At 43.3% G+C, this 43,678-nt stretch carries 42 protein-coding genes (1 of these 42 only partly in view); 26 read left to right on the top strand and 16 right to left on the bottom strand.

Annotated elements, in window-relative coordinates:
• Window positions 1-183, top strand: the 3' end of a protein-coding gene (locus RT064_RS05045) for a symmetrical bis(5'-nucleosyl)-tetraphosphatase (protein WP_313062112.1). It extends 648 nt beyond the left edge of the window; 183 of the gene's 831 nt are visible here — the last part of the coding sequence; its start codon lies beyond the left edge, outside the window; its stop codon occupies window positions 181-183.
• A gap of 27 nt (window positions 184-210) precedes the next feature.
• On the opposite strand, the gene RT064_RS05050 is transcribed toward RT064_RS05045, so the two are convergent.
• The 4 genes from RT064_RS05050 to RT064_RS05065 all read right to left on the bottom strand — a co-directional run bounded on the left by RT064_RS05050 (window position 211) and on the right by RT064_RS05065 (window position 6,283).
• Window positions 211-720 (bottom strand): thioesterase family protein, encoded by a 510-nt coding sequence (locus RT064_RS05050; protein WP_313062114.1) that lies wholly within the window; start codon window positions 718-720, stop codon window positions 211-213.
• Between the two features lie 132 nt (window positions 721-852).
• A complete protein-coding gene (locus tag RT064_RS05055) occupies window positions 853-2,319 on the bottom strand; it encodes a transglycosylase SLT domain-containing protein (RefSeq protein ID WP_313062115.1) in 1,467 nt (488 codons plus the stop codon).
• Window positions 2,320-2,986: 667 nt separating this feature from the next.
• On the bottom strand, window positions 2,987-3,763 hold the full coding sequence (locus RT064_RS05060; protein ID WP_409519529.1) for a Nif3-like dinuclear metal center hexameric protein: 777 nt from the start codon (window positions 3,761-3,763) through the stop codon (window positions 2,987-2,989).
• 132 nt (window positions 3,764-3,895) lie between these two features.
• Window positions 3,896-6,283, bottom strand: coding sequence for a site-specific recombinase (locus RT064_RS05065; RefSeq protein ID WP_313062116.1), 2,388 nt, complete (start codon window positions 6,281-6,283; stop codon window positions 3,896-3,898).
• 299 nt (window positions 6,284-6,582) lie between these two features.
• Here RT064_RS05065 and RT064_RS05070 point away from each other — a divergent pair, with 299 nt between their 5' ends.
• The 9 genes from RT064_RS05070 (at window position 6,583) to RT064_RS05110 (ending at window position 14,550) form a co-directional block, all read left to right on the top strand.
• A complete protein-coding gene (locus RT064_RS05070) occupies window positions 6,583-7,746 on the top strand; it encodes a DNA polymerase III subunit delta' (RefSeq protein WP_313062117.1) in 1,164 nt (387 codons plus the stop codon).
• Window positions 7,747-7,807: 61 nt separating this feature from the next.
• Window positions 7,808-8,155, top strand: coding sequence for a PilZ domain-containing protein (locus RT064_RS05075; protein WP_135889053.1), 348 nt, complete (start codon window positions 7,808-7,810; stop codon window positions 8,153-8,155).
• A 297-nt stretch (window positions 8,156-8,452) separates the two neighbouring features.
• Window positions 8,453-9,217 carry a (d)CMP kinase gene (cmk, locus tag RT064_RS05080; RefSeq protein ID WP_313062118.1) on the top strand — a complete coding sequence of 255 codons (765 nt, stop codon included), beginning with the start codon at window positions 8,453-8,455 and terminating at the stop codon, window positions 9,215-9,217.
• A 122-nt stretch (window positions 9,218-9,339) separates the two neighbouring features.
• Window positions 9,340-11,010: a 30S ribosomal protein S1 gene (gene rpsA, locus RT064_RS05085; protein ID WP_248145604.1), complete on the top strand. Its 1,671-nt coding sequence runs from the start codon at window positions 9,340-9,342 to the stop codon at window positions 11,008-11,010.
• A 269-nt stretch (window positions 11,011-11,279) separates the two neighbouring features.
• A complete protein-coding gene (locus tag RT064_RS05090; RefSeq protein WP_062334394.1) occupies window positions 11,280-11,576 on the top strand; it encodes an integration host factor subunit beta in 297 nt (98 codons plus the stop codon).
• A gap of 162 nt (window positions 11,577-11,738) precedes the next feature.
• Window positions 11,739-12,098, top strand: coding sequence for a lipopolysaccharide assembly protein LapA domain-containing protein (locus tag RT064_RS05095; protein WP_007116364.1), 360 nt, complete (start codon window positions 11,739-11,741; stop codon window positions 12,096-12,098).
• 77 nt (window positions 12,099-12,175) lie between these two features.
• Window positions 12,176-12,877, top strand: a complete 702-nt coding sequence (pyrF, locus tag RT064_RS05100) for an orotidine-5'-phosphate decarboxylase (protein ID WP_313062169.1) — start codon at window positions 12,176-12,178, stop codon at window positions 12,875-12,877.
• Between the two features lie 17 nt (window positions 12,878-12,894).
• Window positions 12,895-13,686, top strand: a complete 792-nt coding sequence (locus RT064_RS05105; protein WP_313062119.1) for a metallophosphoesterase — start codon at window positions 12,895-12,897, stop codon at window positions 13,684-13,686.
• Between the two features lie 114 nt (window positions 13,687-13,800).
• On the top strand, window positions 13,801-14,550 hold the full coding sequence (locus RT064_RS05110) for a histidine phosphatase family protein (RefSeq protein WP_313062120.1): 750 nt from the start codon (window positions 13,801-13,803) through the stop codon (window positions 14,548-14,550).
• 88 nt (window positions 14,551-14,638) lie between these two features.
• Here RT064_RS05110 and RT064_RS05115 read toward each other — a convergent pair whose 3' ends face one another.
• From RT064_RS05115 to RT064_RS05125, 3 genes are all read right to left on the bottom strand, one after another.
• The gene (locus RT064_RS05115) at window positions 14,639-15,805 is read right to left on the bottom strand and encodes an acyl-CoA desaturase (protein WP_313062121.1); all 1,167 of its coding nucleotides are present in this window, start codon (window positions 15,803-15,805) and stop codon (window positions 14,639-14,641) included.
• Between the two features lie 204 nt (window positions 15,806-16,009).
• Window positions 16,010-17,653 carry a sensor histidine kinase gene (locus RT064_RS05120; RefSeq protein WP_313062123.1) on the bottom strand — a complete coding sequence of 548 codons (1,644 nt, stop codon included), beginning with the start codon at window positions 17,651-17,653 and terminating at the stop codon, window positions 16,010-16,012.
• A gap of 3 nt (window positions 17,654-17,656) precedes the next feature.
• Entirely contained in the window at window positions 17,657-18,292 is a 636-nt protein-coding gene (locus RT064_RS05125) for a response regulator (RefSeq protein WP_036603711.1), read from the bottom strand.
• Between the two features lie 332 nt (window positions 18,293-18,624).
• On the opposite strand from RT064_RS05125, the gene RT064_RS05130 reads away from it, so the two are divergent.
• The 12 genes from RT064_RS05130 (at window position 18,625) to radA (ending at window position 29,282) form a co-directional block, all read left to right on the top strand.
• Window positions 18,625-19,218 carry a 6-pyruvoyl trahydropterin synthase family protein gene (locus RT064_RS05130; protein ID WP_007116356.1) on the top strand — a complete coding sequence of 198 codons (594 nt, stop codon included), beginning with the start codon at window positions 18,625-18,627 and terminating at the stop codon, window positions 19,216-19,218.
• Between the two features lie 75 nt (window positions 19,219-19,293).
• Window positions 19,294-19,731: a tRNA (adenosine(37)-N6)-threonylcarbamoyltransferase complex ATPase subunit type 1 TsaE gene (gene tsaE / locus RT064_RS05135; protein WP_313062124.1), complete on the top strand. Its 438-nt coding sequence runs from the start codon at window positions 19,294-19,296 to the stop codon at window positions 19,729-19,731.
• Window positions 19,724-21,319, top strand: coding sequence for a DNA mismatch repair endonuclease MutL (gene mutL / locus RT064_RS05140; RefSeq protein WP_313062126.1), 1,596 nt, complete (start codon window positions 19,724-19,726; stop codon window positions 21,317-21,319). Before tsaE ends, mutL begins: the two co-directional genes overlap by 8 nt.
• 3 nt (window positions 21,320-21,322) lie before the next feature.
• Entirely contained in the window at window positions 21,323-22,375 is a 1,053-nt protein-coding gene (gene miaA, locus RT064_RS05145) for a tRNA (adenosine(37)-N6)-dimethylallyltransferase MiaA (RefSeq protein WP_313062128.1), read from the top strand.
• A 158-nt stretch (window positions 22,376-22,533) separates the two neighbouring features.
• A complete protein-coding gene (gene hfq / locus RT064_RS05150) occupies window positions 22,534-23,079 on the top strand; it encodes an RNA chaperone Hfq (RefSeq protein ID WP_219333040.1) in 546 nt (181 codons plus the stop codon).
• Window positions 23,080-23,434: 355 nt separating this feature from the next.
• A complete protein-coding gene (locus RT064_RS05155) occupies window positions 23,435-24,403 on the top strand; it encodes a KpsF/GutQ family sugar-phosphate isomerase (protein WP_313062129.1) in 969 nt (322 codons plus the stop codon).
• 57 nt (window positions 24,404-24,460) lie between these two features.
• Window positions 24,461-24,985, top strand: a complete 525-nt coding sequence (locus RT064_RS05160) for a KdsC family phosphatase (RefSeq protein WP_313062130.1) — start codon at window positions 24,461-24,463, stop codon at window positions 24,983-24,985.
• Between the two features lie 177 nt (window positions 24,986-25,162).
• A complete protein-coding gene (lptC, locus tag RT064_RS05165; protein WP_313062131.1) occupies window positions 25,163-25,735 on the top strand; it encodes an LPS export ABC transporter periplasmic protein LptC in 573 nt (190 codons plus the stop codon).
• Window positions 25,736-25,915: 180 nt separating this feature from the next.
• Window positions 25,916-26,425 carry a lipopolysaccharide transport periplasmic protein LptA gene (gene lptA, locus RT064_RS05170; protein WP_313062171.1) on the top strand — a complete coding sequence of 170 codons (510 nt, stop codon included), beginning with the start codon at window positions 25,916-25,918 and terminating at the stop codon, window positions 26,423-26,425.
• 57 nt (window positions 26,426-26,482) lie between these two features.
• Window positions 26,483-27,226: an LPS export ABC transporter ATP-binding protein gene (gene lptB, locus RT064_RS05175; RefSeq protein WP_099807795.1), complete on the top strand. Its 744-nt coding sequence runs from the start codon at window positions 26,483-26,485 to the stop codon at window positions 27,224-27,226.
• 35 nt (window positions 27,227-27,261) lie between these two features.
• On the top strand, window positions 27,262-27,699 hold the full coding sequence (locus RT064_RS05180; protein WP_313062132.1) for a PACE efflux transporter: 438 nt from the start codon (window positions 27,262-27,264) through the stop codon (window positions 27,697-27,699).
• Window positions 27,700-27,884: 185 nt separating this feature from the next.
• Window positions 27,885-29,282, top strand: a complete 1,398-nt coding sequence (gene radA / locus RT064_RS05185; RefSeq protein WP_313062133.1) for a DNA repair protein RadA — start codon at window positions 27,885-27,887, stop codon at window positions 29,280-29,282.
• A 57-nt stretch (window positions 29,283-29,339) separates the two neighbouring features.
• On the opposite strand, the gene RT064_RS05190 is transcribed toward radA, so the two are convergent.
• From RT064_RS05190 to RT064_RS05205, 4 genes are all read right to left on the bottom strand, one after another.
• The gene (locus RT064_RS05190; RefSeq protein ID WP_007116343.1) at window positions 29,340-29,672 is read right to left on the bottom strand and encodes a hypothetical protein; all 333 of its coding nucleotides are present in this window, start codon (window positions 29,670-29,672) and stop codon (window positions 29,340-29,342) included.
• 228 nt (window positions 29,673-29,900) lie between these two features.
• The gene (locus RT064_RS05195; RefSeq protein ID WP_313062135.1) at window positions 29,901-30,695 is read right to left on the bottom strand and encodes an ABC transporter ATP-binding protein; all 795 of its coding nucleotides are present in this window, start codon (window positions 30,693-30,695) and stop codon (window positions 29,901-29,903) included.
• 78 nt (window positions 30,696-30,773) lie between these two features.
• On the bottom strand, window positions 30,774-31,679 hold the full coding sequence (locus tag RT064_RS05200; RefSeq protein ID WP_313062137.1) for an ABC transporter permease: 906 nt from the start codon (window positions 31,677-31,679) through the stop codon (window positions 30,774-30,776).
• Between the two features lie 180 nt (window positions 31,680-31,859).
• On the bottom strand, window positions 31,860-32,852 hold the full coding sequence (locus tag RT064_RS05205; protein WP_409519532.1) for an ABC transporter substrate-binding protein: 993 nt from the start codon (window positions 32,850-32,852) through the stop codon (window positions 31,860-31,862).
• 527 nt (window positions 32,853-33,379) lie between these two features.
• On the opposite strand from RT064_RS05205, the gene RT064_RS05210 reads away from it, so the two are divergent.
• Complete coding sequence (locus tag RT064_RS05210; RefSeq protein WP_313062140.1) at window positions 33,380-33,895, top strand: hypothetical protein; 516 nt, start codon at window positions 33,380-33,382, stop codon at window positions 33,893-33,895.
• A 98-nt stretch (window positions 33,896-33,993) separates the two neighbouring features.
• On the opposite strand, the gene RT064_RS05215 is transcribed toward RT064_RS05210, so the two are convergent.
• A complete protein-coding gene (locus tag RT064_RS05215; RefSeq protein WP_313062142.1) occupies window positions 33,994-35,055 on the bottom strand; it encodes an ABC transporter substrate-binding protein in 1,062 nt (353 codons plus the stop codon).
• Between the two features lie 433 nt (window positions 35,056-35,488).
• On the opposite strand from RT064_RS05215, the gene RT064_RS05220 reads away from it, so the two are divergent.
• Window positions 35,489-35,650, top strand: a complete 162-nt coding sequence (locus RT064_RS05220; RefSeq protein ID WP_160002154.1) for a hypothetical protein — start codon at window positions 35,489-35,491, stop codon at window positions 35,648-35,650.
• A gap of 129 nt (window positions 35,651-35,779) precedes the next feature.
• Here RT064_RS05220 and metG read toward each other — a convergent pair whose 3' ends face one another.
• On the bottom strand, window positions 35,780-37,891 hold the full coding sequence (gene metG / locus RT064_RS05225) for a methionine--tRNA ligase (RefSeq protein WP_313062146.1): 2,112 nt from the start codon (window positions 37,889-37,891) through the stop codon (window positions 35,780-35,782).
• A gap of 212 nt (window positions 37,892-38,103) precedes the next feature.
• Here metG and apbC point away from each other — a divergent pair, with 212 nt between their 5' ends.
• Window positions 38,104-39,330 (top strand): iron-sulfur cluster carrier protein ApbC, encoded by a 1,227-nt coding sequence (gene apbC, locus RT064_RS05230; protein WP_313062148.1) that lies wholly within the window; start codon window positions 38,104-38,106, stop codon window positions 39,328-39,330.
• A gap of 112 nt (window positions 39,331-39,442) precedes the next feature.
• Here apbC and RT064_RS05235 read toward each other — a convergent pair whose 3' ends face one another.
• The 3 genes from RT064_RS05235 to RT064_RS05245 all read right to left on the bottom strand — a co-directional run bounded on the left by RT064_RS05235 (window position 39,443) and on the right by RT064_RS05245 (window position 41,762).
• Entirely contained in the window at window positions 39,443-40,768 is a 1,326-nt protein-coding gene (locus RT064_RS05235; protein ID WP_313062149.1) for an LD-carboxypeptidase, read from the bottom strand.
• Window positions 40,769-40,829: 61 nt separating this feature from the next.
• Complete coding sequence (locus tag RT064_RS05240; RefSeq protein WP_313062150.1) at window positions 40,830-41,117, bottom strand: hypothetical protein; 288 nt, start codon at window positions 41,115-41,117, stop codon at window positions 40,830-40,832.
• Between the two features lie 99 nt (window positions 41,118-41,216).
• Window positions 41,217-41,762, bottom strand: a complete 546-nt coding sequence (locus RT064_RS05245; RefSeq protein ID WP_313062152.1) for a hypothetical protein — start codon at window positions 41,760-41,762, stop codon at window positions 41,217-41,219.
• A 136-nt stretch (window positions 41,763-41,898) separates the two neighbouring features.
• Between RT064_RS05245 and dnaQ the strand changes: the two genes are divergently transcribed.
• On the top strand, window positions 41,899-43,608 hold the full coding sequence (dnaQ, locus tag RT064_RS05250) for a DNA polymerase III subunit epsilon (RefSeq protein ID WP_313062153.1): 1,710 nt from the start codon (window positions 41,899-41,901) through the stop codon (window positions 43,606-43,608).
• The last annotated feature ends 70 nt before the right edge of the window (window positions 43,609-43,678 follow it).

The following is a 43,678-nucleotide window of genomic DNA, read 5'->3' on the forward strand; positions in this document are numbered from 1 at the left end:
TGGTTTGAATGGCAAGTGCCGCGCGAACGCAAAATCTTATTTGGTCACTGGGCAGCGCTAAAAGCCAAAGTGGATTTGGCGAATGCCAGAGCCACGGATGCAGGGTGTGTGTGGGGCGGCAGTATGATGGCATACCGCCTAGAAGATGAGCAAATTACCTGTCAAACTTGTAAAGCAAAATAACCTTTGTAAAGCAAAACAATCATACAGTTACCGAGCGAGCTGCAGCAGCTGTACAAATACTTTGGGCAAACGGGTAGGGCGAACTTGGGTTTGCCCTTTTTCATCTTTGCTAGTAGCCACGCATACAATACTTATCTCGGCTTGGCTTAAAAGCTGCTGGTGGCTATCATAAATCCGCTGCGCAAGCTGTAGTGACGCAGATTTGCAGTCTGCCGTTGCAATCACAACGGTGACTTCGCTATCAAGCAGAATCGGACGCAAATAGCGGATGTTGGCTTGGCTCACTACAAATTGGATATCAGGCTTGCCACTATCACTATCGTGAGTAACGTCTTGACTCACAGCCTCGGCTGAATGCGCTTGATAAAAATAACTGGTCATCCCCAATGCACGTAACCAATCGCGACGACAACGCTCAAACAGCTTTAAATGATTGGCGTGATACACAATCCCGCCTGCATCGGTATCTTCTAAATAAATACGGTATTGGGTGGCATAAACAGGCTGATTGCTTGATTGATTCTGGGGCTGGGTCACGTGCTATCCTTACTTTAATAATGTTAACAATAATTCAGTAATTTTTAAAAAACCACAAAGTGATAGCATAAAAAAAAGAATGGCGTTAAACCATTCTTTTTTGAAAATGTTTAGTTTTTATATCCACACTCATCAAGTCAATTGACGATTATTGATTTTGTCTAATTTTAACGCTTCCAAATAACTGCGAATATGGGTCACGTAATCTAAGCACTGCACGTAACGGCTATTGCTTTGACTATTGACTTTTAAATACTGATACACGGCTGCCCAATTGTTGCCATCAATACCGCGCTTTTGCAAAATCTGCTGAATATCTTTAATGGCTTGTGGACCCATATTATAAGCGGCTAGGGTAAACCATACTCGATCCGATGCTGGCACTTGGGCAAATTCATGTTGCAGCTGACTGAGATACTTAGCGCCGCCTTGGATGCTCTGCGTCGGGTTAGTCCGATTATCAACGCCCATCGCATCGGCAGTGGCATTGGTCAACATCATGATACCACGCACACCCGTTGGCGAAGTGGCTTCTGCATCCAGATGCGATTCTTGGTACCCCATTGCCGCAAGCAGTTCCCAATCAAGACGGTATTTGTTTGCGGTCTGCTTAAAAGATAGTTCATAAATGGGCAACACGCGTGTCATGGTATCGGCAAAATGTTGTTGATTAAACGGCTCTGTCAATGGTGTTTGACTATAAAACGCGGCCAAATGTTGATTACGGGTGAGCGATTGACCGCCACAAAGGAAGTTTTTTACATCATTGTTGAGTTTGACATCATTGGGGTTTAGCTGTATGCCAACATGTTCGTTGAGACCCTGCTGTAATAAATAATCTTTGTCACAACTTAGACTCAGCGATGATAACGTAGTCGCATTTTGATAATCTGACACATTGGTTAAGGCGATATCGGCTTTGCCCGTTTTGACAGCCGCCATCGCGTCCGCATCACTGGCAAACACTTGTGTGCTCAGGGTAACATCCAATCGCTTGGCATAATGGCGCATGACATCATAGCCAAAGCCGTGCTCAAAACCATCTTGAGCAAAATAGGTGGTATTACCATTGACGGTGGCAATACGCAGCTGCTTTTGAGACAGGATACTATCAAAAGTCGCCATTTTTGGTGCCGCAACCACGCTAGTAGGTGAGGCAAGGGTATTGATAGCATTGCCATTAGCGACTTTATCAGTAACGCCCATCTGGGTTGCAACATAAGCTAAGGGCAAACCAATCCCCATCACAACTACCAGCTTTTTACTAGCGCCCAACCATTTTAGCGGCTTGATAAAGCGCTCAATAAGACTAGCAGACGGATTAGCCAGTTGCCCCAAATCTTGCACATGGCTAGGCACCGCTGGCACACGTGACTGGGCAATTTTTGGCGACATCCCCCTACCCAAACAAGGCTTGAATTGAATCGGAAAGAATTGCAAGCGTTTAAATTGGGTTGCGTATTTACTAAAGCGTAATAAAGGGTGTTGAAACGGGTATAAAGTTAAAGGGCTTAAAAATGCTTTGACCGACATCGAAATCGACGCAGGATAGGTCAAAGCCAAATCATCACAATACTCAAATGATGAGTTTAGCGGCATGTGTCACTCCACGGTGCACATACGTTAGATACGTTAAATTAATAAAAAACAACTATGCCAAATGAAAACATTTTATGAAACTAAGAACCGAATCGATAGTTAAACCTAGTACCCATCAAACTAAGCACCCGTCAAACCTAGTACTAGTCAAAATAAGCACCAGTTAGCCAAGCGAAATAAGTACATGGCTTCTAACTATATAACTTTATCCTAAATCTCACCAAAAAAGCTTCCATCCAAAATAGGTCGTTATTAACTTAACGCTAAAAAAAGAGCCAAACAGGTTGGCTCCCCTTATACCTAGGACGGTGATAATTCCCTATCCATCATAGAGAACTATCGAAATAAATAGTAATTAAGTACAACCCGAAAAAGGGTTAAAATTTTTTTAGGTACTGGCGAATTAAAAATTGTTTAATAAGCCCAAGCACTTACCTAAAGAATTTAACGTAGGATAACGTATGGCACGCATAAAATAAATAAACAATAACAATATTTACTGCATGGCATTACAGTTAGTTATATAAAACAATGGGGGTATTGTAGTGAAATTAAAGTTACGCGTCATGTGGTTGACGGTAACGAATGGCAAATTTATGATAAAAAGCGTAAAAAACCCGCTAAAATGCAATTAACGGGTAATAATTAGTCAATAAATTGCCCGATTTTACACAGGATTATCGATATCGACAAAATCAACGGTTAAGGCAAGATTTTCTTTGACATAATTTCCCAATGCAAGCACACCACCTCGCTCAGTGGCATGATGTCCACAAGCAAAATAATCAATACCCAGCTCACGGGCTATGTGAGTGGTTCGCTCTGATACTTCACCGGAGATATAGGCTTGACAACCCATTTGTGCCGCTTGCTCAATCATATCCTGTGCGCCACCCGTACACAGACCGATGCGCGAAATCGCTTGATTACCCCCGGATAGATGTAGGGGCGGACGGCTTAAGGTAGTCGATAGTTTGTTGGTGAGCGCTGCAATCGACAACGGCGCTGCTAAATCCACGATATTACCAATCGGATGTTTTTCGTCAGGATACAAAGGCGACAAATCAGTCCAGCCCAACGCTCGCGCTAATTGGGCGTTATTGCCCAATTGGGGATGGGCGTCTAACGGTAAATGATAAGCCAGTAAGGAAATACCGTGTTGCATCAACAAACGAATACGCTTGCCTTTCATGCCAATTAACGGCGCAGGTTCACCTTTCCAAAAATAGCCATGATGCACCAAAATCGCTTGGGCGTTGTGCGCAATCGCTTGTTCAATCAATGCCTCAGAGGCTGTGACACCGGTGAGGATGTGCTGTATCGGCTGTCCACCATCTATTTGCAGACCATTGGGACAATAATCTTGGAATTCATTAATTTTTAACAGCTCATTTAACCGATGAGCCAATTGAGTCGGACTCATTGAGGTCGCGGGTTGGTTCATTTTGTTTTTCAAACTTATATCTTCCAAACTTGTATCTCCCAAAAATTCATCATGTTTTTACAGTGGTGCATATTTTTACAGTCGTTCAGTGTTTCTAACGTTTGCAGTGTTTAACATACAGTATTTAATCGGTTATTTGGGTAGCTTACTTGCCGTGTCATTTGGGGTGATATTGTCAACCGCCTTTTGCACCACTTTTTCTTTAATTGCCTGTTTTTTCTCTGCAATTTCTTCATCGGTCAGTTTTTCCGTATGACTGATATTGTCGATATGGGGCGTAGTAGCATGCGGATGTTCTTCTGGCTGTGATGCCAGGGCAGTTTTATGTCCATGGTTATTTTTACCATCGTTTGCAATCGGTTTATCATCATAGATAATATTACCGTCGCTATCGATTAGTGCATACTTCATCGGCTGTTTACGCGGGATAAAAAAGTCAGAGGGTTGGGTCATCAAATGCGAGGCGACCAATTCAAATAAGAATTTCCACTCAAAGACTTTCACATTACGAGCGCGTAGGGCGGTCATTAAGGCGAGTGAAAAACTCACCAACAAGTTAATCATACCGATGACCATCACCCCAAATAGACTGACCAAAATAATACCGATTTCTGGAAACTCGCCCGTGTTGGCATAAATGTTAAAAATCCCGTGAATAAAGTTGGCGGACGCAAAGGCAATGTGGCGAATATCGAGCGGTAAGCCAAAAATATAACCGATGGTCGCCGTACTACCCAAAAAGCAGCCGAATAAAAAGTTACTCATAATCGCACCCAAATTGCGCTCGATAAAATCGCTAAAACGCAATAACGTCACAGGTGTCATCATCCGTTTGAGGGTAGGATGGTTGCGGATACGCTCACCAATTTTGTAGTGTACTGCAAGATTATCATAATAGCCTGCAATCAATCCTGAAATATACAGATACACCCCAGCAATCGCAGCATGAAAGATAGCAAGCGAGGTAAACGGGTTAAGATCATGCAGCAAGTGCTCTGCGCTAGCTTCCGATGTTAACGGACGACCCAGCCCATACAGCCATATGCATGAAATCAGTAGCGCAATCGGCATGGCAATTGAAATATTACCCATAATGGCAATAAATTGGGTGCGCATGATATCAACGACCAATTCGGTCAGCTTGGTAAATTGCGCCGCTTTACGCCCTTTTACCTCTGAGATAGTCGAAGCAATCGCGGCAGCTGTCATGGCAGGCTGTTTGGTCGCCACTGTGCCACCAATGATATGAATTGCCACAAAGCCAAGACCATAAATCATACTGTTTAAAAAAGCCACGCCAAACGGTGCCAGTGGTAAGGATTTCCCTAGGATTTTAAGGGTCGCCATAAAGCCGATGAGTAAACCACCCAATGCCGCTTTTTTATACATACGGCGATAGCCCGCTTTATCAGTACTGATATAATGCTCACCGACCTTACTGGCAGTCTCAGTGACACGGCGCGACAACAGCGCGGTATTGATGCCAAATAAATATCTAAAACTACTGCGGTGGTATGAATCTTCATACAATGTATTAATAAGCTCTATGATGGTTTTTTTCTTGATATGATCGTTGTCCGATAGCAGTGACACCAACAATTCAAGACGCTGCAAGCTTTGCTCAAGGCGCACCAACATATTGGTGGTACGCACGGTAATACCCGTTCGATGAATACGGCGACGGATGTTTTGCATTATGGTGCGGGCTTGGTCGGTCAATACTAAAATTTGACTGCTATCCACCTCAGGCTGGGGCATCGCTTGCTCATCCCCTGGCTGCATGCTGAGCTGGTATTGACTGACAAATTCAGCGACTTCGCGATTGAGTGCAATAAAAGTATCTTGGTTGTCAATCGGATTGGGAAATGCCTTTATTAAATCGGCATTGAGCCCAATGCCGTTGATACGCGCAGTTAAAATAGTAATGGCTTTGAGCACATTGGCTTCAAGCGCTTGCACTAACGCTTCTTTGCCTGCGGGTACTTTAAGGATGAGTATCAGTTCAATCCACCAATGCTCATTGATTAAGCGCACCCAGTAACGGGTTTTTGGTGTGGCAAAAAACGCATTAAATAGCGCAATCAAATCGCGGTCATCAGGTACGGAGGGTAATAGCTTTTCACCGATCAAATCAAAAAATTGCGAAGTAAAGCCAGCATCTGACAAAATACCCAAGTCCGTGTATAGCGACACCTGACGATAACGATTAATCAAGGTAAGCATAAACACACAAAACCCTTCTGCCCACACACGATTGCTGCGTAGTAGCCGAATAAATAGCGCCATCTGTTCATTGGCGGTTGTAGCATCATCTGCACGGTTGCGCAGAGTATCTAGCAGTTGTTTAAATAGGGTAACTTGCGGAAAATCACGCAGCGCATTGATTTCGTTTAAAATAGTAGTTAAACGCGCTTCTAAGGTTGGCATCACCTTTAATTGGTCTGCCATATCCGCCGCATCATAACGATGTTGGGCATTGAGTAACTCATCTTGATTATTAGGTTGCGATAAATTCGTCAAACTAACCTCGAAGTAAACAGAAAATTGAATCGTTTTTTTAAATAGGGTGAATCACAACTATAAGAAAAAATACGAAAATAGATATCTTAAGATGAAAATTTAATCGACTCATCGGAAAAAATCCATCATTTATTTGCAACAAAAATCTTATGGGCCAAGGTTTAAAGACAGTAAGGGATAAAATAACGCGACGTGTTACCGCATTTATGTATTTGAGAAAACAACCTGACTGATTATCCTCATTGATTATCTAGCTGCAGCGATTATACTATGGTTACTCTGTTGACTGATTTTTTTCTATGGCATCGACTATAACCTCTCAATCAAAAAGCACCAAACAACCCAATACCGAATCAACACCCAATGAAGTAACCCAATACTACTATCCAGACCCCGTCAACCAACAGGTGATACAGCAGTGGCTGTTTATGGATTTATTGCCGTGGCAACAGCCAACTTGGCAGTATTTGACCACCCATCTAGACGCCTTGCCGCACGCAATGTTGTTTGCAGGCAATGCAGGGACGGGTAAACGCGCCTTCGTGTATCGGTTTGTCGCATGGGCTTTGTGTGAGAATCAACGGGTCAATGCACAAGGTGTTACAACTGCCTGTGGGCAATGCCAAAGTTGCCAATGGCTGATCGCCAATACCCACCCCGATCTTTATCAAATTCCCACACCCACCGTGGCGCGTGACGCGTCGCCTAAACCTAAAGCAAACAATGCCCTCGTGGCGCAAGCCCCAACCCATCAGTCAGGTTATAGCATCAAGATTGACGAAATTCGGGAATTACAGCCTTTTGTCACGCAATCGAGTGGCGGATTAAGAATCGTGGTTATTCACCAAGCGGATGCGATGACTCTAGCCGCTAGTAACGCGCTTCTTAAGACCTTAGAAGAGCCTGCCGAAAATGTGTTGATGCTGTTAATTAGCGATAGTCCTTCGCAGCTACTGCCAACGATTCGCTCGCGGCTACAGGCATTTTCGGTAAGCCATGTGACCCCCGTTCAGTCAATGCAAGCGATGCAGCAGTTATTGCCAAATACCGATACTGCAACGCTACAACAAGTGAGTGAATTGTCTGGTTATGCGCCCTTTTTGGCACTGCAAATGTTACACAGCGAATGGTATCAACACCGCCAAACTTGGATAAACAGCTTTCAAGCGGTTCGTAGCGGGCAACGTATGCCTGTACAAGCCAGCAACTATTGGCAAAAAACACTGACATTGACAGACTTTTTATACTTGTCGCAAGCCTTGTTAGTACCATTGGGGCAATTTGCCGTCGGTATCTCAGCGTCCGCCAATGACTTGGATTTTGGCAAGCTGCAGCCACCACCGACATTAAGGCAAATTAGCCAGTTGCAGCGGGTTATCGATCAAATCTGGCAAGATAGACAGCAACATATCCAAGATAAGTTATGCTATGATAAAATTTTTAGCACCATGCTTGATTGCTAATCTATTCAATTAATCTATATTATTTATCATTCACCATGCGTTAGTAAAAGGAATAGTGATTATGGCAATGCCATCTCGTGGCGGTATCACCACCATTAACTATGATACGATCGAAAAATTGTATGCTAGCTATCTGCCTTTTATTGAAAACGGTGCGTTATTTATTCCTACTAACCAGCAGCAACAACTAGGCAGTCAAACCTTTGTGGCAATTACTTTGCCAAATTCGAGTGAGAGAATGCCGCTGCATGGTAAAGTGGTGTGGGTTAACCACCGTGCACAAGCCCAGCGCCCCGCAGGCTATGCGTTACAGCTTGGCAAAGATGAAGCAGGTTTACGCATCAAAAACGAAGTCGACCGCCTGTTAGCAGGTCATATCAGCTCCGATAAACCCACCTACACGCTATAAATTTTGGAAATTCTAGAAACTCTGGCAGTTTTAGCCTGTGATTGTTAAAGGTGAGCGATTGTTAAAGGTGAGCTTATGCTTAATCCTGTAAGTCGCTAGCTTTTTTCTTCTATCGCACAATGGTTAATCATCACTCTGCGTATCGGTGCATTTCTCCTTTTTAGTCCCTTTTTTGTGCATTTTTTCATTGGCAAAAAATGAGACGCAATGTAGTCAATGCTTGTGCCAAATCACTTGTATAAAATAGCTTTCAGGCGTAAAATATACGACTATTTTTGCTTTGTTCATAAGAATGGCATGTCACAAACGTTAACGCAACCGTCTTTTGATGTAACTAAAGAAGATTTAACCGCAAGTCTGCCCGTCATCACCGTTGATGGCTCAAGTGGTGCAGGTAAAGGTACATTGACGGCAAGACTGGCAAAGCTACTGGATTATCAAATTTTGGATTCAGGTGCGCTGTATCGGATTGTGGGGCTTGCAGCCCACCAAGCGGGTTTGTTAACCGGCAGCATTGATGAAGCTGCACTAGCTGATTTAACCCAATCGTTAAAAATTGAGTTTGCAGCCGCAAAAGCGGGTTCTGAGCATGTGACAGTGCTCGTGAATGCCAACGATGTGAGCGAAGTGATTCGCACCGAAGAAGTGGGTAACTTTGCGTCAAAAGTCGCAGTATTCCCGAAGGTGCGTCAAGCGCTATTGGAGTTACAAAAAAATATGGCAACGTCGCAAGGCAACCCAAAAAAGGGCTTGATTGCAGACGGGCGTGATATGGGAACAGTGGTTTTTCCCGATGCAACGCTTAAAGTCTATTTGGTCGCATCCGCTGAAGCACGAGCCGAGCGCCGTGTCAGTCAGTTAACCCATGCTGGCAAACAGGCAGATTTTGACGAAATTTTGGCACAAATTATTGCACGTGATGAGCGTGATAGTACACGCAGTGCCTCACCGGCTAAGCCTGCCGATGATGCGATAGTGATTGATAGCTCAGCCATCGATGCTGAGCAAGTGTTTAACCAAGTTTGGCAACTATGCCTTGAACGTGGTTTAATAATTAATTAACTGTTTTTAAAAGTTTTATCGATTTTTTATAGGCACTAAAACCAGCCTTATGTTTATAAAAAATCTTAATTTGAACCGTACTGTGCTGGACAGGCTACGGCTATACAAAGGTAAATTTTATGATGGAATCATTTGCTGAACTGTTTGAAGCGAGCCAAGCACTTGACGTAGAACGCGGTGCAGTTATCTCAGGTACCGTAGTTGCGATTGATAGCGACTGGATTACCGTAGACACGGGTCTAAAATCAGAAGGTATCGTTGCACGTTCAGAATTTTTGAATGAACAAGGCGAGCTTGAAGTAGCAGTTGGCGACCAAGTTCAAGTCGTTGTAGATGCGGTTGACAATGGCATGGGTCAAACCCTATTGTCACGTGAAAAAGCAAAACGTGCTGAAACTTGGAACGTACTTGAAAAAATTTATGAGAACAATGAGATCGTAACCGGTCTTATCTCTGGTAAAGTTAAAGGTGGTTTCACGGTTGATATCGGTTCAGTACGTGCGTTCTTACCAGGTTCATTGGTGGACACTCGCCCAGTACGCGACACGGCGCACTTAGAAGGCAAAGAGCTAGAATTTAAAATCATCAAACTGGATCAAAAACGCAACAACGTCGTTGTTAGCCGCCGCGCTGTGATGGAATCTGAAAACTCAGCAGAGCGCGAAGCACTACTATCTAACCTTGAAGAAGGTCAAGAAGTGGTCGGCGTGGTGAAAAACTTAACGGATTACGGTGCATTCGTAGACCTAGGTGGTATCGATGGTCTATTACACATCACCGATATGGCATGGCGCCGTATCAAGCACCCATCAGAAGTGGTTGAAGTGGGTCAAGAATTAAAGGTTAAAGTGTTAAAATTTGACCGTGAACGTAACCGTGTCAGCTTAGGTCTAAAACAACTCGGCACTGACCCATGGCAAGACGTTCTTAACAACTATCCAAAAGGTACTAACGTTAAAGCACGTGTAACTAACCTTACTGATTATGGTTGTTTTGCTGAAATCGCTGATGGTATCGAAGGCTTGGTACACGTTTCTGAAATGGATCATACCAACAAAAACATCCATCCTTCAAAAGTGGTACAAATCGGTGATGAGATCATGGTTCAAATCCTTGATATCGATGAAGACCGTCGTCGTATCAGCCTAGGTATCAAACAAACCATGCCAAACCCATGGGAAGAGTTTGATAAGAACCACCAAAAAGGTGACAAAGTATCGGGTACTATCAAATCAATCACTGACTTCGGTATCTTTATCGGTTTAGAAGGTGGTATTGATGGTCTAGTTCACTTATCAGACCTTTCTTGGACTGAAAGCGGTGAAGAAGCGATTCGTAACTATAATAAAGGTGATACCGTTGAAGCGGTCATCTTGTCTGTAGATGCAGAAGCTAACCGTATCAGCTTAAGTATCAAACAACTTAACAGCGACCCATTCAACGAATACCTAATATCAAATGATCGTGGTGCGGTAGTAAAAGGGGTGGTGACGGACGTTGATGCAAAAGGCGCTAAAGTAAAATTGGCTGACGACGTAGAAGGCTATTTACGTGCTTCAGAAATCCAACAAGACAAAGTAGACGATGCGACCACTGTACTGAATGTCGGTGATGAAGTTGAAGCGAAAATTGTCAGCGTGGATCGCAAAACTCGCGGTATCAACCTATCAGTTCGTGCAAAAGATGAAGCTGAGCAACGTGATGCTATCAAAGCATTAAGTTCAAATGCAGCGGTTGATACACAGCCAAAAACGATTGGTGACTTAATCAAAGAGCAACAACAAAACCAATAATCGGTTTTGCGAGCGATAAAAAAAGCGACTAACTTAGTCGCTTTTTTTATTTTCACCTTTTAGGTAATAAAATGGCTATTTAGGCTAAAAAAAGCCGACGAATTTAAGGTGGTTTTGTTATAATATGCGAAGAAAAGTAATAAAATGTAATTTTTCATTATTATGATTGTTGATAGATTGCTGGATGAAATTGGACTGTAACGAAGTTTTTAAAACCATCATTCTGTAATTTAGACTATGACAGTTACGTTTAGCGTGTTAGGGGTAGTATGGAAAAAGTGTTAAACAAATCTGATTTGATCGCTAGATTATCAAGTGAATGTGAGAATATACCAGAAAAAACCATTGAGGATGCCACCAAGCAAATCATTGATTTGATGGTTGATACCTTATCTCAAAATGGACGTGTCGAAGTACGCGGTTTTGGTAGTTTTAGTTTGCATCATCGTGAGCCACGTGTGGCGCGCAACCCTAAAACAGGCGAAAAAGTGACCGTAAAAGCAACGGCGATACCCCATTTTAAACCTGGCAAAGCGTTGCGAGAGGCAGTCAATCACCATCGTTAGTTGCGGTTTTTGAGTCATTTAACGTTATTGAACTTACGCTATGGTTTAATATATGATTGATCAAAAAAGAGTGGACAAAAAATCCACTCTTTTTTTTGAATTATCTGTAATAATAGTGGCATTCAAAAATGTAGATTAATTAAAATAATAAAGGAGAAAACTATGCGTTATCTGTTAGCGATTTTGTTGTTCGTGGTCGTTGGTTATTCATTGATGTTGGTATTGGTGAATAACAACCAAGTCGAAGTAAATTTACTGTTTAGCCAAGTACCACAAATGAGTTTGGGGCTACTGTTGATTATTAGCATCGTTTTAGGGGTCATTGCGGGGCTATTGATAGGTGTGATTTTGTTTCGTGTATTACAGATGAAGCTGGAAAATCAACGCTTATCTAAAGAGTTAAAGCAAACCCAAGAAAAATTGATGCAAACGCAGCATAATTATGAACAGCATTTAGCGCAAACCAGCAACGCAACGATTGCACCTACCGCAGCCAACCCTAATTTACCACCCGTACGATAAGCAATGCATGCTATCGAATTGAAAAAACGAGTCAGTTTGTTATGAATCAAGTGGCAGTACCGCAAGCAACATCACTCATCAAATCCGCCATCAAGTCACCCATTATTGTGGCATTGGATAACATGGATGACCGTCAGGCATTAAGCTTGGCGGATAAGCTAGATCCTACATTGTGCCGAGTGAAAGTTGGCAAAGAGCTATTTACCAAATATGGTAATAGCTTAGTGACATCCTTACATCAGCGTGATTTTGAGGTGTTTTTGGATTTAAAATTTCATGATATTCCTAACACCACCGCACAAGCAGTATTAGCGGCGGCTGATTTGGGGGTGTGGATGGTCAATGTCCATGCCAGTGCGGGGCGCAGCGCCATGCAAACGGTGAAAGAGCGTTTATCAGCGCAAAACTACCAAACCTTAGTGATTGCGGTGACGGTGCTAACCTCTATGTCACAGCAAGATTTGGCTGAAGTGGGCATCACCGACTCGGTAGAAAGTCATGTCAAGCGACTAGCATTATTGACTCAGCAGTCTGGGCTTGATGGGGTAGTTTGCTCTGCACAAGAAGCCAATATGCTTAAAGGCTTATGTGGCAAGGATTTTCTTTTAGTCACGCCAGGTATTAGACTACCAGAAGACGCCAGTAATGACCAAACCCGGATTTGCACGCCCAAAGATGCTATAGCAAATGGGTCTGATTATTTGGTCATTGGGCGGTCAATCACGGCAGCAGCGAATCCCACCGCCAAACTGCACTATATCTTGGATACGTTAAAATAATCCATTTCGAGTCATGTATGCCAGTACGTTTTCAAGTGTTAAGTGATTTACATATTGATAGCTACGCAAGAAGGGATTTGCCGATTGGTGAAATCCCTTACACAAATGCCGATGCTATTTTAGTAGCGGGCGACACGTCCAATGGGCTTTTGGGCATCGAATGGCTGATTGGCGAATCCAAGCGACTTGAGAAACCAATTTTTGTGATTGTGGGCAATCATGAGTATTTTGGTCATAATATTCTTGAGTTAGATACCCAAATAAAGGCATTGACGAAAGATACGCAAGTACATTTTTTACAATGCACGAGCTTTGAATTTATGGGTGTTAGAATTATTGGTACAACGCTTTGGACGGATTATCAATATCAACCACAAGATAATACGTTGGAGATTGCTCAGCAGTTTATGCGCGATTATCGCGAGATTTATTATGATAACCGACTGTTAATGCCCCAAGATACCGTATCTATTCATCAGCGGCAGAGGGCATGGTTGCAAAATGCCTTAAAACAAAGCCAAAAAGATGCTATGCCCACTGTGGTCATGACGCATCACAGTATTAGCCCATTATCTATCGCGCCAAAATATGCCAATTTTCCCAGTAATGCGGGATTTGTCGTTGATTTGAGCGAATGGTTACAGCGCGATTTTGCACCTGATATTTGGCTACATGGACATACCCATGAAGCGTTTGATTATCAGCAAGGTTATACACGTGTCATTGTCAATCCCAGAGCCTACCCCAATGAAATAAGTAGTACCGGGATAGTTTTTGACTGGCATAAAGTCATTGAAGTCATGGTATGATTGGCGCGTTTGCCCCAGTAACATCCCATTTAATCGCTTAAATTTTTGACCTCATCAATTTATAGTATCAATTTATGGTGCAAAGATAAAAAGATATAAGGAAGGCGTAGTTAAATGTCTAATTCAATCAACACCATGCCTGCTCATTTACCGCCCAGTATGATTGACTCGGTCAAGCTACTGCCGAAACATGAGCGACTAATACTATTTACCCGCCATTCATTGCGCGAAATGTCAGATAAAAATGGCTTTGCCAGTTATGCATTGCCACTAACACCAAAAGGTAGAGTGTTGGCGGAGTCTTGGGGGCGTTGGTTGGCTGCCAACTTAGATTACTCAATGGATGTAGATAGCATCAGTAGCCCGATACAACGTTGTATTGATACCGCGATTTTAATGCAAGCAGGGGCTGGTATCTCTAGGAATGTGTCGCACCAATCGCTGTTGGTAGAGCCAGGTAGTTTGGTCGTTGACCATGAAGAAGTGAGTAAGGTATTCAAACAAATTGGTGCGCTCAATTTTATCAATCGTTTTTTGGCGGGCGACATGGCAGGTATTAAAGCGCCACATAAAGGCGGTTTGGATTTATTAGCGCTTTTATTTCAGCATCAGCCAAAGCACGGACATCTATTACTGGCGGTTAGTCATGATACGCTATTGTCAGCATTTTTAGCGGTGATGATGGGCGTAGGTGAAATTAGCTGGGATGATTGGCCAAAAATGATGGAAGGGGTGTTTTTGTGGTTTGATGATAAACCCTTTAGTGATGCAAAAGTACATTTTATTTGGCGTGGACAGTGCTATGAACGCCGATTGATTGAATTGTTAGACCCATTTTCACCCTCTTATCCATTAGAAGACTAATCGATACCCAACAAAACCATAAAAAAAAGGTAGGACTTTATCCTACCTTTTTTGACACAGTCAACCTTTAAACATGTTTATGTTTTAATCAAACATGTTTACCTTTTAAATGATTAACTAAATTTTCAATTTGCTGCGCATGATTGCGAAGTTTATCTTCAATGCCACTAAACTGGTCTTTTAGCTTATCATCGACTTCATGAATACGCTGGGCAAACTCATTCTTTTTCATCTCAATCGCTTGCGTTTTTAACGCTTGCCATTCTGCAATCGTTTTTTTGAAGGCTTGTTGTTCGCTATTTAAACGATCTTTTATCACTTGGAAATCGCTGGTTAAATTCCCTGAAAAAGTCGCAACTTTTTTCTCAGCACGTTTGAATGCCATTTCTGTTTGTGCATGCTGAATAGTAACGTCTGGGACACGTTTTAAATCCCAAGTCAAACCGATTTTTGACAAGCCATAAATAATCCATTTGCTAGGATCATATTGCCACCATTTTACCCCATTGCGATAGTCATATTGGAAAAAGTGATGGTAGTTATGATAGCCTTCTCCCCAAGTGAAAATCGCCAAAATCGGATTATCACGCGCGGTATTGGTATCGGTATAAGGACGGGTACCAAACATATGGCAAAGCGAGTTGATAAAGAAAGTAAAGTGATGGCTTAATACCAAGCGCAGTAGCCCTGCGAGTACTAAGGTACCTGCAACATCACCCACCATCCAACCAAACAGCGCCGGCAAGCCAATATTGGCCAATAAAATCCACAAGGCATAATATTTATCTTGCGCGACTAACACAGGATCAGCTTTTAAATCTGGGATATTTTTGTAGTCATAGTTGCCGCTTGGGTAGTTTTTGAGCATCCAACCAATATGTGAAAACCAAAAGCCACGCTTGGCAGAGTAGGGGTCTTGATAGATATCATCGACGTGGCGGTGGTGCAAACGGTGTCCTGCGCACCAGTCAAATACTGAGCCCTGAACAGCTAAGGTGCCGCCAATCAGAAAGAACCATTTGACAATCGGATGCGCTTGGTAAGTACGATGTGACCATAAACGGTGATAACCGACGGTAATACTTAACCCATTCCAAGCCATAAAGAATGCGAAAATTGCCCAAACTTGCCAACTGACGCTATGTGTCCACAAGTAATAAGGTACAATCAATAAAGCCGCCAAAGGCGTGCTAATTAAGACAAACGCAGGGATCCAATTGATGGGGGCGTTTTCAAAAGATTGAGGTTGTGCCATAGAGATAAATGTCCTGAGGATGATCAAAATACGACATGTATTTTTTTAATCATTTACGCTATATTGTACTGAAAAAATGGAAAAAAGTGAACACATATACACTCAAATTCCCGACAATTTTGCTAAATTGATATCGATAAACTTACTGTAATATGAATGCTTTAGCCAAAAAATTCAATTAAAAATTTTAGCTACAAAGATATTTTAGACAGACGGTAAAGTTTTGGTTTGACAAATAATCCGAAAGCAAGTTTGCCCCTCACTTGGCGCATATTCTAGATTGGCATAGTTTGCCTGACAAAAGGCCTGCGACAAATAAAGCCCCAGACCCGTGCCCTGATTATCGGTGGTAAAAAATGGATTAAATAAATACTGAATATTTTCTTTGGCAACGCCGCGACCTGTATCTATCACATCGATATGAATAGATTTGCCAAATTCATACACTTGAAGGGTGACAAAAGCATGGGGCTGGGTTTTGCTACTAAAACGCAGCCCGTTATTGATGAGGTTGACCAAAATCTGTGCTAGCTGATGGTTATCAAACATAAAACCTTTGTCAGTATGGCAGTGCAGAAAAATATCATGGCCGCTAAAGTTTTCTTGTATAAAATCGTTTAGCCAAGTTTTGGGTTCAATATAAACAAAATTAGGGCGCTGCTGACGAGATAATTTCAGCACATCTTCGATGATTTTATTGACCCGAATGGTTTGGTGATAAATCATCTCATATAGCATGATATTATCATCGGATAAGCCGCTGTCAGCCTCATTAACTTCCTCCATTAATAATTGACTGGCTTGGCTAATGGTTGCCAGTGGGTTACGAATCTCATGGGCAATACTGGCGGATAATTGCCCTAGTGATGCAAGTTTTAACTGCTGTGCACGGCTAAACTCATGGCGTAAATCTTCAATAAAAATAATGGCATATTGCTGTCTTAGTTGAGTGATACGAAGCCGCAAGTCATTAAAACTTTGGTTATTAGGCTCAATGCCAACGGCTAAAGGTGTACGAGTGGTGGGTACATCGAGCCGCACTATTAAAGTTGCTTCAGGCTCTTGGATGATGGGTGCAAGTCTTGCGGCTAATAGGGGGGAAATCTCTAGCAAATTAAAATTATCAAGTGTCTTTGGCAGATGTAGTTGGTCTATTGCGGTATCATTGGCGATAAAAATTTCTAAATCGTGGGATAATACCACCACGCCTTGGTCAATGATTTGCACGATTTTATTGTTAATGGCATTTAGCGCGTTGACTTCATTGACTTGGCGCTCAGAGAGCCGCTCAATTTGTTTAAGCCGTTTGGATAATGTATAACTTAAATAAGCCACCCCGATAAAGCTAATCGCCATTGAAGCCACGTTGTTGACTAGCGCGTAGTTCACATCGTTTTTTAGGGTTTGATAAAACTGCTGATAAATAACCAGTGTGATGGCAAAAATAGTGAGCAAAATAGCTTGGTTGGAGCGCACCAACATAAAAGCTGCGGCAACTTGCACCAAAAACAGCAAAATGACTTGTAAATCATTACCACCGCTAAAATACAACAAGGTAGTGAGTACCAGCGCATCGACAGTTAGCCCGACCATCAACAGCGGATTTTTGGGATAAAAGTAATACAAAATAAATAAAGCAATACTAAAGAAAAAATAGAAAAAGGTAGGGAAAAGATTAATCAATACCCAATAATCATGCTGTGCACTTTTTAATGCCAACATAAAACTAAAGGAAAAAAAGATAGCAATAATAATGCGGTAACCATTGTAGACGTTACCGATTCTTTTGGTTTTATCGTGGGTGCTTGGCTTGTCAAATAGCGATGAAAACGCAGGATTGGTAATCATGATTTAGGGTTGAATCAAACCGTGACGCATAGCCAAATGGGTAAGTTTGACATCACTGTCAATATTAAGCTTTTCAAAAATACGATAGCGGTAGGTATTGACTGTTTTGACACTCACAAACAACTGATCGGCGATTTGCTGTGGACTTTTGCAATTGACCACCATCATCGCCACCTGCATTTCTCGCTCACTTAGCGCATCAAATGGCGACTCTGAATTGTCAGTGAATAAAATATCAGCAAGCTGCTCGGCAACATCGGCACTAAAATAACGCCCGCCTTGGTGGACTTTTTTGATGCCTTTAATCATCTCATCAAGCGGTGTCCCTTTGGTGATATAGCCACTCACCCCTGCTTTGATGAGCATGGATGGGTAGGGCTGCTGAACTAGAGAGCTGACCGCCAAAATCTTGGTATTTTTATCGGTTTGTAGCAAGCGCTTGGTGACTTCTAACCCGCCAATGGTAGGCATATTGACATCAAGTAATACCACATCGGGTTTTAATTGTTTGGTTTTGATAATCGCGGTTTCACCATCTGCAGCTTCACCAATCACATCAATATCAGGGCTATCTGACAGCATCCGTACGATGCCCATTCGGACTAAATCATGATCGTCAACCACCAATACTCTAATCATCATTTTTTATCTCCACCGCGCTTATCTTTATGACAACAAAGTTTTGTATCAATAACACTTTATATCAACAAAACTTTATATAAAAAAGACTCAGCTAAAAAAAACTCATTTTTCAACAATAACTGTCTATCCCCAAGTTTTTATATTAGCACAGTTAGCGATTTAAGACGTGAGTTACTGTCTTAAATGTGACGAGATTTTTTGTTTAGGTGACGGGTAAATTTAGGTAGGCAAATTTGCGCATATGACGAAAATTCGCTTAACTTGCCCAATAGCTTTATAATAGTCAGCATTCAACCCTTTATTACTGCTAAAAAAATGCGAATCCCATTATGAGAATTAGAAAGCTATTTAAATTTGAAAATGCCCATATCGTGCGCAATTGTAGCTCCGATCGCTGCAAGTACTCGATTCATGGGCATAGTTACCAAATCGAGCTGATTTTAGAAGCGCACCGCCTCGATCACGGGCAAATGGTGTATGATTTTGGGCTGTTAAAATCATCGATTAAAGACATCATTGATAGTTTTGATCACGCTATTTGTTTTTGGGATAAAGATGACCCTGACTATATTGACGCCTGCAAAAAATTTAGCGCGCGCTGGATTAGTTTGCCTGTTTCGCCCTCAGCAGAGCAGTTTAGCCGCGTGGTGTTTTTTTGGGCAAGAGAAATCTTAAAACAAACCCAAATGCAAAACGGCGAAACCGATGTCAAAGTCTATTCCGTCATCGCTCACGAAACAGCGACAGGCTATGCACAGTGCTTTGAAGACGATGTCGATAACGCCCAAATGGGCGCGTTGACGCTGGGTGATTTTGAATTTAGCGAGCAAGTAAAAGCCGAATGGCATGACCCAAACATGTATGACAAATTAAAAAAAGGCGAGAAATTTGTCAATCCGACAGTGGTTTTACAAGTTGACTAAGCTGTTGGTATCTGATGGGGTTGTTGCAACAATTTTTGATTCAGGACAAACATGGGGCAAGCTGGGAAAATCGACATGAATAAAACTATCCTCTTAAAATCCGAAACCGACACCCAAGCCTTCGCTAAAGAGCTTACCAAAATGAATTTAACCGGTAGCGTTTGGCTGTCGGGTGATTTGGGTGCGGGCAAGACCACGCTTACCCGCTATTGGCTACAGGCAATGGGGCATACAGGCGCGGTAAAAAGTCCGACTTTTACCCTGGTTGAACCTTATCGTATTACGCAGGACGATGGTACAATTAAGCCGGTTTACCATGCCGATTTATACCGTCTCAATGATCCTGAAGAATTGGAATTTATCGGCTTTTATGAATACCAAGATGAGCCAAATAGTTTGGTGATTATTGAATGGGCGAGTCGTGCAGCAGGCTATTTGACGCCGCCCAATGCAAGCATTGATATTAAACGCCTGGATGACGAACAACGAGAAGTGACGATTAGTTTTGCCTGACAACCGTATTCATAAATTATCCCCACTGCTTATCAACCAAATCGCCGCTGGCGAGGTAGTGACGCGTCCTGCTTCTGTGGTCAAAGAACTGATTGAAAATGCTATCGATGCCAGCGCTACTCATATTCGCATCGATATCGAACAAGGCGGGCTTGGGTTGATTCAAATTAGTGACAACGGCATGGGAATTCATCCTGATGATATGACGCTTGCAGTCACTCGCCACGCCACCAGTAAACTTGCTAATGTCAGCGAGTTGGTTGGTATTCATAGTTTAGGCTTTCGCGGCGAGGCACTAGCCAGCATTGCGGCGATATCGCATCTGACATTAACCAGTAGTCACAATGACAGCGGTATAGGGCAGCAGCTGAGCGTGAGCGGTAGTGAGGTAAGCCAAGCTACTATTCGTCCTATCGTAAAACATCGCGGCACGTGTGTCAGCGTTCGCGATTTGTATTTCAATGTGCCAGGCAGACGCTCGCACCTAAAAAGTATTGCCACAGAATTTTCCCATATTGAACAAGTCGTGCAGCGATTAGCGATTAGTTTTGCCGATGTGCAGATTGAATTATATCATCAAGACAAGCTGCGTTTTAGCTTAACGCAGTCAGCCCAAGCCCCTCACCAAAATTTACAGGGTGCTGCATTGCCTTTTTTGCCCGCGTTTAGTTTGGCGCGGCTTGAACAAGCGTTAAATTTGCCCTTGGCTGACATTGCACAGCCATTTTATTTATCGCTGCAAGGCTTACAAGCACAGCCAGACAATTTAAGTGCCCAAGTCACCGGCTGGTTTTTTATCGCCCATAAAAATAATCTGCCAAAACTGATTTATATCAATCATCGTTTGGTCAGTGATTTGGCGATTAGTCAAGCCATACAAAAATTGGGTCGCAAGCTAGGTATTGGCATCGATAATTCACTACAAATGGGCTATGCGTTGTCTTTTGAGCTGCCTGCCGAGTGGATAAATGTCAATATTCACCCAAGTAAACAACAAGTCAAAATCCAACCATTGACCAATATATTAGCTTGGTTGTCTCAGCATATGCTAGAGCAATTGCAGCCTAAAATGACAGCGCTAAACACCCTGCAACAGCAAGCTTGCGTGACAAAAACTAATAACAGTAACGTCGATAAATTTCAAAACTTGCCTGCGGGTGAAGCTACCCCCATTCACTATATAAAGCCTAATGACCAACCCAAACCCACCAATCACATAACTCATGTTGCCGAAAATCAGTCGATGTATCAGCTGGGAGCCAAGGGTGATTTTGATAAGTTAACAGATAGCGACTCGATACAGCTAGTGACCTTATTTGATAGACAGCATGAATTTGAAAGACAGCATGAATTTAAAAGTAAGCATCAAACTTTTGCTTTAATTTTTTGGCAAGGATATTTTTATCTGATTGATTTACAATACCATCATATAGACAGTGATGATAAAGCGTATGTTCAATCTTATTTGAATCAAGCTGATTTTATCCAAATTGCCGATAATGCCATTCGAGTCAGTGAAACTGACATGCTACAATGGCTGCTGTCGCATTCACCTAATTTCCAGTCATCTATAGAATCCCCAGAATAAGCTATGATAACAGCCGATAAACAAGACGTGATTTGCCTTATAGCACCTACTGCCAGCGGTAAAACAGCGTTGGCGTATGAACTCTACGAAACAGGCAAATATAGTCTTATTTCGGTAGATTCTGCCTTGATTTATCGGGATATGAATATCGGTACTGCCAAACCGACACGTGAAGAATTGGCACACTATCCGCATGCGCTCGTTGACATCATCAGTCCTGAGCAAAGCTACAGCGTTGCGCAGTTTGTCAGCGATGTGGACTATCATATCAATCTTGCTCATCAGCAAAATAAAACACCTGTGCTGGTGGGTGGAACGATGATGTACTATATGGCACTGATTCAAGGTATCAATGATATCCCAGCAACCTTGCCAGCGACTCGCCAAAAAGTCAGCCAACTGATTGCCGAGCAGGGGATTGAACAGCTGCATGCTTATTTAACTCAGGTAGACCCCATCCTTGGTAAGCAACTCAAAACCACAGACACCCAAAGAATTGGCAGAGCGGTGGAAATCTATCTACAAACAGGTAAGCCATTAAGTGCTTGGCAGAATCAGCCCTCTAGGGCATTGGCCGACAATCCACATCAGCGTTGGCAGATTTTAGCCGTGATGCCAGATCGCGATTGGTTACACAAGCGTATCGCACTTCGGCTAGATATCATGTGGCAACAAGGTTTTTTGCAGGAAGTGATTGCCCTGCGACAACAGTATCACCTCACGGCTGATCTGCCATCTATGCGCTGCGTTGGCTATCGGCAAGCTTGGGATTTTTTAGAAAAAATACAAAATACAACAGTGTTTACACATGATAATAATGAAGAAAATTTTCATGATAATGTGGCGCGTTTTTTACTAAACACGCACAGCTCCCCAATTGAAGATTATAGACAAACTATGCAAAATGAGGCATTATATGCTACAAGACAGTTAGCAAAACGCCAATATACATGGATGCGTAAGCTAGTAAGTACACAACAATTGGTTGAGCGGTTTGCTATAACACCCTTAACAACTATTGATCAGGCAAGAACGCGGCTAATAAAAACAAGCTAAAAGCAGTGCTATGCTTGGGTGATACTATTTGAGTACTTGTTTAATATAGCTCTGACAATCCGTGTTAAGCCAATAAGCTGTCATTTAAGGTATAATTAAAAAGTCGTCTAAAAATATAATAATTTAACTAACTTTCTGTTTATTTCTGGGAGAAACCTATGTCAAAAGGTCAAACACTACAAGACCCTTTCTTAAATTCTTTGCGAAAAGACCGTATTCCAGTGTCTATTTTTTTAGTCAATGGTATCAAGCTTCAAGGTCAAATCGAATCTTTCGATCAATATGTGGTGTTACTCAAAAACACTGTCAGTCAAATGGTATACAAACACGCCATTTCGACGGTGGTGCCAGCCCGCAATCCACGTTCAGCTACGCCAATGCCAGGGGCAAGTGGCTACGGTCAATCTAGCCAAATGGGATTTGGTCAAGCAGGCGGTTTTGAACAATCAGGCTATGGCGCAAATCGCACAGGGTTTGCTAATCGTGGTGGCTTTGGCGATCGCGGTTTTGATGGTGGCGGTTATGACAATGATCAACGTGGCTACCCGCAGGAGCGTACAGGGTTTGCGCAAGCACCGTATGATCGCAGTGGTTTTGCTGACCGTGGTTTTGATAGCGGCTATGACACTATGAATTTTGAGCCTACCAAAGATGATGCCAACTTTGACGATGATGCAAACGGCAATGGTGAAGACAAGTACTAATTTTTAAATTCAAAACATCATATTAAGTGGCGAACCCTCTCAGTGTTCGCCATTTTTTATAGCTTTTATAACTTGTCTTTTATAGTTTATTTGGAACTGATTTAGCAATGCCTAGATTGTTAATATAAACTCGATGAAATGTTGTCAAAATATGTATTTTCGGACTTATCCCGTGAATATTGGCTGAAATTACGCTATGATAATCAGACTTTAAAAAATTTTAATTTTTTAGCTTTAAATATTGTTGATGCTAACTATTAAACGCCTGAATAAGCGTATAGTAATAAGCGCATAAAGATAGGTGCCCGAAAAAAGCGCACCAACAGCCATTTTGAAAAATTAGTGAGGAATTATCTTGGATGCATCGGTTGATTATTTAAAGCATGCCAAAGACGCTATCAAAACGGAACAACATGCTTTAGATTTGCTGATTGAACAGCTAGATGAACGATTTGTGACTGCTTGCCATTTGATCGAAAACTGTCAGGGGCGTGTGGTGGTGACAGGCATGGGTAAGTCAGGGCTTATTGGTCGCAAAATTGCAGCGACTTTTGCCTCAACGGGAACGCCGTCTTTTTTTATGCACCCTGGTGAAGCAGGTCATGGCGACCTAGGCATGTTGGTCAAAGGCGATGTGTTAATTGGCATCTCAAACTCAGGTGAGTCAGATGAAATCCGCACGTTATTGCCTGTGGTAAAAAAACTGGGCATTCCGCTCATTAGCATCAGCCGCGACAAACGTGGTATTTTGCCAAGATCTGCCGATGTGGCTTTGACTTTAGGGGCGTCTGAAGAAGCTTGTCCCCTTGGTTTGGCACCGACATCAAGTACCACAGCTACTTTGGCGCTAGGAGATGCGCTAGCGGTGGCATTGGTGCATAGTAAGCATTTTACCTCAGAAGATTTTGCTTTATCACACCCTGCAGGGGCATTGGGTCGCAAATTATTAACTCAAGTAAAAGACTTGATGCATGTAAATAACCTGCCAACCATTGATGAGCATTCGACGCTTAATGAAGCCTTGTTTAGCATGACAGGTGGTAGACTGGGGATGACGGTGATTACCAATGAAAGCAATCAAGTCGTGGGCGTATTCACCGATGGCGACTTGCGCCGTAGCTTAGCGCGCCAATTGGGGCTTGATACGCCGATTAGTCAGGTGATGTCAACCAATCCAAAGTCTGTCAACCCTGATGTTCGTGCGTCTGATGCGCTGACATTAATGAATGAACAAAAGATAAATCAGCTATTAATCATTAATGATGATAAGACTTTGGCGGGCGTTTTGACCTTGCATGAGCTACTGCATGCGGGTGTGAATTAATAGGCTTAAAATAACTACTTTTAAAGTAACTAGGCTTACAATAATAAGGATAAGGTCATGCAAAGTCTGCTCACTAAAGCAAAAAACGTTAAACTATTGGTCATGGATGTGGATGGTGTACTGTCCGATGGAAAAATTATCTATGATGCCAACACGGTTGAAACCAAAGCCTTTAATGTTCAAGATGGCTTTGGTATTCAGCGTATTCACCAAGCAGGGATTCAAACTGCCATTATAACGGGTCGCACTAGTGACATTGTCACGCATCGTGCCAAAGAATTAAAAATTACCCATCTAGTGCAAGGGCGGGAAGACAAATTGACGGCGCTCAATGAATTGTTAGCTAATATTGGTATCTCGCTAGCAGAATGTGCTTATATCGGTGATGATTGGCCAGATATCAAAGCCTTACAATCCGTCGGATTTGCTGTAGCTGTGGCAAATGCCAATGGCGAAGTCATCAAACGGGTCGATATGGTTACCACGCGCTCAGGCGGAGAAGGGGCAGTTCGTGAGTTATGTGATTTGATATTAAAAGCAACGGGTCATTACGATGATATTTTGGCCAGTTATGTGGTTTAGGTCATACAACTTGGTTTAAGGGACTTATGCTAAGGGATTTGTTCTAAGTGATTTTTTTGAAAGTGATTTATTTTCACTGATTTAGTTTAAGCAATTTGTTTTAAGTGATTTGCGTATGCGGTTTAGTGTGGTAACGTCCGTTTTTATCAAATTTTTTGGCAATGTTAGGTGGCAATCGTGTCAACAAAAACGCTATTTATTTTAGGCTTATTATTTATTATCGTATCGGCCTATTTTTATGCGCAAAACGATGCTCGCTTGACCCAAGTGTCACTCAAACCGACCGATATTGATTACCAAGCAGAGCAAATTAAAGCATTACAAACGACCGAAACAGGTAGTGTCGGCTATCAGTTAACAGCGGCGCAGGTAACCCATTACCAAAATGCCAATACCGCCGTGATGTCCAAACCGCAGATTGTTATCCGTCCAAAAAACGAGCGTGAAGTAACTTTGGTGGCTGACCAAGCGCAATTGGATGAAAATAAGCAGATTGCTAAACTGATAGGTAACGTGACCTTAACCAGCGTTCCGTTGCTCACCCAAAATACCAGTATGTCGAATTTACCCGTTAAAATGATAGGTAAAAACTTTGTGGGTGATTTGGTCAATAATACCGTAATGACTAATGAACCGCTTACCTTTATCCATGGGAATAATCGGTTTGATGCCAAACAATTTAGGGGTGACTTGGCAACGGGTGATTACGGTTTTGGACAAGTGAGTGTGATGATTCAACCTGCACAGTAGCTAACCTTAGTCTTTAGTACAGTAGCTACTGTTAAGACAGCAAATCAGTTGCGATGTTGACGGGATTTAAGTGAGTATCAAAAATCTTTAACTTCGGTGCTAATTTAATCTATATTGTTGATTTTAAAATTTTTATATAAAAGGTTTAACATGATTGTGGTGAAGACTCGACAATTAATAATGGCTGGCGGTGTATTAGTTGCTGGCATCCTTGCGGCATCGAACGTGGCAAACGCCTTGCCATCAGACGCCAATGAGCCGATTCGGTTATTGGCAGATAAAGCGACGTACAGTGAGCGCTCTGGGGTGACAAGCTATACAGGCAACGTCACCATCAGCCAAGGCACGCTAAAAATGGTGGCGGATAATTTAACCGTCAATTTGACGCCAACCCGCGCTATCGAAAGTGCAGTCGCAACAGGGCGTCCTGCCACTATCCAACAAATTGTGACACAAGAGAAGGGCTTGGCGAAAGGTCAGGCGAATCGAATTGATTACAATGTCAAAACAGGGCTGGTCACCCTCACGGGTAATGCGCGCTTGACCCAAAATGGCGGTAGTTTTTCTGGCAATGTCATCCATTACAGTCTAAAAGTGGGTGATATTGAGGCAAAAGCAGGGAATAACCAACGTGTTGAACTGGTGTTTCCGCCACAAGCGAGCAACCGTGTGGGCGTTCGCAATCGCTAGTGTTTTTTAACTTGCTTTCGCTTTGTTTATTGCCATTGTTTAGTTCTAGGATTTATTATGTCGCAACCGCAAGCCAACCAGACTCTAATCATGCAGCACCTTGCCAAACGCTATGGCAAGCGTTGGGTGGTTAAAGATGTGTCTTTTTCCGTAGAACAAGGGCAAGTGGTTGGGTTACTCGGTCCAAATGGGGCGGGTAAGACTACCAGCTTTTATATGGTCGTTGGTCTGGTTAATATGGACAAAGGGCAAATACAGCTGGGTAATCAAGATTTGTCGGCATTGTCCATGCACGAGCGCGCTGCATCAGGCATTGGCTACTTACCGCAGGAAGCGTCAATTTTTCGCAAATTAACCGTTGAAGAAAATATTTTATCGATTTTGCAGACTCGCACAGATTTGGATAAAGCGGGGCAGCAGCAGCAACTTGAGCAGCTGATTGGGGAATTTAATTTGGGTCATGTGCGCCACTCATTGGGGATGAGCGTGTCAGGCGGTGAGCGCCGACGCTGTGAGATTGCCCGCAGCCTTGCCTCAAATCCCAAGTTTATTTTGCTTGACGAGCCTTTTGCGGGAGTCGACCCGATTTCGGTAGGCGATATCAAAGAGGTGATTATCAAGCTTAAACAGCGCGGCATCGGCGTGCTGATTACCGATCACAACGTGCGTGAGACTTTGGCTATCTGTGAACATGCCTATATTGTCAGTGAAGGACAAATTATTGCGGCAGGCACGCCAGAGCATATTTTAGACAATGAGTTGGTACGTAAGGTCTACTTGGGTGAAAACTTCATGGTCTAGCAAGCAGGGTTTAGTAAGATTGTTCAAGGCAAAACATGATGACCACCAAAGCGCGCATCTGGCAAGCGATTTTATTTGAGACAATCGCCATACTGCTATCATTAGGCTGGGTAAAATTACTCAGCTTTTTTGGCTTTACGGGTAGTGAATCGCAGCATAACTCAAGTATATTGGCGCTGCTGATTGGCATTTCGCTCATCGCCATGATTTGGACATTTATTTATAACTTACTATTTGATAAATTTTTTACCGGTGAAAAACTGGCTCGACCGCTATGGCTAAGGGTACTGCATATAGTGGGTTTTGAAGGTGGCTTGTTGGGCTTTACCTTGCCACTGGTCATGTGGGTGATGAATATTGGTCTATGGCAGGCGTTTATGCTCGATATTTCGTTGACCTTACTTATTTTGGTATATGGGTTTATTTTTTACTGGATTTATGACTTAGTCGCCCATAAATATAGTCGCAAATAACAGTAATCTTGCGTGTCAACACTGGTGTGTCAAACATAGCTCGCTATCCCTAATTTCATTGCATTAATGTCATCGTATTAATTTCATTGCATAGTTTATCCCTCTCACCACCACCAATACGCTTTAAGTTTCTTTATTCTTTAATTTTTCTTTATTTTTAAATTTTTCATTGCAAATTGGAATCTATGGCAAAATCAAAATCATCCTACGTGTGCCAACAATGTGGCGCAAACTTCGGTAAATGGTCGGGACAATGTGCCGAATGTGGCGCCTGGAATAGCCTTGTCGAAGCCCCGACGGTCAGCATGCCACATCATAAACCCGTCACCAAAAAAGCTAGCAACTACGCGGGCGAACAATCGAGCGTCATGCCACTTAATGCCGTGCCTATGTCACTCGATACTAGGCTACCAACGGGTGTTGGTGAGTTTGATCGGGTGTTAGGCGGCGGCTTAGTAGCAGGTTCTGTGGTGCTGATTGGGGGTGATCCTGGTATTGGCAAATCCACTATCTTGCTACAGACGGCGATTCATATGGCAGAAAATCAAAGTCTAGCCGGAAGTGCACTGTACATTACGGGTGAAGAATCGTTATCACAAGTGGCGATGCGGGCTAGTCGTTTGGGGCTACCCAATAACAACTTAAAAGTATTGGCAGAAACCAATGTTGAAATGATCTGCCAAGCCTTGACCCAAGAGCAACCAGCCGTCGCTATCATTGACTCAATTCAGACTTTGTTTACCGAAGCCATCCAATCCGCGCCAGGCGGTGTCAGTCAAATCCGTGAATCAGCGGCGATTCTGACGCGCTATGCCAAGCAAACGGGTACAGCGTTATTTTTGGTCGGGCATGTAACTAAAGAAGGGGCGCTGGCAGGCCCTCGCGTGCTAGAACATATGGTAGATGCGGTACTGTATTTTGAAGGACAGTCGGACAGCCGTTTTCGAATGATTCGTGCGGTGAAAAATCGTTTTGGTGCGGTCAACGAACTGGGTATTTTTGCCATGACGGATGCGGGACTCAAAGAAGTGGCGAATCCATCGGCGATATTTTTAAGTCGTTATGATAAACCGATTGCAGGCTCAGTGGTAATGGTTAGCCGTGAAGGTACCAGACCGCTACTGGTTGAAGTACAAGCGCTGGTGGATGAATCGCAAGGACAACCTAGGCGCATGGCATTAGGTTTAGATTATCAGCGCTTAGCCATGTTGCTGGCAGTCATGCACCGTCATGGCGGTATCCAAACCAATGGGCAAGATGTGTATGTCAATGTGGTAGGCGGGGTCAAGGTGCTTGAAACCGGCTCAGATTTGGCGGTGTTATTAGCTTGTGCGTCTAGTATCAAGGAAAAGCCTTTACCTTATACCCTAGCGGTATTTGGTGAAGTGGGCTTGTCGGGTGAAATCAGACCTGTGCCCAATGGTCAAGAGCGTCTAAAAGAAGCGGTGAAACATGGCTTTACCCATGCGATTGTACCCAAAGCCAATGCCCCAAAAACGCAATTAGAGCAATATCACGGTCTCAAAATCATTGCGGTTGAGCGATTAGATGATGCGATTGACAGCGCCTTTAATCATCTATAAATAAAAGACATAAAAAAGCTGAAAAGTAACATTTCAGCTTTTTTATGATTCACTTGTTTATTCTGCATCTGCGGCAAAGTTAAAGTATTTGGATTGACTGCCAATGATTTTCTCAACTGCTTCAATCACTTCATCCACCACATCATCATACACCCCATAGTGAAGCTCATTGCGAAACGAGGTAAACGGGCTTTTACGTAGACCTGAACGTACTTCGGTGATACCACTTTTATGGTAAATAAAATCAACTTTACCATTGGTGTTTAGTACGCAGCTTAGCCGTCCATCTTTTACCATCATATCCACGCGCTCTGGCATAAAGATGTATTCATTGACATTTAACGTTTTGTCTTCGACAGCTTTTGTAACTAGCGATTTTAAATCAAACATAGTGACCTCAAAGTTTATTGTTTTTTATAATTAACATTTAGAGAAAATAGCAGTATTGTCACTGCTTGCTTATCCAGTGTTATTATGAACAATTAATCTATCACTGTGTGTAAAAAAATGGATAACTTATGTTATCCATCTTCATCTTGTTAAGCGCTAGAGTTTATTTAACCTATTCTATTTAAGCCATCCTATTTAACTCACCGTATTTGATTGGGCGCAGTTAAGTTAGCTTAAAATTAAGCTGTCATCTTCTACCACTTCGCCGCGGGTGCGTTCAAACATATTGAGTAAATCGTGAACAGTCATGCCTTTGCGTTCATCGCCTGATACGTCTAGTATCACTTGTCCTTGGTGTAGCATGACGGTGCGCGTGCCGTGATTGAGCGCTTGCTGCATGGAGTGAGTGACCATCATGGTGGTGAGGTTATTTTCTTGGACGATTTTATCGGTCAGTTCCAAGACGAAAGCGGCGGTTTTTGGGTCAAGGGCAGCCGTGTGTTCATCGAGTAGTAAAATTTTCGACGGCTGCAGGGACGCCATTAATAGGCTAACCGCTTGGCGTTGCCCGCCTGATAACAATCCCATACGGTCAGTGAGTCGATTCTCTAACCCCAATTTTAAAATCGCCAGTTTTTCACGGAAAATTTCACGGTTTTTGTGATTCAATGCGCCTTTTAAAAATCGAGATTCGCCACGCTTGTAAGCAAGTGCCATGTTTTCTTCAATGGTTAAGGCTTCGCAAGTACCTGCCATTGGGTCTTGAAAAACGCGCGCTACCCAGTGTGCCCGTTGGTGGGCGGATTTTTTGGTGACGTCGATATTGTTTAAGGTAATTTTACCGCTATCAACCCGAATCGTGCCAGCAACGGCATTTAAAAACGTCGACTTACCTGCGCCGTTGGTACCAATGACCGTGACAAATTCACCCGCTTCAATACGCAGGCTGATACCACGTAAGGCAGGGTTTTCAATGGGCGTACCAGGATTGAAGGTCAATCGTAGGTTGTCTGCGTTCATCATAAGGCATTGTCCTTTTACTTTACTTTTACTCTATAAGTTGTTAAGTGCCAAAGTTAAAATCAATTATTTGATGCCAAGTTAAGCAGCATGCTTATGGCGATTGCTCAAAATTTTTGATTTGATTTTTGGCAGGATTAAAGCAATCACCACCAGTAGTGCGGTGACTAAGTTAACATCTTGAGGACCAAAACCAATCGCACGTAAGGTATCATTTGACAACGCAATTTGGATAAAGAATTTATAAAGAATCGCCCCGACAATAGCCGATAGGGTAATCCACAGCATTTTTTTGGCAGGGATGATGGTTTCACCAATGATAACGGCGGCAAGACCAATCACAATGGTACCAACACCAATGGAAATATCGGCACCGCCTTGGGTTTGCACAAAAATCGCACCAGCAAGCGCAATCAGTCCGTTAGAAATCGCCATCCCAAGCAAGATACTTCGAGAAGTGGCAATCCCTTGTGCTTGTGACATTCTAAGGTTAGAGCCAGTTGCCCGCATTGCCAAGCCCATCTCAGTGCTAAAGAACCAATCTAGGAATAATTTGGCAGCAAGCACCACACCACCAATGACCACACAGCGCATCCAATAGCCGTTACTATCGGTTACCAGTTCGCCAAATATCGTTGGCTCACCGAGCAATGGCAAGTTTGGCGCTTGCATAATGCGCAAATTGACGGCATACAGGGCTACCATCACTAAAATACTTGAGAGCAACTGTAAAATACCAAGTTTGACATGTAGCCAAGCCGTTACCAAACCTGCAATACCGCCCGCAAGCATACCAAAGATACAAGCCAGCCAAGGGTTGACATCCGCGATGATTGCCACACCGGCGACAGCACCGCCTAAGGGAAAACTACCATCCGCGGTCAAATCTGGAAAATCTAACACCCGAAATGAAATGTATACGCCCAAAGCCACTAACGCATAGATTAGACCACTTTCTAGGGCACCAAATAAAGCAAGTAACGACATAACTGTTCACACAAAAAAGTAAAGACCGCTTGTTAATTCAACAAGCAGTCAGGTGTTAAGGTAAACCAAGTGGCATTAAGCGCAATGCGACTAAAGTACAAATACGCGTTTTGAAACTTTAGTTGCCACTGGGAAATTAAATTTGCAATCACATTAAAACGGCTAAAACTAACAAAAGATTTACTGTTTAGCTTTTGGCGCAGGCTCTACTTGGGCTGCCTGACTAATTAAATCTTGAGGCAGCGTAATACCGACTTCTTGCGCGTGTTTTGGGCTAAGGTATAAGTCAAGCTTATTCATCGTGATAGGCTTGATGGTACCTGGTTTTTCGCCTTTTAGGACGCGTCCGACGATTTTACCTGTTTCGATGCCTAAGTCTTTGTAGTTGATACCCATTGCCGCGACTGCACCACGGGCAACAGAGTCAGTATCAGACGCTACTAGGGGCACTTTGATTTCTTTAGCCGCTTGGTAAAGCGACTCATAGGCGGATACCACGTTGTTGTCAAGTGAGGTATAGATGAGCTGAACCTTACCTTGTAGACCGCGAGTCGCTTGGGGAATATCGGTAGTGCGCTGTGCAGGTGCTGCAACGATGCTAATGCCCATCGGTTTAAATTTTGCTTCAAGCTCTTTGAGTACCACGGTTGAGTTGACTTCGCCTGGGCTGTATACATAGCCGACTGATTTGAGATTTGGTACGACTTTTTTCATCAGCTCAATCTGTGGCTCAAGTGGCAACATGTCTGATGCGCCTGTCACGTTGGTGCCAGAGGCTTCCCAAGATTTTATCAGTTTCGCTTGGACCGGGTCGGTAACTGCAGAGAAAATGACAGGAATTGAGTTGGTCGCTGCAATGACGGATTGCGCCGATGGGGTAGAAATGGCAACGATGGCATCGGGTTTATCCGCGGCAAATTGTTTGGCAATCTGACCGGCAGTCGCCGTATTGCCTTGGGCTGATTGGAAATTTACTTTTAGGTTTTGACCTTCTTTAAAGCCTTCGTTGCCAAGCTCTTCAATCACACCTTGACGAACGGCATCTAATGCGGGGTGCTCAACGATTGCCGTGATAGCAACAGACTTGGTATCGCCTGATGCAGCTGTCGTTGCGCTTGCTGTGCTTGCAGTACTGGCATCAGCTGTTTTATTGTTAGATTGGCTGCAACCCATCAGGCTTGCCATACAAATTCCACCTAGCATCATTGCTTTGGTCAAACGAGAAACACCAAATGTAGCGTTCAACATATATCACTCCAAAAACCCATCCATAGGGTAACAATTAAAAAGGTAATAAAAAGGTAAATCTGAAAAAGGAAAATCTTACACTTTAATAACAATGTCATACATCATTGTTAAACATTATTTACATTTTATCAGCTAATCTTGCAGTCGCATAGCGTTATATGTATTAGGCAAGTTTGCCAACCATGATTAAAGCTTTGGGTAACTGGTTAAAAAGGCATTATCTGATAAATTCATATAATATAAAAATCTGCCTTATTTCGTTAACGTATCATTTTTTAATAATAATTCGCTAAGTCATAAGCTAACTAATAAGTCATAGCGCATTGTTTTTAAGTAGAAAGAAAATCACCACAGCATTGTCATATTAAGTTACATTTTAATTTCATAATATAGCCTCATATAAAATTACTTATCCAGCGTACATATAAAGGTACAGATAAAGGTGTATGACAATGAAAAAATCGACGTTATTAACTAGCTTACTTTTAGCAGGCTCATTCATGGCTTCATCCACTGTTTTTGCAGATCCTGGTCATGGCAGATATCAAGACAAACAAGCTAGAAACTGGAAACAGCAACAGCAACAGCAACACTATAAAGATGACCGCAAAGAAAACCAACGCTACAGCACAAAACATGATAGAGACCGCGACAGAGGTGATAATCGATACTACGATAGTCGTAGTGGTCGCTACCTAACCCACGATCAGTATCGCCAATTACCCCCAGGTCTACAAAAAAATGTCGCACGTGGTAAAGCGGTACCACCAGGCTGGGCAAAAAAACTAGATAGTCGTTATTACAGCGTCAAGCGATATAATGACCGTAATGTCTATGTGTTAAATAACAATGCTTATCGCCAGGCAAAAGTTATCAGTCGCCCGCGTCCAGGTGAAGTGCGCCTACGTGTTGACAACCGCGTACTTGATGTTCTTGAAGCGACACGTGTTATTTTAAATGTGCTTTAAATTTTTAAATGTGCTTTAAATAAGGCATCATTTCAGTGCCCAGTTTGAACAACCCGTCTATTTAGTTAGGCGGGTTTTTTCTTATTTACCCATGGCGATTATTTGTCAATTTTTCGCTCGGGTGTGGTATCAACGTTAATCGCACCTTTTAGTAGTTCAGGATTTAGTGTTAAGCCTTGGGCTTGTGCATGTTTTGGGCTCACGTATAAAGTTGATTGGTTCATGACTTCGGGTTTAACTTGGTTAACAGGTGTGCCATCCAAAATTTTGCCTACCATTTTGCCTGTGGTACGTCCAAAGTCATAATCATTGACACCGAGTGCTGCCGTAGCACCGCGGCGGACGCTAAACTCATCGGAGGCGATGATGGGAAGTTTTAATGCATTGGCTGATTGCACCATTGATTCAAATGCCGACGCCACATTATTGTCCATTGAGGTATAAATCAACTGGGCTTTGCCGCCAAGACTATTAGTTGCCATGGCAATATCAGTCGGACGGTTGGCTGGGATATCCACTAATTCCATGCCGCGCTGTGGTAGCGCAATGGTGAGTTTATTTCGCAGCGCCACCGAATTCATCTCACCTGCGCTAAACACATAGCCAATGGATTTGGCTGACGGCATGATTTTTTGCATAAAGTCGAGCTGCGGTGCTAGCGGTAATTGGCTGGATAAACCTGTGATGTTGGGCTGAGTCGGGGTGTTTTGTTGAGTAATAAGTTTGGCAGCCACAGGATCTGACACTGCTGTATAAACAATCGGTATCTCTTTGCTAGCGGCAGCCAACGACTGGGCAGTAGGGGTGGAGATTGCCACGATGGCATCAGGTTTATCAGCGACAAATTGCTTGGATATTTGTCCTGCCGTTGCTGTATTGCCTTGTGCTGACTGAAAATTTACGGTTAGATTTTGCCCTTTTACATACCCTTCAGCAGCCAATTCATCAATGATACCTTGGCGAATGGCATCAAGCGATGGGTGTGCCACAATCGCAGAAATGGCGATGGTTTTATTGGGTTTTTGGCTGGCAGTGGCTGAAGGTTTGCTAGCCGTATCCGTAGAAGCTTGCGGGGATGGTTTCTGAGGTGAGCAGGCGGCTAAAGATAATCCAACAATGGCGCAGATAGCGGACAATTGACCGTGTGTGGTTGACAACATAGTATTCCCCAATAATCAAACTTGTTTTGTGAGTCGAGTATATCATTTCAATGTACTAGTTTACTATAACATAAATAAAAGCTTGCAACTATGGCTAAGTTTTTATGGATTAGAAGTTTTGATAAACGCTTTGATAAACAGTAGCTTATTAACAAAACCTGTCATGAATACCACCATATGATTATGCTTAATTACATAAAGTCCTTAATTGAAACATAAAATATAAATATTATTGAATATTTCATGAAATTGTCATAATAAAATGGTATGAAAATTTTTCGATATCTTTTAGAATAGAACTTCTACTCGCAGCATTATTTATCTTTTTTAAACGATTCGTTGCAGCGTTGATTAAGTTAAACGTGTCTGTGCTTAGTAAAGGTAAATGATTCACAGATGGAATCATCGTACACTAACTCAACAAGGAGGCTATATGAACTCATCAAACTTGATGGCAGGCGTATTAGTAGTTGGTGCTATTCTACCTTCGGCTGAAACACCCCATTATTGCCAATATAATAAGGCAGCTAATCCAGTTAGAGCCAATCGAAAATCTATACCCGTTCGCATCAGTGTGAGCAAAGGCGAACGTTAATCGTGCGACATTATTGATTTTTTGATATTTAGGATAGCTTAATAAAAAAACCGCTGGTAATTACCAGCGGTTTTTTTATATTTTGACAAAAATGTTTCAAATGATGGCTATTAACCCCAGTTAAGCCCATTAAGCAAGGGTTGCGCCCGCAGGGATATGGTCATCTAAAGTAACAATCGTCAATTGACCGGATTTTTCAGCCGATAAAATCATACCTTCAGAAATACCAAACTTCATTTTTCGTGGCGCAAGGTTGGTGACGCAGACCACAGTTTTGCCCACCAATTGTTCAGGGTTATAAAATTTGGCGATACCGCTAAACACATTGCGCGTTTTCACATTGCCCTGCGCATCTGTCTCACCCACATCTAGGGTAAATTGCAGCAATTTATCTGCACCTTCCACGTTATTGCAGGCTAGCACTTTTGCTACGGTCATCGTGACTTTGGCAAAGTCATCGATACCAATCAATGCGGTATCGCCAGTGGGTTGTTCGCTAGCGGCGGCTTTGGTGTTGCTCGCGCCAGATTGTCCAGTTGCTGGTTGATTGGCGATAGCAGGCTGCTTGTTTAAATCTTCTTTTGAGGCGTCTATCATCGCAGCAACTTTATCTTTGTCAACCCGCTGCATCAATGGGGTAAAGGCGTTGATGGTATGCCCGACCAATAACGCATGACGGCTATCAAAATCTAGGCTGTCAACATTGAGAAAAATTCGTGCTTTTTCACACATCAATGGTAATACAGGGGCAAGATAAACCACCAATTGACGGAAGATATTAAGCGCGACGGTACACACCGCTTGTACTTCAGCTTGTTGACCGTCTACTTTGTTGAGTGCCCACGGTTTTTTGTCATCGATGTACTCATTGGCTTTGTCTGCGCACGCCATAATCAGACGCATGGCTTTGCTAAATTCGCGCGCTTCATAAGCAGCAGCGATGTCTTCGCCGGCATCAATGATTTGTTGTACCAAAGCAGGCTCGCTGATTGTTAGTGCCAGTTTGCTACCGTGATTTTTATGGATAAATCCTGCACAGCGGCTGGCGATATTGACGACTTTACCCACCAAGTCTGAATTGACTTTTTGCATGAAATCTTCAAGATCCAGATTGATATCTTCGACACTGGCTGATAATTTGCTAGCAAAGTAGTAACGCAAGTATTCAGGGTCAAGGTTTTGTAAGTAAGTATCAGCTTTGATAAAGGTGCCGCGAGATTTACTCATTTTCTCGCCATTGACGGTCAAGAAACCATGCGCGTTGATCGCAGTGGGGGTTCTAAATCCTGCGCCTTCAAGCATAGCTGGCCAAAACAGGGCGTGGAAATACACAATATCTTTACCGATAAAGTGATAAACTTCGGTGTTGTTATGATTTTCTTTTGACCAATAGTCATCAAAATTTAAGCCTAAATGCGCACCTTGTTGGTCGCACAAGTTTTTGAAACTTGCCATATAACCGACAGGCGCATCGAGCCACACATAAAAGTACTTGTCGGGTTCACTGGCTGGGGTGTTTGGGATTTTAAAGCCAAAATACGGCGCATCGCGGCTGATATCCCAGTTGGCAAGACCTGCATCAAACCATTCTTGTAATTTGTTGGCGATAGAGGTTTGCAGGCGACCTTCTTTACGCGTCCAATTTTGCAAAAATTCGCTAAAGTTTGGCAGGTTAAAGAAATAATGGATGGATGATTTTAAAACAGGCGTTGCACCTGAAAGCGTTGAGTAAGGATTTTTGAGTTCGGTGGCATTATAGGTCGTGCCGCAGACTTCGCAGTTGTCGCCGTATTGGTCTTTTGCGCCGCATTTTGGGCATTCGCCTTTGACAAAACGGTCTGCCAAAAACAAGCCTTTTTCTGGGTCATACAGTTGTTCAACTGCTTTGTGCGAGATATGACCGTTTTCATACAAGCGATTATAAATCAGCTGAGAGTAATGCTCATTCTCAGGGCTGTGGGTTGAGTAGTAGTTATCATAATCAATTAAAAATCCCGCAAAGTCCTTTTCATGCGAGGCTTTGACATCAGCAATAAAACTCTCAGGGCTAACACCTATCTCTCCAGCTTTCATCATGATAGCAGTGCCGTGGGCATCATCAGCGCAGACATAAGTGACCCGATGCCCCATCGCTTTCATGGCACGCACCCAAATGTCGGTTTGTATATGTTCAAGCAAATGCCCCAAATGAATCGGACCATTGGCATACGGTAGGGCGCTAGTAACTAAAATTTTTCTCACAATACACCTGTTATTGATTTGTTTAAAAAAATGTCATTATTGCTGTATGATAGCTTAAATCGCATCATTTCCCAACCAATGGGCATCAATCAAACAAGAAAAATTACTTTTCACACAGATATGTTCAATCTGTCTCTGTAAAAATTAGCAATGAACCCCACTTAACAGTGGTTAAAATCGTTAAAATAACAACATTGGGGTAAGCAACTATCATGTTCAACTTTATCAAACCAAAAACCGTGGCAACAGTGGATGAGTCCACGCTTAATCAGTTATTGGATGACTACCGCGTCAATAACCAGCCAATTCGCCAGTATGTCAGAGGAGTTAAACAGCAAGGTAATAGTCTGACATTGGATTTGCGCTTGCCCGATGATTGCAATCCTGAACAAATTCATCATGATTTGAGCCAAAAGCTGCATATCCATGGGGTCAGTGAAGTGAATATGAATATTACCTTGTTTGACAGCACTACCGCGCCAAAAACCACGACCAAAGGTAGTGGCTCAACCCTACCCAAAACCACCAATGCCATGCCACCTGTCACTCAGGCCGCGCCACGAAGTGACAAATTAGTCACAGAAACACCTGAACCTGCGATTGCCAAAAAAGCCACCACCCAAGCAGAATTAACACCGCATCCACGTATCGAGCATATTATTGTGGTGGCTTCGGGTAAAGGCGGCGTTGGCAAATCGACGACGACAGTGAATATCGCCTTAGCGCTGCAAAAACTGGGCAAACGCGTGGGCGTGTTGGATGCGGATATCTATGGCCCGAGTATTCCAAGTATGCTTGGCGTGGCAGGTCAGCAGCCGCAGCTCGAGCATGAGCAATTCGTACCGATTGCCGCGCAAGGCATGCCGATGCTATCTATCGGTAGCTTGTTGAGTGATGACACCACCCCGATTGCTTGGCGCGGTGCCAAAGCCACAGGCGCACTGATGCAGCTTTACAATCAAACCAACTGGCCAAACCTAGATTATTTGGTGATTGATATGCCACCTGGGACAGGGGATATCCAGTTGACGCTTGCCCAGCGTATTCCTGTGACCGGTGCGGTGATTGTGACCACACCGCAGCATATCGCCTTGCTAGATGCGCAAAAAGGCATTGAGATGTTTCGCAAAACCCATATCCCTGTGCTGGGCGTGGTAGAAAATATGGCGCTGCATACTTGTAGTAGCTGTGGGCATACTGAAGCGATTTTTGGCGAAGGCGGCGGTGATAAAATGGCAGCACAGTATCAAGTGCCACTACTGGGGCAATTACCACTGGCAAAAGGCATCCGCGAGCAAGCCGATAAGGGCGAGCCGTCCGTCATTGCCAATCAAGGCGCAGGCGATGAATTTGCCGACTATTATCTCAATATCGCTAAAAATATCGAAGCCAATATCGCCAAATTTGCCAAAACGCATGACAACAATCGGATTTTCTAGCGGGATTGGATAGTCAAAAAAGTCAAAGAATATGTGTTAAATAAACCTGTTTTGGTAGCATACAAACAGGTTTTAACTAACCTACATAAGACCCCGCTTGATCAATAATACGTTAGATTAATAATTTAGTTAAGTCCAAATTGCCAAAGTTTGTATCGGTTTTAAGATGATAAAACTGGTTAAACGTCGCTTGATAACCACTACCCACATTGTCAAGTGTGACAGGCACACCTAACGGAAAATTAATGCGTCTTGCTACATGCCCAAATGGAAAATCGGTGTAGATAGGTCGCCCTGTCGCTTGTTGGATAGTACGGATGACGGTATCAAAGGTGTAATCGCCATTGTAAGCATCATTGATGCCGCTAAAATTAAATTTGCCCAGCACAATCGCTTGCTGTTTTGCCACAATCCCTGATAACACCAAGGTTTGTAGCATACGCTCGATACGGTACGGCTGCTCACCCGTATCTTCCAAAAACAAAATCCCATTGTCGACATTTGGCATATACGGCGTGCCCACCATTGCAGATAACACGCTAAGATTACCGCCCCATAAGGTGCCTTTTATTGGCTTAGCCAAAGGACGCGCAGTGTCACGATACAGCTGAGTTTCTGGCACTTGGATACGTAGCTGGTTTTGGGTGCAAAGGTTGATAAAACTTTGGATGGTATCGGTATTTACCACTGTTTTGCCAAAGTCACTACTGAGCATTGCACCTGCTACATACGGGAAATGACCTTTGGCGTACATGGCAAGCTGCAACGCAGTAAAATCACTAAATCCCATCAGTAGTGTGCCGCGCTCTTTGAGTTTTTGCGTCAGCATTCGCCACTGCTGATCACTTAGTTTGTTGAGCAAACGCATCGCGCCATAGCCGCCACGCACGCCGAGTAATATTTTAGGCAATTGGTGTACAGGTCGATTGAGTAACGCGGTAATATCGCCCAAGCGCTCACTGTCTGAACCTGCAAAGCGCAGATAACGGCGACTAATCACTTCTGGATTGTCGATATAAAATCCGGCTTGGGTGAGTCGGTGAATCGCTAGTAAGTTACGCTGTTCATCACTGCCAAATCCCGATGGCGCTACCAGATGGAGGTGGACACCGCGACCTTTGAGCGCTTCACAATTGGCTTTGATGGTCGCAAAGTCCCATTGGGGCCATTGGGGATTGATGGGCATTGTTTCCATGGGCGTATTGCCATTGAGCATAGCGCTAGGCTCGCCAAAAGCCATGTTATCAGCATCATTGTTTGTCCCATAGCGCTGTGAAGGTTGGCTAATCACTTGCCCGCCTATGGTCAAATCCGCTTTTGCACCCGTTACCGTCGCTGCCGATAGCGCTATGCCTGTCTTTAGCAGTCGGCGCCGCGTCAAGCCAGCCAAGTGGGTGGTAGTCATGTGGGCGTGAGTATTCGCCATTTTTTGAGACATTTTATTATCCAAACAAATTCATCGACTTGCAAAAAATCATGGTTCAACTAATCGGGTATGTTTAATCAGGTATGTTCATCTTGTTGTTGGTATCTGCCGAGATACCATAATAAAAAACCCCTGTCGCCACCAAACTCGATACCAACACAAACATCATATCAAGCGCAGCTTTGTGCATGACATATAAGTTCAATAGCGCAAAGATCACGAGCGCGATCACAAAGAAAATCGCCACGTATTGCCATTTTTTATCATTTGGGATGGAGGAGCCTTTGTATCGAAAATGACGGATACTAAAGCCACTAGTGTATGCCACCAAGCCCAGCACTAACCATGCAAAAAAATTCATCGCTTATTCTCTATCAATCGTTTGCGGTTAAAATTTGGATGAGATGTATTAACTCACGCATCAAACCAAGCTCATCAAATCAAGCAACAACTCAGGTCATTAAAGTTTGGTGGTTTGCTCGCATGCCACTTTATAGACCGTATTACTACCTTTGTAAATATAACCCAGATACGGGCTGTCAAATTGCGGGTTTAGGCTTGCAAAACTATCGGTGATTTTGGCAAGGACAAACACGCGGTCGGGGCGAGCGATGACTTTTTCTAAGTATTGATGTTCATCGGCTTTGATGTCAAAGTATTTTTGTATATCTGGGCTGTCAGTGGCGATGACTTGCATGGCTTCTGGCTTGTCCCAGTTTTTGCTGGGGTCGTTAAACTCGCGCATTTGCATGGCATAGTTGTCACCATTTTTGATAATTTTGATTTGGGCAGGTTCTGTATGGCTGACTGTGTAACAGCCCACAAACACATCATCGCTAGCGGCAGGTTGTGATAGTGCTGGCGACTGTTTTGCGCCATCGCCGCTAGTGGTTGCAGGGGATTGGGGCTTGTTACAAGCCACCAAATTTAGGCTTATCGCACAGACCATAGCCATACCCACCTTGGTCAACACAGGTGACACGAGCGCACGAGATTTTTTTTGCATAGACGTCCTTTACAACCAACAGATAGCAACTATAAGCGGTTATTATAGACGTTTTGGCATGGCTTTTTATGCTTTTTTTTCTTATACTGAGAGCTGTTTTTTTGATTGTTTTGCTGTTTCATATGGGTTGTTATCTATGTCAAATCATGCCTTAACGCCCCTTGTGGGTCAAACCGTTGCTTACACTGATGGCGCCTGCCGTGGCAATCCTGGTAAAGGTGGCTTTGGCGCTGTGGTGATTTTACCGACGGGTGAGCAAATTGATATTTGCGGGGGTGAGGCGCATACCACCAACAACCGCATGGAGCTGATGGGTGCGATTGCGGCACTGGAAAACAGCCCAAAAGCGTTACCGATTCAAATCTGGTCAGACTCTAGCTATGTCATCAAAGGCATCAGCGAATGGCTGGCAGGGTGGAAAAAGAAACATTGGAAAAATGTCAAAAATGTGGAATTATGGCAGCGACTTGATGGGCTGTGCGAGCAGCGACAAATTGACTGGCAATGGGTCAAAGGACATGCCGGTCATGATGGCAATGAATATGCCGATAAGCTTGCAAACCAAGGCATTGACCAACTACCCAAAAGCTTTAACAAAGTGATTAAAAACCCACCCAATCCTACCACTGATTTAGATGTTAAATCGGATTTTAGTGATAAAAACCCTGATTTTGATGATAAAAAAAAAGACCCGCCCATGAACCCAATGTCAACCGATAACAACCCAGTCCTCACTCACTCAGCGTTAACCCGCGATTTTAGCGATACGTCTTTTGATGACGCACAAGACATGGAGTTTGCAGACAGTGAGATGATGGGGGATATCTTTTTGCAGGCACTCGACGGTGAGCCAACCCCAAGCACTATTCACATAAACACTATTCAAACAAGCACTACCCAAACCAGCCATGCTCAAGCTAGCCATACTCAAAGTGTCGATGTATCAACTCGGTCATCGTTCGGGGGACAGGCAACTCACTTGCCAACCAGTGCTAACCCACATTTTGCGGTGTTCACCAATCCGCAAGGGCAATTTGTCGCGCAACATGACAGCTTGATTGCTCAGCGTCCCGTGTTTAATGGTATTACCAGCCAGCCCAACCCGACTTTTATACCTTTATTGCCCATCGCCAAACACAAAGGGACTGCCAATCGCCAGCTGATTCTCGATACTGAGACCACAGGGTTTGAAGCGCAAAATGGTGACCGTATCATTGAGGTCGGTATCGTTGAGATGATTAATCGACGTTTTACCGGTGAAAAACTGCATGTCTATATCAACCCAAAAATTGAGATGGGTGAGGAAGTCATTCGCGTTCATGGCATTCACAATGTGTTTTTAAATGATATGCCCGTGTTTGAGCAAGTTGGTGAAGCGATTTATGATTTTTTGCAAGGCGCAGAACTTATCGCGCATAATGCGGGGTTTGACATGAGCTTTTTGCAAGCTGAGTTTGCGCGACTTGGCTTGCCTGATATCAATCAAACCGTCACCGTGACAGACAGCCTTGCCATCGCCAAGCGCATGTTCGCAGGGCAGCGCAATACCTTGGATGCGCTGGTTAAACGTCTCAATGTCGGTAAACAAGACCGTACCTTCCACGGGGCGTTACTCGATGCCGAGATTTTAGCGGAAGTGTATCTGGCGATGACAGGCGGACAGGTTGCGTTGGCGATTGATGATGATGTCGGCGGCGGTGTCGGCGGTGCGACTGAGCATCAGCGTTTTAGCACGACTATCAAGCGCTTTTTGGCGAGTAGTGATGCTGAGCAGGCGCATCTTGAATGGCTTAACGCCTTAAAAGATAACAACCCACAGCTGGCTGAAAACTGGGCGAGTGTTTAACAATAAACAATGCCTCATTAGGTTGTGTTGAACATTCAAAGCTTCAGCCAATGATAAGCAAAGGCTAGAG

The organism is Moraxella sp. CTOTU49097, assembly GCF_032064105.1.
In the GTDB taxonomy this organism is placed as follows: domain Bacteria; phylum Pseudomonadota; class Gammaproteobacteria; order Pseudomonadales; family Moraxellaceae; genus Faucicola; species Faucicola osloensis_B.

What these genes read in the sequence shown, in the direction of transcription:
- RT064_RS05245 (WP_313062152.1), bottom strand. Translation starts at nt 41,762, where the DNA reads ATGCAAAAAAAATCTCGTGCGCTCGTGTCACCTGTGTTGACCAAGGTG.
- RT064_RS05220 (WP_160002154.1), top strand. Translation starts at nt 35,489, where the DNA reads ATGAACTCATCAAACTTGATGGCAGGCGTATTAGTAGTTGGTGCTATT.
- apbC (WP_313062148.1), top strand. Translation starts at nt 38,104, where the DNA reads ATGTTCAACTTTATCAAACCAAAAACCGTGGCAACAGTGGATGAGTCC.
- RT064_RS05200 (WP_313062137.1), bottom strand. Translation starts at nt 31,679, where the DNA reads ATGTCGTTACTTGCTTTATTTGGTGCCCTAGAAAGTGGTCTAATCTAT.
- RT064_RS05235 (WP_313062149.1), bottom strand. Translation starts at nt 40,768, where the DNA reads ATGTCTCAAAAAATGGCGAATACTCACGCCCACATGACTACCACCCAC.
- radA (WP_313062133.1), top strand. Translation starts at nt 27,885, where the DNA reads ATGGCAAAATCAAAATCATCCTACGTGTGCCAACAATGTGGCGCAAAC.
- dnaQ (WP_313062153.1), top strand. Translation starts at nt 41,899, where the DNA reads ATGTCAAATCATGCCTTAACGCCCCTTGTGGGTCAAACCGTTGCTTAC.
- RT064_RS05240 (WP_313062150.1), bottom strand. Translation starts at nt 41,117, where the DNA reads ATGAATTTTTTTGCATGGTTAGTGCTGGGCTTGGTGGCATACACTAGT.
- RT064_RS05090 (WP_062334394.1), top strand. Translation starts at nt 11,280, where the DNA reads ATGGAAAAAGTGTTAAACAAATCTGATTTGATCGCTAGATTATCAAGT.
- RT064_RS05070 (WP_313062117.1), top strand. Translation starts at nt 6,583, where the DNA reads ATGGCATCGACTATAACCTCTCAATCAAAAAGCACCAAACAACCCAAT.
- RT064_RS05125 (WP_036603711.1), bottom strand. Translation starts at nt 18,292, where the DNA reads ATGATTAGAGTATTGGTGGTTGACGATCATGATTTAGTCCGAATGGGC.
- RT064_RS05075 (WP_135889053.1), top strand. Translation starts at nt 7,808, where the DNA reads ATGGCAATGCCATCTCGTGGCGGTATCACCACCATTAACTATGATACG.
- rpsA (WP_248145604.1), top strand. Translation starts at nt 9,340, where the DNA reads ATGGAATCATTTGCTGAACTGTTTGAAGCGAGCCAAGCACTTGACGTA.
- RT064_RS05190 (WP_007116343.1), bottom strand. Translation starts at nt 29,672, where the DNA reads ATGTTTGATTTAAAATCGCTAGTTACAAAAGCTGTCGAAGACAAAACG.
- lptB (WP_099807795.1), top strand. Translation starts at nt 26,483, where the DNA reads ATGTCGCAACCGCAAGCCAACCAGACTCTAATCATGCAGCACCTTGCC.
- tsaE (WP_313062124.1), top strand. Translation starts at nt 19,294, where the DNA reads ATGAATAAAACTATCCTCTTAAAATCCGAAACCGACACCCAAGCCTTC.
- RT064_RS05160 (WP_313062130.1), top strand. Translation starts at nt 24,461, where the DNA reads ATGCAAAGTCTGCTCACTAAAGCAAAAAACGTTAAACTATTGGTCATG.
- RT064_RS05210 (WP_313062140.1), top strand. Translation starts at nt 33,380, where the DNA reads ATGAAAAAATCGACGTTATTAACTAGCTTACTTTTAGCAGGCTCATTC.
- RT064_RS05115 (WP_313062121.1), bottom strand. Translation starts at nt 15,805, where the DNA reads ATGGCACAACCTCAATCTTTTGAAAACGCCCCCATCAATTGGATCCCT.
- lptA (WP_313062171.1), top strand. Translation starts at nt 25,916, where the DNA reads ATGGCTGGCGGTGTATTAGTTGCTGGCATCCTTGCGGCATCGAACGTG.
- RT064_RS05120 (WP_313062123.1), bottom strand. Translation starts at nt 17,653, where the DNA reads ATGATTACCAATCCTGCGTTTTCATCGCTATTTGACAAGCCAAGCACC.
- RT064_RS05180 (WP_313062132.1), top strand. Translation starts at nt 27,262, where the DNA reads ATGATGACCACCAAAGCGCGCATCTGGCAAGCGATTTTATTTGAGACA.
- RT064_RS05095 (WP_007116364.1), top strand. Translation starts at nt 11,739, where the DNA reads ATGCGTTATCTGTTAGCGATTTTGTTGTTCGTGGTCGTTGGTTATTCA.
- RT064_RS05105 (WP_313062119.1), top strand. Translation starts at nt 12,895, where the DNA reads ATGCCAGTACGTTTTCAAGTGTTAAGTGATTTACATATTGATAGCTAC.
- RT064_RS05055 (WP_313062115.1), bottom strand. Translation starts at nt 2,319, where the DNA reads ATGCCGCTAAACTCATCATTTGAGTATTGTGATGATTTGGCTTTGACC.
- RT064_RS05130 (WP_007116356.1), top strand. Translation starts at nt 18,625, where the DNA reads ATGAGAATTAGAAAGCTATTTAAATTTGAAAATGCCCATATCGTGCGC.
- miaA (WP_313062128.1), top strand. Translation starts at nt 21,323, where the DNA reads ATGATAACAGCCGATAAACAAGACGTGATTTGCCTTATAGCACCTACT.
- hfq (WP_219333040.1), top strand. Translation starts at nt 22,534, where the DNA reads ATGTCAAAAGGTCAAACACTACAAGACCCTTTCTTAAATTCTTTGCGA.
- RT064_RS05195 (WP_313062135.1), bottom strand. Translation starts at nt 30,695, where the DNA reads ATGATGAACGCAGACAACCTACGATTGACCTTCAATCCTGGTACGCCC.
- cmk (WP_313062118.1), top strand. Translation starts at nt 8,453, where the DNA reads ATGTCACAAACGTTAACGCAACCGTCTTTTGATGTAACTAAAGAAGAT.
- RT064_RS05205 (WP_409519532.1), bottom strand. Translation starts at nt 32,852, where the DNA reads ATGGGTTGCAGCCAATCTAACAATAAAACAGCTGATGCCAGTACTGCA.
- RT064_RS05110 (WP_313062120.1), top strand. Translation starts at nt 13,801, where the DNA reads ATGTCTAATTCAATCAACACCATGCCTGCTCATTTACCGCCCAGTATG.
- RT064_RS05060 (WP_409519529.1), bottom strand. Translation starts at nt 3,763, where the DNA reads ATGAACCAACCCGCGACCTCAATGAGTCCGACTCAATTGGCTCATCGG.
- RT064_RS05215 (WP_313062142.1), bottom strand. Translation starts at nt 35,055, where the DNA reads ATGTTGTCAACCACACACGGTCAATTGTCCGCTATCTGCGCCATTGTT.